This window comes from Promicromonospora sukumoe, from assembly GCF_014137995.1.
Taxonomy (GTDB): domain Bacteria; phylum Actinomycetota; class Actinomycetes; order Actinomycetales; family Cellulomonadaceae; genus Promicromonospora; species Promicromonospora sukumoe.
This window is the reverse complement of sequence record NZ_JACGWV010000003.1, coordinates 287736-345406: the sequence shown is the minus strand read 5'-3', so window position 1 is coordinate 345406 and position 57671 is coordinate 287736. Positions and strand designations below refer to the sequence as shown.

Below are 57671 nucleotides of genomic sequence, written 5' to 3'. Positions count from 1 at the left end.
CCGGCGAGGAAGCTCCCGTAGGTCAGCTCCGCCGTGGTCCCCCGGCCCAGGCCGGTGAACCACACGGCCGGGTACACGAACCCCCGGTCCTGGGGGTGGTCGTCGAGCACGTCGCCCGGGACGCGGGTCTCGACGATGCCGTTCCCGGCGGCGTCGCCCGTCACCGCCTTGCCGCTGACCAGCCCGAACGACTCCGCGGCCGCGAACGCCCCGGCCCCGCGCCCGACGATCGCGCCGCCGTCGCGCAACCAGGACGCGACGGCGGCGTGCCCGGCCGATCCCGCGGGCAGGTCCAGCGACGTGCCCACCCACAGGACGTCGGCGTCCTCGAGGCCCGTCGGCCGGCCCAGGGCCGCGCTGGTGCCGATCCCGCCCGCCGAGACGGCCACCAGGTCGTCGAAGCCGAGCGCCAGGAGCGACAGGCGGTCGTCCCGGTCGCCCACGTAGGCGATCGTGAGGTCCTCGGCCGGCTCGGCCGCCGTCCAGTCGGCGCGCGGCACGGCCTCGAAGTCGATGCCGTACCGGCCGGCCGCCTCTCGGGCCGCCTGGCGCCCCCGCGGCCCGACGACGGCGCGGCCGTCGCCCGTCAGCCGCACCGTGACGCCCTGGTCCAGGAGGTCGTTCAGGGCCCGGTGGTCGGTGAGGCCGGCCAGGTCGAAGCCCACCCAGCGCACCCCGCGCGGGACGTCGCCGGGCGCGCCGGCGGTGTCGGCGTCGACCGGGGTGGTGGGCCCGAGGGGGCCGTCCGTCGTGGCGCCCACGGGGTCCACCGTCGCGCCCCAGAGGGCGGCCAGCGACCACGCCGAGATGTCGTACATGCCGGGGACCTCGGCGGAGATGTCCGAGCCGGGGCCCAGGAGCGAGCTCGCCAGGCCCCGCAGCGGCTGGTGCAGGTCCACCACGTACGAGCCGGCGGGATAGGTGGTGCCGGCCACGTGGGCGGGCGCCGTCAGCCGCCCCACCTCGATGCCGTGGAAGAGCAGCGTGTCGACCAGGTCCTCGGCGTCGCTCGCCGACCGCTGACCCGCGCCCACGGGGACCACGTAGGCGCGCGGGAGGTGCACGGGAGCCTGGTCGTCCGCGGCGTCCCAGTGCCGCCTCCACTCCCCCGGGCCGGGTACCTCGTCGATGTTCTCCCTGGTCAGCACGGTCTTCGGCGCGCCTGCCACCCCGCGCCCGAACGTCTCGACCTGGTTGGCGAGCATGGCGTCCGAGTGCGCGCGGACGTAGCCGATCATCGACGTCATCGTCGTGGCGGCGACCTCGACGTCCACGGCCGAGTCGGCCCGGGTCGTCGTCGTGCCGGTGCGGCCCAGGGGCAGCTCGACCGTGCTCGCCACCGCGCCGTGCAGCGCCGCGTACTGCGCCGTGAAGACCGGCGGCCAGTCGTCCCAGCCCGACGGCGTGTCCCGGTACGGGATCTTGACGAAGCCGGTGTCCTCCTCGGTCGCCTCGCCCGTGCGGGGGTCGTAGGAGGTGTTGCCGTCGATGTCGGCCGCGACGACGTCGTCCTCCACCTGGCGCGCGATCGCGTAGGCGTGCGGCAGGAGCAGGTCGTACTCGTAGCCCTCGCCGTGCGGCGGGCCCGCCGGCTCGACCTGGAGCACGTCCGTGTAGCCGTGGAAGTCCGCCGTGAACAGCGGCTGGACCGCCTTCAGGGTGCGCACGTAGGAGCGCGCCTCCGGGGTGGCGAGCGTGATCATGTCGCGGTTCGCGTCGAGGCCCAGGGACGTCGTCCGGGTCGCGTGGGTCCGGCCGTCCGGGTTGAGCGTCAGGCTGAACACGAGCCGGTGGTGCGCGAGCGTCTCCCGGGTGGCGCGGTCGCGCCCCGTGGCCAGGTCCTCGATGACGCGCAGCGCCGCGTCCGTGCCCTCCCACTCGTCGCCGTGGATGTTCGCGGTCATCCAGACCGGCGTCTTGTAGCCCGCGCGCAGGGCCGTGTCCCGCGCGGCGCGGTCCGGACGCTCCCGGACGTCCGCCCGCCAGGCGGACTGCCGCGCGGTCTCGGCCCGGGCCTCCGGCGCCGTCACGGTGACCAGGTAGAGGTCGCGGCCCTCGGTCGAGCGTCCCACCACCTGCGCCGAGACCCGGTCGCTGCGCTCCATCAGCCGGTTCAGGCGCGGCGCGAGGTCAGCGTGGCTGACGGTCCCGTTCCGGTCCGTCGCGTCGCGCCCGGCCTGCGGGTAGACGCGCAGGTCCGGCTGGTACGGGTACGACGTCGGCATGCGCAGCGGGGGCTCGTCCCGCGGGACGGGGTCGGGCGGGAGGTACGAGGCGACGAAGGCCCCGGGGTCGGTCGGGCCGTCGACGGGACCGGTCCGGACGTCGACGACGGCCGGCAGCCCGGCCACGGTCGCGGGCGCCGCCGTCGCGGGCGTCGCGGGCGCGGCCGTCGCGGGCGCGAACGGGGCGACGACGAGCGTCGCGCCGGTCAGCGCGGCGACCAGACGAGTACGAGCGGACAACGGGTGCCTCCCCAGCGGCGATCCGGCCCAGTCTGGACCATCAGGAGGGCCGAACGGGACAGAAGTGCGGTGAGTCCGTGGCCGGCACCCGCGGCGCCGCCGTCCGACAATCCCGTTGACCGGGCCCGCACCGAGGGGTGCACTGAGCTCATGACGACCGAACGATGGACCTCAGCGACCGTCTACCCCGACATGTGGGCGGACCCGGACGACGACCCGCGCGAGGCGCTGTCGAACCCGGTCGGCGAGAAGGAGACGCTCTGGAACTACCTCAAGCACTACCGGCTCACGCTGGAGATGAAGTGCGAGGGGCTCGACGCCGAGCAGCTCGCGCGCCGGTCGGTGCCGCCGTCGACCATGTCGCTGCTTGGGCTGGTGCGGCACCTGGCCCACGTGGAGCAGACCTGGTTCCAGCGGGTGCTGAGGGAGCAGCCGGAGCTGCCCAAGCTGTTCGGCAAGTCGGAGAACCCCGACGCGGACTTCGACGGCGCCGTGGCCGATCCCGCCGTCGTCGAGGACGCGTGGGAGAACTGGCGGCGCGAGGTCCGGGACGCCGACACGTGGATGGAGGGGCTGCCCGAGGACGGGCTGGGCGCGACCGTCACCCGCGGCGACGAGCAGATCCCGGTCCGGGACGTGCTGGTGCACATGATCGAGGAGTACTCCCGGCACGTGGGCCACGCCGACCTGCTCCGCGAGTGCGTCGACGGCCGCGTGGGCCAGTAACCCCTGTGCCGAGGTAGAACCGCAGCGAGGTAGAACCCTGGCGAAGTAGAACTGCAGCGAAGTAGAACCCTGGCGGGATCGCCAGGGTTCTACTTCGCTGCAGTTCTATCTCGCTGCGGTTCTACTTCGGCGTCAGACTGCCGCCGCCGTGCGGTCCTGCTCGGCCTGCTGGGCCGCGTCGACGCGGGACGCCCGCACGCGGGACCAGATCACGGCGCCGAACGCCACGGCCGCCGCCACCAGCGCGATGCCGATGCGGAGCGCGTGGTTGGCGTCCGCCGGGACGCTGACCGCGACCACGGCGGGCGCGATGAGCAGCGCGACCAGGTTCATCACCTTGATCAGCGGGTTGATCGCCGGGCCGGCGGTGTCCTTGAACGGGTCGCCCACGGTGTCACCGATGACGGTGGCCGCGTGCGCCTCGGACCCCTTGCCGCCGTACTTGCCGTCCTCGACGATCTTCTTCGCGTTGTCCCAGGCGCCGCCCGAGTTGGCCAGGAAGATCGCCATGAGCACGCCCGTGCCGATGGCACCGGCCAGGAACCCGGCCAGCGGCCCGACGCCGAGGCCGAAGCCCACCGCGATGGGCGCGAACGCGGCCAGCAGACCCGGCGTGACGAGCTCGCGGAGCGAGTCCCGGGTGCAGATGTCCACGACCTTGCCGTACTCGGGGCGCTCCTCGTACGTCATGATGCCCGGGTGCTCGCGGAACTGGCGGCGCACCTCGAACACGATGGCGCCGGCCGCACGGGTCACGGCGTCGATCGCGAGGCCGGAGAACAGGAACACGGTGGCCCCGCCGAGGATCACGCCCACGAGGGTGACCGGCGAGATGATCTCGTAGCTGAGCATCGAGGTCACGAGGCCGGTGCCGACGTCGCCCACCTGGCCGAGCGCGTGCGACACGGCGTCGGCGTAGGAGCCGAACAGCGCGGTCGCGGCGAGCACGGCCGTGGCGATGGCGATGCCCTTGGTGATGGCCTTGGTGGTGTTGCCGACGGCGTCCAGGTCGGTGAGGATCTGCGCGCCCTCCTCGTCGACGTCGCCCGACATCTCGGCGATGCCCTGCGCGTTGTCGCTGACCGGCCCGAACGTGTCCATGGCGACGATGACGCCGACCGTGGTGAGCAGGCCGCAGCCCGCGAGGGCCACGAGGAACAGCGCGAGCGGGATGGAGCCGCCCGCCAGCAGGAAGACGCCGCAGATCGCGGCGGCGATGATGCCCGCGGTGTAGACGGCGGACTCGAAGCCCACGCCGATGCCGGACAGGACGACGGTCGCCGCGCCCGTCCGGGAGGTCTCGGCCACGTGCAGCGTCGGCTTCTTGTCCGTGCCGGTGAAGTAGCCCGTGACCCAGAGGATGACGCCGGCGAGCACCACGCCGATGAGCACGGCGAGCGCGGAGACGACGCGTGGGTCGGCGGTCACGCCGGAGAGGTCTGCCGTTCCGGGCACCTGGGCGAACGACGACGGCAGGTAGACGAAGGCCGCGATACCGGCCAGCACGGCGCCGACGACGGCGGAGATGTAGAAGCCGCGGTTGATCGCGGCAAGCCCGCTCTCGGACCCGCGCACCCGCGTGATGAACACGCCGAGCAGCGCGACGAACGCGCCGATCGCGGTGACGATGAGGGGGAACACGAGGCCCTCCTCGCCCATCGCGGCCTTGCCCAGGATGAGGGCGGCCACGAGGGTCACGGCGTAGGACTCGAAGAGGTCGGCCGCCATGCCGGCGCAGTCGCCGACGTTGTCGCCCACGTTGTCCGCGATGGTGGCGGCGTTGCGGGGGTCGTCCTCGGGGATGCCCTGCTCGACCTTGCCGACCAGGTCGGCGCCGACGTCGGCCGCCTTGGTGAAGATGCCGCCGCCGACCCGCATGAACATGGCGAGCAGCGCGGCGCCGAAGCCGAAGCCCTCGAGCACGGCCGGCGCGTCGACGTCGTACACGAGCACGACGAGCGCGGCGCCGAGCAGGCCCAGGCCCACCACGGACATGCCGACGACGCCGCCGGTACGGAACGCGATGCGGGCGCCCTCGGCGCGGCCGCCGGGACGCGTCGCGGCCGCGGCGACACGGACGTTGGCCCGCACCGCGAGCCACATGCCCAGGTAGCCGATCGCCGCGGAGAACCCGGCGCCGAAGACGAACGCGACGGAGCGCCCGACCCGCACGCCGCCGTCGCCCGGCAGCAGGAAGAGCAGCCCGAACACGACCGCGGCGAACAGCACCAGCGTGCGGAACTGCCGCTTCAGATAAGCGGACGCGCCCTCCTGCACGGCCTGGCCGATGTCCTGCATCTTGGCGGTCCCATCAGGCGCGGCGAGCACCTGGCGGCGCAGCACGAACGCGCACACCAGGGCAGCGACCGCGATGACGGCGATCACCGCCACCGTGGTGTAGCTGCCTGCGCCGAAAACAATGCCGTCTTCGAGCATTCGTCCTCCTCGACGAGCTCCGGGGCTGTTCCCCCAGATACGAATTGCCCGGCACAGGCTTGACCCGTGCAAGGCGGATGCGACCCGCCAGCAACGTCGATGGCGGGAAGAGACCAGAGTCTACCCACATGTGACGCCAGTCACTATGTCGGAACATCAAGGTCGCCGCACCCTGGATCGCACCCCGGATCGGGGCGCGTCGGCGGGGCACTCACGCCGTGTCGGTGAGCACCCGGATCTCCTGGATCAGCCGGCCCGAGTCCGTCAGGTCGGGCAGCACGACGTCGGCCCCCGCCTCGGCCAGCCGGTCCGCCGGCGTGGTCCCCGAGGCCACCGCGACCACGCGCGCGCCGCCCTCGAGCCCGGTGCGGACGTCCTCCAGCGAGTCCCCGACGATCACGGTGTTGCCCTTGTGGAAGGAGCCCGCGTGCCGGTCGCCCGCGCGGCGCTGGGCGACGGCCACGAGCGCGGGCCGGTGCGCGTCGTCGGACGAGTAGGCGCCGGCCGCGGCGTCGACGTACTTGTCGATGCCGAAGACGCCGAGCTTGATCCGGGCGTTCTCCTCGAGGTTGCCCGTCACGACCGTGGCCACGAGGTCGGGCTCGGCCGCGACCGCCTTGAGCGCGCCCATGGCCCCGGGGAGCACGTACCCGAGGCGGCGCACGTCGTCGGTGTGCGCCGCGAAGCGCAGCGGCACCACCTCCAGCATCCGCGGCAGCAGGGCCTCGGCCTCGTGCGCGGGGACGCCGTTGTCCGCGAGCAGCTCGCGGATCGCCAGGGGCATCGTCACGCCGGTGCCCTTGGCCGGGAGGCGTTCCGCCGGTCGTCCCACGACCTCGGCGAACGCCTCCCGGTATGCCGTCCGGTCCACCTCTCCCACGTAGACGAGCGTCCGGTCGATGTCCCAGAGCACCAGTGCCCTGGCCTCACCGGCGCGGACCTCGCCACCCGAGGTGACCGCGGTGGTCACGACGACAGTGCCGCGATCCGTTCCGTCAGGACTCGCGCTCCTACGCCGGAGCGCCGCGTCGAGCCGCCGCGCCGGAGGTCGGCGGACAGGTCCCGCAGGTGGTCGCGCAGCCGCGCCGACTGCACGGTCTCCGCGATGCTCACCGCCTCCTCGCCCGTGGCGCAGGCCGCGTCGAGGTCGCCCGCCCGGGCGTGCGCCTGGGCGGCCCGGCTGAGGAACAGCCCGTGCGTGCGGCGCTCGCCCGCGCGCTCGGCGCGGATCGCGTGCCCGAAGCTCTCGACCGCGCGCGCCGTGTTGCCGAGCGCCAGGTGCGCCGAACCGGACTGCCCGTGGATCTCGCCCTCGTTCATCCAGTACAGCCAGTGCGGGTCGTCCTCGCCGCGGCCGCGGGCACACAGCTCCGAGGCTTCCCCGAGGGCGCGGCGCGCGGCCTCGCCCTCGCCGGCGGCCGCGTGGCCGCGGGCCTGCCGGGTCAGGAGCGTCGCGGAGAGGTGCGGCGCGTCCAGGCGGGCGATCCGACGTCGGCCCGCCTCCGCGGCGCGGACCGCGTCGCGCGGGTCGCCGCTGGAGTAGCCGTGGATGGCGAGGTAGGACAGCGCGCCCGCGCCGAGCCGGTCGTCGGCCGCCGCGTGCGCGGCGCGCAGCCCGGCGAGCATGTAGGCGCGTGCCGAGTCCGTCCGACCCGCGTCGAATGCGAACCAGCCGGCCTGCGTGGCGGTGTCCGCGGCGACGGCGGCGAGCAGCCGGCCCGTGACCTCGTCGTAGGTGCTGCGCTCCAGGATGCGGACCACCAGGGCGAGGTGGGCGCGGGCCAGGTCGGCCACCGCCCCGCTGCCCGAGCCCTTGTCCATGACCCGCAGCTCGTCCAGCGTGCCCTGCAGGTGCCCGCAGAGCTCGAGCGACACCCTCGTGCCGACCGTGGCCCGGCGCAGCGGCTCGGCCTGCTCGGCGTCCCAGCGCTGGATCATCGAGTTCAGCGCGATGCCCGACGCCGGGCGCGGGGTGTCCGTCCCGGCGGCGTCGGCCATCGCCGTGGCCGACACGGGGCCGTTCGCGTCCGAGGGCAGCCAGTCCGCCGTGCTGTCGGCGACGTGCGCCAGGCGGAGCGCGGTGAGCATGCGGTCCGCGGTCCACGGCAGCGTGGGGTCGGGCGCCGTCGGCGTCACCTGCACCGGCGCGCTGCTGACCTGGCCGGACGTCGTGGTCCGGGCGGGCTCGGCGGCGTCGGGCAGCGGGCTGATGCCCGGCAGCGGGAGTCGCACCAGGTCCGGCGGCGTGCCCAGCCCCGTGAGGAACTGGACGACGCGCGAGACGTCGGTGAGGCGGCGGTCGCCGCACTCCAGCATCGACAGGTAGGACTGGCTGAGCCCGGTCAGGGCTGCCACGTCCTCCTGCCGGAGCGGGACGAGCTGCCGCACCATGCGGCTGACCTGACCGAAGTCCCAGTCGGCCAGCGCCGAGCGGACGGCATCGTCCTGCCAGACCCGCGACGGGACGCTGGGCAGCGACACCACGGGGACTGACTCGGTGCGCCGGCAGGCGGCGCAACGCGCTTCGGAGTTGTAGCGGCTGAGGACACAGCCGCATCGAGCACAGGTGCGTACGGTTGCACGAGGCACAGGGGGCTCCTGATGGTCCGGCATTTCTCTTTTGCCGAGTTCACGGCTCTGGATGACCACAGTGGTATCACCCCCACGAGGTCCATGCATCCGGACGGTACTAGGTATTTTTCTCCAGACCGACCGAGGGTGAGGATCAGACGTTTTCGCAGGTCAGGCTGATTCTTTCTTGGACAATCGTCCAAGTCATGTCCGCATTGCGTCAAATGTATACCCGGACAGAACCAACGGAAACATGCAAAAGCGCAGGTCGCTCCGATCAACCGCGCTTCTCGCCCTGTTCCGGGACGATTCGGCTTTTCACCCCCGCAGGACGGCGCTCATCGCGCGCGAGAGGTACCAGGGATCGACCACCGCGGTGAGCTCACGGGCCGAGTGCATCGACAAAATTGGCACTCCGACGTCGACAGTGCGAATGCCCAGACGCGTCGCCGAGATCGGTCCGATCGTCGATCCGCACGGGACCACGTTGCTGGAGACGAACTCCTGCGTGGGCACCCCCGCGTCCCGGCACGCCGCGTTCCAGGCGGCCGCCCCGTGGGCGTCCGTGGCGTAGCGCTGGTTCGCGTTGATCTTCAGGATCGGGCCGCCGCCCGCGACCGGGTGGTTGGCCGGGTCGTGCCGCTCCGGGTAGTTCGGGTGCACCGCGTGCCCGACGTCGGACGACACGTGCAGCGACGCCGCGAACGCGCGGGACCGCTCCTCCGCCGTCGCGCCCAGGGCCGTCGAGATGCGGACCAGCACCTCCTCCAGGAACGGGCCCGCGGCGCCGGAGCGGGAGGCGCTGCCGATCTCCTCGTGGTCGAAGGCGGCGAACATCTCGATGCCGGTCGAGCTCTCGCTGGTCGAGCTTGTCGAGACCCCGGTTTCGACAGGCTCAACCCCCGTGGCGGCGCGGCCGAGCAGCGCCGTCAGGCCCGCGTGCGTGGAGAGCAGGTTGTCGAGTCGCGCGGACGCGAAGAGGGCCTGGCCGGCGCCGAACGCCCGGGCCGGCTGCGTCTCCGCGAGCACCACGTCGTACCCGCCGATCTCGGCGGGGTCCACGCCGGCGTCCGCGGCGAGCGCCGCCAGCACGTCGGCGCTCTGCGCGTCGCCGAGGCCCCAGACGGGCTGGGTGTGCCGCTGCTTGTCCAGGGCGAGGCCGTTGTCGTTCACGCCGCGGTCCAGGTGGATGGCGAGCTGCGGGATGCGCAGCATCGGCCCGGTGCGGACCAGGTGCTCGGTGCCGTCGTGCGTGACGATGCGGCCGGCCAGCTCCAGCTCGCGGTCGAGCCAGGAGTTGAGCAGCGGCCCGCCGTACACCTCGACCCCGACCTGCCACCAGCCGCCCGCGCCGCGCGTGGTCGGCTTCGGCTTGAGCTTGAAGCCGGTGGAGTCGGTGTGGGCGCCCACGATGGTGAAGGGGGTGGTGGGGCCGGCGGCGTCGGGCACGGTGAAGGCGATGACCGAGCCGTCGCGGACGACGACGTAGCGCCCACCGCGGGTCACGCCCCAGGCGGCGTCCTCGGCGAGGAGCGTGAAGCCGGCCGCCTGCGCGCGCCGGGCCACCTCCGCGGCCGCGTGGTACGACGACGGCGACGCCGCGACGAACGCGCCCAGGTCCTCGGCGTGGGCGCGAGCCTCCTGCGGGACGACGGCGGGCTGGACGGGTGCGATCTCGGCTGATCCGGACTCGGCTGATCCGGACTGTGCTGCTCCGGACTGGGCGGTGGTGAGGTTCTGGTCCGTCATCCGGCCATTATCTCCGCCGCCGCCCGTCCCCCGACCTACGTGTCAGACGCTCAGGTCCCCCGAGGGACCTGAGCGTCTGACACGTCCGCTGGGCTACTCGCCCGCGGTGTAGGACTGCCAGGTCATGTCCGTGCCGATGGCGATCCGTGGCCCCTGGTAGCCGTGCGCCCGCTGGGCCTCGGCCTCCTCGGCCGTGAGCAGGCCCGCGGCCACCACCTCGTCCCAGGCCTCCTCCGAGTCGCGGAACTCCTCGGTCGCGACCCGGGGCCAGACGACCGTCTCGTCGCCCGTGACGTCGCCTGCCACGTCGCCGACGATCTCGCCGCGGGTGTCGGACAACAGGGCGGCGATCATCAGGTAGTGGTCGGTGCCGGGCTCGGGCAGGGCGAAGACCTGCTCCGGGGTCCCGCTGCCGGGCATGAGCTCCGTCCCCGAGTCCTCCGCCAACGCGATCAGCGCCTCGGAGTCGCAGTCCATGGCAGCCAGCACGATGTTCGCGGCGGCCGTCGCGACGTCCCCCGTCGGGAAGCCGTCCAGGTCGAACTTCGGCTCGAACCCGGTCGCCGAGCACTCGGGACCGCCGCTCCGGCTCAGCGGTGGCCCCGCCGAGTCGAGGGACACCCAGAGCCGGGAGACTCCGTCGGGCACGTCCTTCAGGCGGATGTCGACGACCTCTCCGCCCTCGGCGCCGGGCAGGACCCCGACCTCGGTCCCTGCCTCCTCCCCGTCGCAGGAGACGCCCATGCCCCCGACCACCTCCCCTGTGGAGGGCAGCACCAGCTCGATCTGCGGCCCGACCTCCGGGTCCCCGCCCACGCACTGGGCGAACACCGCCATCGGCACGTCCGACAGGGGCTCCAGCTGCGTCATCTCGGCGGTGACCAGGTCCGTGGTGCGGTCCAGCGTCAACAGCGAGACATGGCCCTGGACCGGTACCGGGAACCCGAAGAGCGGCTCGTCGTCCCGTGCTGCGCCCGGGCCGTGCGCGCCGTCGGCGTCGAGGCGGACCGGCACCGGCTCGCTCACCGCCGTCGCCCGCTCGCCCGGACCGGCCTCCGGGAAGGCCACCGCCCGCACCTCGTAGTCGCCGTCGGGCAGGGGTGTCCCGAAGGTGTCCCGCGACCCGGGCTCGGCCGGCACACAGGTCGATGCCGGTCCTCCGGCGGCGGCGACGTCCCCGTCGCTGCCGCCGAGCAGCGGCCCGGACTGCGCGCCCGGCGCGTCGAAAACGTCCGGCCCCAGGTCGACCACCACACCGTCCTGGCTCCACACGAGCACCGGGGCCACGTCCAGGGACCCGTCGCCCTCCTCGACCGTGGCCGCCATGCCCCAGGACGTCGACGGTCCGCCGCCGAGATCCGTCGTCCGGGCGTAGATGTCACCGGCCGGGGCCACGGACCAGCCCTGCGCCGTGGACGTCAGGTCGTCCACCGGCATGCCGCACGTCAGGTCGCTCCACTCCAGCCAGGGCGGCTGGTAGCCGTCCTGGACCTGGAACGCCGGCGCGGGTGCCGGGGAACCGGGCAACACCTCGGCCTGGTCCGGCGGCGCGAGCTGGCCGGCGCCGAGCGCCACCGCCGCCGCGAGCGCCAGCGCGCCCCCGCCGAGCCCGCCCAGCTTCGCGCCCCGGCGCCTCCGCACCCGCCGACCCATGGCCGACGTCGCCGCGGCCGGGCCGGTGGGCGACGCCGGGTCGACGCCGCCCGCCATCGCGCCGAGGGTCTGCGCCAGGAGGTCCGTGCCCTCGGGGTCCACCCAGCCGTGGTTCTGGTCCCTGCCGTCGTGCTGGTTCATCACCGCTTCCCTTCCGTCGTCGCGTCCACTGGTTCGAGCACGTCGCGCAGCGTGCGCAGGGCGTCGTGCAGATAGCGCTTGACCGTGCCCGGCGCGGTCCCCATCGAGTCGGCGACCTGCGCGATCGTCTGGTCCTCGAAGTACCGCAGCACCACGCACGCGCGCTGCCTCGGCGGGAGCCGGGTCAGCGCGTGCACGACGTCGGCCCGGGCCGTGACGCCCGAGTCGGGGAACCGGACGTCCTCCACGGCAACCCGCGGGGCGATGTCGGCCCACTTCTTGCTGCGCCGCCAGCCGTCCAGGTACAGGTTCAGCACCGTGCGGCGCACGTACGCCTCGGGGTGGCGGGCGCTCCGGCCGCTGTCCAGGTCCCCGGTCCCGTTCCCTGTGCCGGCCCCGTCGAGGGGCACCGTGCGCATGCCCGACGTCGCGCGGCCGCGCCGCCCGCCCGGCCCCGACCCGCCCGGCCGGACCAGGCGCGAGCAGTACCTGACCAGCGCCTCCTGCACCAGGTCCTCGGCCTGCCGCACGTCGCCGCACAGCGTGTACGCGTACCCGACGAGCGCGCCGCCACGTTCGGTGGCGAGCCTCTCCAGGTCTTCGTGCCAGCCCATTGCCGGCTCCTTCCTGCCGTCCTGACCGTGTCGACGAACCAGGCCGCCAGGAGGTTGTGCGGGTTCGGGAACCGATTCTCGTACGGGTCTCGACAAGCTCGACCAGCGGGGGCAGCTCCACCAGCGCGGGCAGGGCCCGGTGGTCGAGCTTGTCGAGACCCTGCCGAGCCCGGACACGGGTCGAGCCTGCCGGGACCAGGGGTCTCGACAGGCTCGACCTGCGGGGTGGGGTCGACCGGCGGGGGCCGGGTCGACCAGCGGTGTGGTCCGGTCGGGTCAGCTCGCCACGGAGGCGGGGACCAGACGCGCGTACGCCAGCGCGACGCCGTCCGGCACGTCGGTCAGCTTGATGCCTACCGGCTCGCCCGGGACGTCCGGGGCCTGGTAGCCCCAGGTGCCGTCGGTACGGTCGTGCCCGTCGCACGCGATCTCGCCGGTGACGTCGCCCCACGCGCCGGACAGCTCGTAGGTGATGCTGTCGTCCGGGTCGGCCGAGGTGCAGCGCGCCTGGACCACGTAGCCCTCACCCTCGGTGAGGTCCTGCTCCGGCCAGACGGCGCGGTAGGTGTCGTGGCGCTCCCACGTCCCGGTGCGGTCGACCACCACGCTGCCGAACCCGCGGTCCGGCAGCAGCGTCTGGTCGGGGTCGCCCGGCAGCTCGAACGGCACCGGTGCCTCCTGGCCGCCCTTGGCCCACTGCGGCTCGCCGTCCACGACGGTCGCCGGCCGCGGCTCGCCCGCCACCAGGGTGTCCGTCGAGTACTCGACGGTCATCGGGTAGACCGTGTACTCGCCGTCGGCGAGCCACTGCTCCGCGCCCTCGGCGCAGCTCGACGTGCGGTCCTCCTGCGCCGTCGGGACGCCGTCCTCGTGCGCCAGGTACATCGGGTACTCCTCCCAGCCGCCCAGGTCGACGACCGTCCCGTCCTGCGCCACCCAGACGAACGTGGGCGAGTTGAGGTCGTTCTCCGAGACGTCGTCCCCGGCGGCGTCGGCCGCCCGCAGCGCCAACGAGTCGTAGCTCGACCACTCCTCCTCGTAGTACACCGAGTCCGTGGTCAGGTCCCCGGTGGCCGCCAGCACGACGTCGTCGGAGAAGCTCAGGTCGGCGACGTTCGCGCCGCACCGCAGCGGGGTCCCCGCCAGCAGGTCCGGCTGCGGGACGTCGCGCAGCGCGACGTCCTGCTGCGTGACGTCCATCGCCACCGGCTCGTAGGTGGGCAGCGGCGAGGCCAGGCCCGGCGTCGCGAGCTGCGTGGCCCCCAGGACGAGCGCTCCGGCCGCGACGACCGCGCCGCCGCCGACGCCGGCCAGCCGCGCCGTCCGTCCGCGCCGCGCCCGCCGCGACCGGTCCGTCGCCCGGTTCGCGAGGTCGTGGTCCGTGCGGTTTCCTTCGTGGCTCATGGTCCGTCTCCCCGTGGTGGGTTGTTTTGCTTTTCACCCCTTGTGACGCCGGGGACCGCGAAAGGGTTGGGGTCGGATTCCTGGTCCGCGGAAGTTCGCCGGGTGAGGATGAGGTCATGGGCAAACCTGTGGACAACCCTGTGGACGACGTCGGCGTCCCCGCCGCGACCTACCCGCGGCGGTTCCGCAGCGCCGAGGCACGCGGGACGCGGATCGGCCGCCCGCTGCGCGTGCTCGGCCGGGTCCGCGGGGTGGACGAGGCGCTCCTGGACCGGATCGGCCGCGCCTTCTCCGAGCAGGACGACGCCGCCGCGGCGCTCGCCGCCGCCATGCGTCTCCCGTCCGGCGACCCGGACCGGGTCACGCACGCGATGCTGCGGACGGCGCTCGCGGCCCCGGACCCTGCACCGGCGCCTCGCCCTGGCGGCAGCGAGTTCGGCACCTTGCCCGACGGCGAAAATGAGCTCGGTCCCTTGCGTCGAGACCGGTCCATCGACCGACCGGTCTCGATGCAACCGACCGAGCTCATTTCCGGGCACCAGGAGGGTGCCGAGCTCGGGGGCGGCCAGGGGTGGCCGCCCGTGCTACGGGAGTTCCTCAAGGAGGTCACCGCCGTGCCCGGGTGGGTCGACTGGGACCTCGTCGAGCAGGGTGCCGCGGTGCAGCGGCGGCTCGGGCAGAACGCCGCCGACGTGCTGCTCCAGCTCTCGCTCGTCGGCGGGTACCGGTTCGGCGGGCCGACGGACCTGCTCGTGGCCACCGGCGCCCTGACCAGCGGCACCCTGCGCCGGCTCGCCGAGACGCAGGAGTGGACCGTGGGGCTGACGGAGCCCGGCGCGCTGCGCCCCTACGGCCCCGCGTGGCGGGCCACCGTCCACGTCCGGGTGATGCACGCGCTGGTCGCGGCGTCGTTCACCGAACCGCCGGGCAGCCAGAGCCGGGACACGACCCGCTGGGACACCGCACGCTGGGGCCTGCCGATCAACCAGGCGGACCAGGCGGCGACGCTCGGCCTGTTCGACGGCACGCTGATCCTGGGGTGCCGCGCGCTGGGGGTGCCTGTCCCGCCGTCGGACAGCCGGGCCCTGATGCACCTGTGGAAGTGGGTGGGGCACCTGATGGGTGTGCACCCCGACTTCCTGGTCGACGACGAGTGGGCGCGGCACCGTCTCAACCACCACGTGCTGCTCGCGCAGGCCGGGGTCTCGGAGGCCGGTCCGCGGCTGGCCCGGGCGGTGGTCGCCGCCCAGGCCGAGCGGACGTATCCCGGACCGGCGTGGGGGCAGCCGTGGCGGGCCCGGTTCGAGCGGGAACGGCTGCTGTCGATGCTCACGGCGTTCCTCGGGGTGCGCAGCATGCGCGACCTCGGTCTGCCGCTGCGCCCGCCGTGGGCCCACGCGTACCTGCTGCCGCTGAACACGTGGAGGTACCGCGTGCTCGGGCGCTCCCGGCGGGGCCGGGAGCGCCTCGAGCAGTGGGGCCGACGGCGGAGCGCCGCCATCCTCGCGAGCTACCACCCGCTCCACGACGTGTCAGACGCTCAGGTCACTCCCGTGACCTGAGCGTCTGACACCTCAGGGGTAGGTGACCGGGTAGGGGTCGCTGTAGGCGAACTGGAAGGAGTCCGGTTCGCCGCGCAGGCTGTACGGGGCGACGAACACGATCTCGTACTCGCCCGCCGGAAGGGGGGTGAGGTAGTCGGTCGTGAAGAACTGGTCGTCGTACACCTGCTCACCGCACGTCGAGAAGTCCTCCAGCCCGACGGCGTAGGCGTCCCCGAGCTCCCACGTCTGACCGGGGGTGACCGGCTCGTAGGTGTCGTCGGGTCCGTCGACCACGGTCTGCTCGTCCTGCGCCCAGAAACCGCCGTCCGACGGGCCGTCACTGGAGCTGACCATGCGCCCGTCCTGGAACAGGAGGTACTCGGGGGGCCGGCCGCTGGCGAGCTCGTGCGACTCCCCCGCCACCTCGGTGATGGTGAAGCCCGAGACCTGCCGGTCGGCGGGCGCGTCGTTCGCCTGGACCGTGAACCGGACCGGGTCGGCCGGCAGGTCCTCGATCGCCATGCCGCACGCGATCGGCCGGCCGAGGTCCCATGCCGCGTACCCCTCGTCGAAGGGCTCGAACGGCGGCCACGCGCCCGCCGCCGTGCCCGATCCCGTCGCCTCGCCCGTGGACGACGCGCTCGGGTCCGGCGTCGGCTCCCCGACGGGGACGTCCGACGGGCTGGGCGAGGGCGACGGGCTGGCCGTGGTGCCCTGTGACACCCGGGTCGTCGGGACCTCCGAGGGCATCGGGCCCGAGTCGGTGGCGTGCACGGTGGGCCGGCCGGGCAGCGGCTCGGACCGGGTCCAGGTCGAGGCCTGCGCCGCGCTGAAGGCGAGCGTGCCGATCACGACGGCAGTACCCACGCCGACCGCACCGGCCTTGGCGATGCGCCACGTGCGCACCCTGCGCCGCAGGCGGCCCAGGTTCTCCTCCGGCCCGCTCGGTACGCCCGGGGACGTAGCGCCGTCGACCAGGGCGCCGATGGTCTGCTTCAGGACGTCGCGGCCGGGACCGAGGCCGTCGCCGGGGCCGAGGTCGTCGAACCCGAGGTCGTCGTGCCCGCTCATCGGAGCTCTCCTTCCGGCACGAGCACGCCACGCAGGGCGTGGATGCCGTCGGCCAGGTGTCGCTTGATCGTGCCCTGCGCGATGCCGAGCGTGGCGGCGATCTGGGGCACGGTCATGTCGTCGTAGTAACGGAGCACCACGCAGGCGCGCTGGCGCGGGCTCAGGCCGCGCAGCGCGACCGTGACGTCGGCGCGGGCGGTGATGTCCGACGCCGGTGCCTTGACCCGGTCCTCGACCGCGACCTTGGGCTGGGCCTTGCGCCAGAGCGCGAAGCGGCGGGTCTCGTCAAGGTAGAGGTTGAGCATCGTCCGGCGCACGTACGCCTCGATGCCCGCGTGGTTCCCGGCGTCGTTCAGCGGGAACTCGGTACGCCCCTCGGTACCGGCGGCCTCCGGGCGGCGGAACCGCCGGAAGACGCGGACCAGGGCGTCCTGCACGAGGTCCTCCGCCTTGCGTACGTCGCCCGTCAGCGCGTACCCGTATCCCACGAGTGCGCGTCCCCGGGCGGTCACGAGCTCCGTGAGCTCGTCATCCCACCGTGTGGTCATCACGCACCCTCGTCCCCGCGACGGATCGCTTGCTGGTCATGTGCCTGCTCCTCACCCTGCGGGCCCCTGTGCCCCGCTCGGTCTGAAACACGAGCGGGGCACGGGATCCGATGGGGTGAAGAAACCACCCGGTGCCGTCACGGGGTGGCGGAGTAGTACCGCCAGTTGCCGGCGTCGTCGATCGCGATCCCCATCCCCGTGTAACCGAACGTCTCGTCGGCACGCTGGGCGTCGGCCTCACCCTGCGTGAGCAGGCCGGCCTCCACCGCCTCGTCCCAGGCCTCGTCCGAGTCGCGGAACTCCTCGGTCGCGACCCGCGGCCAGACGACCGTCCCGTCCCCGCGGTCGGCCCCCACCGTACCGGCGAGGAGCCCGGCCACCGTCAGGTAGTGCAGCGCGTCGTCCTCGGGCAGGGCGAAGACCTCCTCGGCAGGCTGGGCGGGGACCAGCAGCTCCGTGGGGTACTGAGTCGCCAGCTCGACGAGCCGGTCCTGGTCGCAGGCCAGCGCTGCGTCCAGGACGGCCTGCGCCGTGGCCCCGGCGGCCGCACTCGGCGAGCTCGGCGGGTCGTGGGGCAGGTCGAGGCCGTCCGCAGAGCAGGCGCCGGCGGCGTCGGCCCCGCCCCCGCCGCCGCTGCTGCCGTCGGCGTTCGGGGCGAGCGTCGCCCAGAACCGGGAGACGCCGTCGGGCACGCTCGCCAGCCGGAGGTCCACGACCTCCTCGCTGCCGCCGCCGACCACCTCGTCCGACACGAACCGCTCACCGTCGCAGGGCACGTCGAAGGTCGCGAACGACTCGTCGGTGGACGGCTGCACCACCTCGATCGACACCACGTCCGCCGGGTCGGTGCTCTCGCACTCCGCGGTGATCACGGGCGTTCCGGTCGTCACGTACCCGAACTGCGTCTCCTGCGCGGACACCCAGCTCGTGCTGCGGTCCAGCACCATCCGGGTGAGCTCGCCCTCGGCGCGCTCCGGCGGCTCGATGGTCGCGTCGCCACCGCGCGTGCCGGTGGGGCTGTGCGCGCCGTCGGCGTCGAGGCGGACGGCGACCGGCTCGCTCACCGCCGTCGCCCAGTCACCCGAGTCGAGCTGCGGGAAGGCGACCACCCGCACCTCGTAGTCGCCCTCGGGCAGCGAGGTCTGGAAGGTGTCCCTGGTCTCGGTCTCGGTGGGCGCGCACGACGTGAGCGCACTGTCCTGCGCCTCGGTCGCGTTGCCGGCGGAACCCACCAGCGGCTCGCGCAGCGTGGATCCGTCGAAGACGTTCGGCCCCAGGTCCACCACCACGCCGTCCTGGCTCCAGACCAGCACCGGCGGGACGTCGACCGACCCCTCGGTCCCCTCGACGGACGCTGCCATGCCCAGGCTCGTCGAGGGCTCTCCGCCCAGCTCCGAGGTCACGGAGTAGATGTCGCCGATCGACGTCGCGGACCAGGTGTCCGTCGTCGACCCCAGGTCGTCGACGGGCATGCCGCACGACAGACCGACGCCGAGGCCGTCGATCCACGACGGCACGTACCCGTCCTGGATCACGCTCGTCGCGGGCGGTCCCGACGGCGACGGGTCCGCGGACCGGTTCGGAGCGACGTTCTCGGTCGGCGACCCGGGCAGCACCGGTTCGCTGTTCCACACGGGCGACTGCGTGACGCCGAAGGCGAGCACGCCCGCCACCGCCAGGCTCGCGCCGGCGAGGCTGCCGACCTTCACGGCACGACGCCGCCGCACGCGGTCGCGCACCACTCCGAACGAGACGTGCAAGTCGTTCACCTCCCCACCGGGCATCGCGTCGGCAGCACCATGGAGCGCGCCGCTCAGGAAGTCGTTCTGGTCGGATCGGTCGTTCAGGTCGTCGTGGCTCATCGGGCGGCCCTCCCTTCGGCGGGTCGGAAGTCGTCGGGGCGCAGGATCTCCTGCAGGTTCTTGGTCGCGTCGGACAGGTACCGCTTGACCGTGCCCTGGGCGGTGCCCAGGGCGTCGGCGATCTGCGGCACCGTCATGTCCTCGAAGTAGCGCAGCACCACGCAGGCGCGCTCCCGGGCACCGAGCTTCGCGAGCGCCGTCATCACGTCGACCCGGGCCGACGCCGCCTGGTCGGCGCCGCGCGTGCTCGGGTCCTCGGCGAGCAGGTGCTTGATGCCGGACCAGCGCTGGCGCTTGCGGTAGCCGTCCAGGTAGATGGTCAGCACCGCGCGCCGCACGTAGCCCTCGATGTTGGTGAACGGGGAGTCGAGGTCGTGCGCCCTGCTCCCCGCCGACACACCCACCCCGCCCCGGCCGGGGCGGCGCAACCGCGAGTAGACCTTCACCAGTGCGTCCTGGACCAGGTCCTCCGCGAGGGCGCGGTCGCCGGAGAGCATGTAGGCGTAGCGGACCAGCGCGCTCCCGCGCGTCCTCATGAGCTCATCGAGCTCGGTCTCCCATCCCGCCATGGCCACCTCCCCGGTGCGTGTGTGCTGTCATCGTCTCCACACACCCCATGACGCGCACCGGGGAGGAATCGTTGGTCACTCCTGCACGAGGTAGTCGGGGAACGCCTCGACGCCCAGGTACTGCGGTTCGCCGTCCGACCCGGGGTCGAGCTCGGTGAGCGCGAACAGGTCGTAGTTGCCGTCGGGCAGGCCGGCCTCGGGATCGGTGAGGCAGGTCAGGTCCGGCTCGACGGGGACGACGACGGAGGTGTCGCCCTTGGGGTCCACCCGGAGGTCCTCCGTGGGCTCGGACCAGATGTCCTGACCGATCCCGACCACTCGTCCCGCGCTGAGCCAGACCAGCGTGATCGGCGTACGGGTGGTGTCGACGGCCTTGCCGGCGGTCTCGGTGAACGTGATCGTCAGCTCGCGGGGCGCGAGGTAGTGGTCGTCGGCGTCCGCCGACAGGGACAGGCCCGCCCGCTCCCACGGCACGTGCGGTCCGGCCGGGACGGCCGCCGCGCTGGCTCCGCACGCCAGGTCCGTGTCCTCGAGCCACGCCGGCTGGTAGCCGTCGCGGATGTCGACGCTCAGCGACTCACGGTCCGGCATGTCGACCGCCGGGACGTCCATCGTGACGGGCTCGCTGACGGCCATCCCGCCCGTCCCGTCGAGGTCGCTCCACGGCATGACCGCATAGACGTCGTACCGGCCGGCCGGCCGCTCGTCCAGGAAGGTCTCGGAGGTCATGCCGGTCGTCCAGTCGCCGCACGCCGTCACCGCGGTGGCCTGGGCGACGTCGTCCTTGGACCTTCCGGCGTCCGGCAGCACGTACCCGCCCTCGTGCCAGCCCGGCCCCAGGTCGACGACCTGGCCGTTCTGCGCGAACACCAGCATGGGATAGCCGCCGTCGAGCGCCGGTCCCTCGGCGTCGGTGCGGGTGATGCGGACCGGGGCGGTGAGGCCGCGGTCGTCGGGCTCCAGGCCGCCCGTCAGCTCCAGCTCCACCGTGTCCGACGTCGACGTCAGCTCCGTGACCTCCATGCCGCACTGGTACTTGGGGCCGTGCTCGCTCCACTGCATCGGCACCTGGCCGCCGGCCTGCGCGTCCGGGTTCTGCGTGGCCGGGACCACCGGCTCGGACAGGAGCCGCGACGGCCCCCACAGCGCCGCCATCGCCAGCAGGCCCGCCAGCACCAGCGAGGCGCCGCTCAGCGCGCCCACCTTCACCGCACGACGTCGGCGGACCATGCCGGACACGGCGTCGAGCCGCTCGTCCAGCGCCGTGTCCATCTCCGGGACGGAGATCTCCGCGAGCGAGCCGCGCAGCACCTCCATCGCGTTGGACAGGTGCCGCTTGATGGTGCCCGGGCTCGTGCCGAGGGTCTGGGCGATCTGCGGCACCGTCATGTCCTCGAAGAACCGCAGCACCACCGACTCGCGCTGCCGCGGGGAGAGCTTGGCGAGCGCCACGCCGACGTCGACCCGGGCCGTCGCGACGCGCTCCGCCGCGGGCGCACGGTCCTCGTCGGCCAGCAGGTGCTTGATGCCCGTCCAGCTCGTCTGGCGCCGGTAGCCGTCCAGGTAGATGGTCAGCATCGCCCGGCGCACGTACGCCTCCGCGTTGGTCAGCCGGGGCTGGTCCAGGTCCACGACCTGCCCGCCGTCGTCGGACATGCCGCGCGGACGCCGCAGGCGTGAGAACACCTTGACGAGCGCGTCCTGCACCAGGTCCTCGGCCTGCCCGCGGTCCCGGCACAGCGTGTACCCGTACCCCACCAGCGCGCGGCCCCGCCGCGCCATGAGCTCCTCGAGCTCGTTCTCCCACTGCGCCATCGGTGACGCCCCCTTTCCCTCTCATCCACTCCGACGGACGGGAGGGGCAGAACGATGATGCCGGGGGCGTAAGTTCTCGGCGAGCCCGGTCGCCGTCGAGCTGGTGCGCAGCACGCTAGTCGCACTCCGGATCGGACTCGGCGCCGGGCCTCGAGCACCACTCGTCGTCACCCTCGTAGAAGGCGGTCCAGGTCCTTTCCAGCGGGGCGTCGTTCCACTGGTCGATCTGCAACCGCCACCCGGTATAGACGCCCTCGGCGCGGTCGGCCGCGGCCTGCTCCTCGGTGACGGCACCGGCGTCGACGGCTTCCTGCCATGCCGCGTCGTCGTCGACCTGCTCCGATACCCGGGGCCACGTCCACGTCAGCCCCTCCGGGTCGCTCACGGGCAGGGTCTCGCTCAGCAGCCGCGCGACCATGGCGTACGGCATCCGGCCGTCCGTCTCGGGAAGCGCGAAGACGTCGTTGACGGAGGTCGTGTCGGGCCGTGACATCGGGTCCAGGTCCAGCATCGTCCCCAGCTCCGCGAGCCGTCCCTCGTCGCAGGTGGTGACCGCCGCGAGGATCTCGGCGGCGGCGGCCCGCGCGTCGTCCGGGAGGTCCTGAGCCGTGACGGCCCGGTCCTGATAGGCGGCCCCGCTGCAGTCGCCCGACGGCGCCGCGAAGGTCGGCGCCGGGGCGACGCCGCTGTCCAGGTCCACCGTGACCGGGTCGCTGAGCAGGAGACCTTCGTACGAGAGGACCACGAGCAGCTCGTACTCCGCCCCGGGCCGCTCGTTCCGGTACTCACCGAGGCTCTCGGGTACGAGCGTGTCCTCGAGGCACGACGTCGAGCCGCCCGCGACGGCCGCGCCGGACCAGGTGCCGTCGTCGGACAACGATCGTGAGACGTCCGGGTCGGCCTCGCGCCATCCGGCGCCGAGATCGACCACCCGGCCCTCGTGCGCCCACACGATCAGCGGCGAGGTGATGAAGTACGCACGGTTCTCCTCGGTCACGCTGTCCGGCACGGCGCCGGAGATCGTGACCGGAAGCTCCCAGTGCGCGCCCGTTCCCTCGGCGACCGGTGCCAGCTCGCCGGTGATCTCGACGTCGAACACGCCGGTGTCCAGCGCCCGCAGCTCGTCGAGCGGCATACCGCAGTAGACCCCGGCGTCGCGGGACCAGTTGGCCGGCACGTACCCCGGCGTGTACTCGACCTTGTCGTCCGCCGGCAGCGGCTCGGACCGGAGCAGCGGCCTGACGGCGAACGCGCCCCATGCGAGCGCGACGGCCAGCACCATCGACACACCGGCCACGGCACCCACCTTCGCCGTCCGACGCCGGCGCACCGCACCCGCCACTGCGTCCAGCCGCTCGTCGAGCGCCGTCTCCACGGCGGGCACGGAGACCTCGGCCAGGGCCTGGCGCAGCGCGGCGGTCGCGTCGAACAGGTGCCGCTTGACCGTGCCCTGGCTCGTGCCGAGCGCCGCCGCGATCTGCGGCACGGTCAGGTCGTCGAAGAACCGCATCAGCACCGCCTCGCGCTGCCGGGGCGTGAGGCGCTCGAGCGCCGTCCCGACGTCGACCCGCGCCGTCGCGGCCCGGTCCGCCCCAGGTGCGGAGGCGTCGTCCGCCAGGAGGTGCTTGAGGCCGGCCCAGTGGTTCCGCCGCCGGTAGCCGTCCAGGTAGATGGTCAGGATGGCGCGCCGCACGTACCCCTCGGCGTTGGACGCCTCCGGGCGGTCCAGGTCGAGCTGCGTCTGTCCTCCGGCCGACGGCGGACGGCGCAGCCGCGAGTAGATCTTCACCAGCGCGTCCTGCACCAGGTCCTCGGCCTGCGCCTTGTCCCGCGTCAGCGAGTACGCGTACCCCACGAGCGCGCCGCCTCGACGGACCACGAGCTCCGTCAGCTCGTCCTCCCACCGGACCATGTAGGTCTCCCCTCTTCTGCCGCTCGTAACGGACGGGGAGCGCGGACCGTTGAGACGTCGTCGTCGAGATGTCAGAGGCTACGACGGACCGATGAGTCGGAGCAGCCCCGGCGGTCCGACCCTCATGACCACCTACCGCGTCGAGACACGCCCCGAGATCCCCACCGCCGGCATCACCGACACGGTCACCATGACCGAGATCGCCAGGATCGCCGACCGCATCCCCGAGATCGCGGGCTGGATCGTCGAGCACGGCTCGCACCCCGCCGGCGCACCGTACTTCCGGTACCACGTGATCGACATGGCGGCCAAGCTCGTCGTCGAGGTCGGCTTCCCCGTGCCCGACGACGCCGCGCTCACCCCGTCCGGCGACGTCACGGTGGGCGCGATCCCGGCCGGGCGGTACGTGACGACCGTCCACCACGGGCACCCCGACGGCCTGGTCGACGCCACCGGTGCGCTGCTGCGCTGGGCCGCCGCGGAGGGGCTCACGTTCGACCGGCACGACACCGAAGCCGGTGACGCCTGGGCGAGCCGGCTCGAGCACTACCTGACGGACCCCGCCGAACAGCCCGACATGGCGCAGTGGGACACGGAGCTCGCGTTCAAGCTGGCCGACTGATCCGGGTTTCCCGGGGGCCGGGGGCCGTCCCGGCAGGTCCCCGGTGGGCCGTTCCCCTTTGAGACCTAAGTTTCTTCGCTTTGGAGCGGCCCAAAGCGAAGAAACTTAGGTCTCAAAGGGGAATGGGGTCAGCCCCGAAAAGGGACCCGGAAAGCCTCAGGCCAGCTCTATGCGGTAGCCGCGCTTGACCACCGTGCGGATCAGGTCGCGGCGGCCGGCCGCCTCGCGCAGCCGCGCGATCGCGACCTCCGCGGCGTGCGTGTCCTGCGAGTCGCCCGGCAGCGCGGCGAGCACCTCCTCGCGCGGCACGACGTCGCCCGCCGCCGCCGCGAGCAGCCGCAGCACCGCGACACCCGTCGGGGACAGCGGCAGCACCTGCCCGTCCAGCACCGCGACGCGCGCGCGGATCACCAGCGACCCGGCGACGGTGCTCAGCGCGACCGACTCGATGTGCTCGTAGTGCCCCACCAGCGCGCGCACGAGCGCGCCGAGCCGGCCGCGCTCGGGCTGCAGCGGCATGATGCCCCGGTGCTCCAGCGGCTTCGCCGTCACGGGCCCGACGGCGGCGGCGACCGTCGCGCCGTCGACGAACCGCGCGCGGACCCGCTCGACCAGCCCCTCCGCCTCGACGGCCTGCATCCACGCCTCGGCGCCGGGGGCGGACGTGAACACCACGGCGTCGATCTCGCCGTCGGCCACCGCGTGCGCGGAGTCGCGGACCGCCGCCGGGTCGGGCGCGGGACCCCAGCGGTAGACGACGAGGCTCGCGACCTGCGCGCCGGCCTTCTCGAACACCTCGTCGAGCCCGTCGGCGCCCGCGCCGTGGTGCTGGATCGCGATGCGCAGCCCCTGCACACCCTCGCTGAGCAGCACCTCCGCCACCTCGGCGGAGGTCTCGGACTCGGCCACCCAGTCGGCCTGCAGCCCGGCGGCCTGGATCGCGCCGCGTGCCTTGGGGCCGCGCGCGACCAGCCGGACGCCGTCGAGCATGCCGAGCAGCGGCTCGGCGAGCCCGTGCGCGTCGGCGGCCTCGATCCACGCGCGGAAGCCGATCCCCGTGGTCACGACCAGCACGTCCGGCGGCGCGGCGACGATGGCCCGGGTCGCGGCGATCAGCGTCTGGTCGTCGACGTGCGGGATCATGCTGAGCGCGGGCGCGTGCCGGATCGTGGCGCCACGGCGCTCCAGGGCGGCGGCGAGCTCGGAGGCCCGGCGCTCCGCCGTGACCAGCACGGTCGCGCCGGCCATGACCTGGCCCAGCGCCGGGTGGGCGGCCTGCGTGCTGGAGGGCGCTGCGACGTCAGACACCGGCACCTGCCAAGCGTCGCTCACTCGTAGCCTCCAGAAGCCCTGCCGCGGCCACGCGGCCGATGACGACGACCGCGGGCGACCGCACACCACGGGCCGCCGCCACCTCGGGCGCCTCGTCGAGACGGGACCGCGTGACACGCTGCTCCGGCGTGGAACCGTTCTCCACCATCGCCACGGGAGTTCCGGGATCGGCGCCCGCGGCCAGGGACTGCGCCACGATCGCGCCGAGGGACCGCACGCCCATCAGTACGACAAGCGTAGCCGTGCCGTCCCGCACGCAGGAGAGGGCGGCGTTGTCGAGCGGCCCTGCCGTGTCAGACCTGTGGGTCCCCCGAGGGACCTGTGCGTCTGACACCTCCGGGGTGGGGGCGCAGTGGCCCGAGACCACGTGGAAACCCGTCGTTACCCCGCGGTGGGTGAGCGGTATGCCGGCCAGCCCCGGCACGGCGACGGCGGACGTCACGCCCGGGACCACCTCGACCGGCACGCCGGCCGCCGCGCACGCGAGCACCTCCTCGCCGCCGCGGCCCAGCACGAAGGGGTCGCCGCCCTTGAGCCGCACCACGTGGGCGCCCGCCAGCGCGTGCTCCACGAGCAGCTCGTTGATGCGCTCCTGCGGGACGGGGTGCCGGCCGGGCTCCTTGCCGACGTCGACCACGCGGACGTGCGGCGGCAGCTCGGCGAGGATCTCGACGGGGCCGAGCCGGTCGGCGACCACGACGTCGGCCGACTGCAGCGCCCGCCACGCGCGCACCGTCAGCAGGTCGACGGCGCCGGGCCCGCCCCCGACGAGCGTCACCCGCCCCACCTTGTCAGACCCCCAGGTCCCTCGGGTGACCTGTGCGTCTGACACGTTCATCGGAGGCCCACGTGGACCACGTCCTCGCGGACCTCGACCGGGTAGGTCACGAGGTCGGCGGGGAGGTCGTCCTTCGGAGCCTTGTCCGCCAGGGCCAGGCACGCGCCCGTGGCCAGGGAGAACACCTGCTTGTAGACGGGTGCCGCCACCGTCGGCTCGCCGCCCCGCGTGCCGACGATCCCCCGCGACATCACGTTCGCCGCCGAGAACGGGTCCAGGTTCTGCACCGCGTACACCCGTCCGGCGTGGACGCCGTAGGCGGCGTCGTCGGGCAGGCGGAAGAGGGCGATCTGGACGTCCCCGAAGAGCGCGGCCGCGCCGCGCTCGGGGAACAGGTCGGCGAGCGGGCAGACCCGCTCCCAGCGCACCTCGCCCGGCTTGTCAGACCCCCAGGTCACCCCGGGGACCTGTGTGTCTGACACGTCGTGGACGGTCATGCTCGTACCTCCAGCTTCGGGCCCGCGATGACGACGCCGGACGCGCGCTCCGCGGACGTCGCCGGGCGGCGCTGGCCGCGCTCGGTGACGTAGGCGAGCGACGGGTCGGCGTCCTTCGGGGCGTTGACGAAGGAGGAGAACCGACGCAGCTTCTCCGCGTCCTCCAGCACGGCCTTCCACTCGTCCTCGTAGTTCTCGACGTGGCGGGCCATCGCGGCGTCCAGGTCGGCGCAGATGCCGAGCGAGTCCTCCATGATCACCTCGCGCACGCCCTCCAGGCCGCCGTCGACCTCCTCGATCCAGGGCGCGGTGCGCTGCAGGCGGTCGGCGGTGCGGACGTAGTACATGAGGAAGCGGTCGACGGTGCGCAGCAGCTCCTCCGACGTCAGGTCCTCGGCGAGCAGTCTGGCGTGCCGCGGCGTCTGGCCGCCGTTGCCACCGACGTACACGTTCCAACCCTTGTCCGTGGCGATGACGCCCACGTCCTTGCCGCGCGCCTCCGCGCACTCGCGGGCGCAGCCGGACACGCCCATCTTGAGCTTGTGCGGCGAGCGCAGGCCCCGGTAGCGCAGCTCCAGCTCGACGGCCATGCCCACGGAGTCCTGCACGCCGTAGCGGCACCACGTCGACCCGACGCACGACTTCACGGTGCGCAGCGACTTGCCGTACGCGTGCCCCGACTCGAAGCCCGCGTCGACCAGCCGGCGCCAGATGTCCGGGAGCTGCTCCACACGCGCGCCGAACATGTCGATGCGCTGGCCGCCCGTGATCTTCGTGTACAGCCCGAAGTCCTTGGCCACCTGCCCGACGACGATCAGCCCCTCCGGCGTGACCTCGCCGCCGGGCATCCGGGGCACCACGGAGTAGGTGCCGTCCTTCTGCAGGTTGGCGAGCATGTGGTCGTTGGTGTCCTGGAGCGTGGACTGCTCGCCCGCGAGGATGTGCCCGTTGCCGAGGCTCGCCAGGATCGAGGCGACGACGGGCTTGCAGATGTCACAGCCGCGCCCCTTCCCGGCGCCGCCCTCCGGCTGCTTGCCGAAGCGGGCCACGATGTCGCTGAACGAGTGCAGGTCGGCGACCCGGACGGCGTCGAAGAGCTGGGCGCGGGACAACTCGAAGTGCTCGCACAGGGCGGTGCTGACCTCGATGCCGGCGCGCTCCAGCTCGGTGTCCACGAGCTTCTTGACCAGCGGCAGGCAGGCGCCGCAGGTGGTGCCGGCCCGGGTGCAGGCCTTCACGCCCGGCACGTCGGTGCACTGATGCTCGGTCACGGCGCCCCGGATGGTGCCCGCCGAGACGCTGTTGCAGGAGCACACGTTGGCATCGTCGGGCAGCTCCAGGCCCGGCGCACCGCCGCCGCCCTCGGGGAGCAGGAACGCGCTCGGGTCGTCACCGGGAAGCTCCTCGCCGAGCATGGGGCGCAGGCTGGCGTAGGGTCCGGCGTCGCCCACGAAGACGCCGCCCAGGAGGGTGCGCGCGTCGTCGGACAGGACGAGCTTCTTGTAGACGCCGGCCACGGGGTCGGCCCAGACGACCTCGACGGCGTCCTCGGTCCGGGCGTGCGCGTCGCCGAAGGAGGCGACGTCGACGCCGGAGAGCTTGAGCTTGGTCGCCGTGTCCGCGCCCGGGAACTCGGCCTGGCCGCCGAGCAGCCGGTCCACGACCACCTCGGCCATGGTGTTGCCCGGCGCGACCAGGCCCAGGCAGCGGCCCTCGATGCAGGCGACCTCGCCGACGGCCCAGACGTGCGGGTCCTCGGTACGGCAGGTCAGGTCGACGACGACGCCGCCGCGCTCCCCGACCGCCAGCCCGGCCGCCCGGCCGAGCTCGTCCCGGGGGCGGACGCCGGTGGCGACCACGACGACGTCGACGTCGAGCCGGCCGCCGTCGGCGAAGTCGAGGCGGCCCACGTGGCCGGTGCGCCGGTGCGGCTTCATCTGGCTGGTCGCGGTCTCGGCGCGGACGCCGATGCCCTTGGCGTTGATGAGGCGCTTGAGCGCGTGGCCGCCGCCGAGGTCGACCTGCACGCCCATCAGGTGGGTGCCGAACTCGATCACGGTGGCCTGCGCGTCGAGCGCCGTGAGCGCGCCCGCGGCCTCCAGGCCCAGCAGGCCGCCGCCGATGACGGCGCCGCGCACCGGCTTGCCCTCCGGGTAGCTGCGGCGCTTCTCCTCGACCCAGCCGCGGAGTGCGGCCACGTCGTCGATGGTCCGGTACACGAATACGCCGGGCAGGTCGTTGCCGGGGATCGGCGGCATCGCGGCGCTGGAGCCCGTGGCGAGCACCAGCTCGTCATACGCGTGCACCTTGCCGAGGCGGTCGGTGACCGTCCTCGCCTCGCGGTCGATCGACTCGATTCTGCGGTCGGTGTGCAGGGTGACGTGCGGGTCCGCCCACAGGGCCGGGTCGCCCAGGGCGATGCCCTCGGGGCCCTCCTCGAACCAGCGGGTCAGGCCCACGCGGTCGTAGGGCGCGCGGGGCTCCTCCGCGAAGACGGTGACGTGGTAGCGACCGGCGTCGTCCCGGGCGCGCAGCGCCTCGACGAGCCGCTGCGCGACCATGCCACCGCCGATCACCACGAGGTGCTGGGGATTGCCGGAATTGACCATGTCTTGACCGTAGGTCGCGGGTTTTTCGCGCTGGTGCGCCCGTGGTTACCCGGGCCGAACATCTTCCTCACAGGGACTGGCGTGCCCTGGTGAGCGCGGGCCGGGTGGTGGGTCGGTGAGCGCGGGTCGGGTGGCGGAATCCGCGCCCGGAACGCCACCAGGTCCGCGTTCATCGCCGCTACCGTGAGGGCACATGGACATCCGGACCGTCGGCAACCCGATCGTGCAGGCCGGCGGCCGCTGGCTGCGCCGGGTCAACGACCGGCACCCGTGGAGCCACAACGACCACTTCCACGGCTGGGTGCTGCGGCGGCTGCCCGGCCGGACGGCCCCGGGCCTGACGCTCGCGGGCGGACGGCGGCCGGGCCGGACGCCCAGGGACCGGTCGCTCCCGGCTCGGCCGCTCCGTGTGCTCGACGTCGGCTGCGGCCGAGGGCTCCTGCTGAGCCGGCTGCGCGGGCGGTTCGACGAGGTGCTGGGCATCGATGCGGACGCAGCCATGGCTACGGTCGCCGCCGAGCGGTTCGCGGACGACCCCTCGGTGACCGTGCGCCGAGCCCGGTTCGAGGAGATCGACGGCACGTTCGACGCCGTCACGATGATCGCGGTGCTGCACCACCTGCCGCTCGAACCGGCCCTCCGGCACGCGGGCGAGCTGCTCGCTCCCGGTGGTCGGCTGCTCGTGGTGGGGCTGGCGCGGGCCGACTCCCTGACCGACCTCGCCTGGGACCTCCCGTCGTCCCTGCTCAACCCGCTGGTGGGGCTGATGAAACATCCACAGCCGGTCCGTGCCCCTGTAGACGACGGCGGACCCGTGGCGAGCGGCGGACCCGTGATGCCGGTGCGCGACCCCGCCGAGTCGTTCTCGGAGATCTCCCGGACCGCCGGCGCGGTGCTCCCGGGGGCACGGGTCCGCCGTCGACTGTTCTTCCGGTACACGCTGGAGTGGACCCGACCGCGATGAGGCGCCGCGGCACGAGGGCTGAGCTGCCGCAGCACTAGGAATGAAACGGCGCGAGCGGTGAGGTGTCGCGGCACGAGGAATGAAACGGCGCGACACCAGGTGAATCAGGTCCGGGCGGACACCAGGCCCACGCGAGAGGAACCCAGGCAGCCGTGTCCGGTTCGTGCGGGTTCACCGTCGCAGCGAGTGCAGTAAAACGGTGGGTGGCCGCGTGGGCTTGATTTCGGCCACCCTGACCCCGGCCGATTCGCCTCAGCCGGACAGTCAGCCTGAGCAAGATTCCGCGGGTCCCAGTCGAACGAAATTCGGCCCACCCGGCCACCCCCACCACAATGCTGTCCGCCCCACGGGCACCTCGCACAGCGGAAACGTCGCATACCGGGTACCTCAGCACCCCGGACACGTCGCACAGCAGGCACCTCGCACAGCAGGCATTCGCCGCCTGCTGAGCTGAGGGTGCGTTTCTGCCCCGTCATTGGGCCCGACATCAGGCTGGTTCCGGGCCCAATGACGGGGTAGAAGCGCACCTTCCCCGAGCTGGGGCACGCCGGCTCCACAACAGCCGACCACCCCCGGGACGCTTCGCGCAGCAGGCGCAGCAGGCGCAGCAGGCGCAGCATGCGCCGGGCACCGGGCACCGGGCACCGGGCACCGCTGAGGGTGCGCTTCTGCCCCGTCATTGGGCCCGAAATCACGCTGTTCTCGGGCGGAATGACGGGGTAGAAGCGCACCTTTGCCGACCTTGTCCCGAGCTCGATCACGCCGGCTCCGGGATCGCCTCCGCCGATGCGCGGAGCCAGTCGACCAGGCCGCACACGGCGTCCTTGCAGGAGCCGCAGCCTGTCGTCGCGCGGGTCTCGCGCACGACGTCCTCGACGGAGTGCGCTCCCGGCGGGCACGCGCCCGCGATGTCGCCCTTGGTCACGCCGTTGCAGCGGCACACCACGGCGTCCTCGGGCATGTGCTCGGGGGACGACGCCGGGGCCGCCGCCGCCATCACCGGGGTGAGAAGCAGGAACGCGGGGTCCAGCGGCGTGGGGGTGCGGCGGGTGTAGGCGGCGGTGAGGTCTGCGGCGACACGCGCGTCGCCCACGCAGGTCGCCCCCACAAGGACGCCGTCGGAGACCACGACCTCGATGAACCGGCCCGCCCGGGGGTCGGCGAGGCGGATCGAGCGGTGTGCGGGCTCGTCCGGGCGCGACGGGCCGCAGACCCCCATCGTGGTGACGCTGAGCGGTCCCGCCTTGACCTTCACGACGTCGGTCCCCCGGGTGTCGATCCCCCGGTCCGTCTGCGCGCGGCTCGACGTCGCGCCGCTGGTCAACAGGGCTCCGAGGCGCACCGCCATGCTGGGCTGGGCGCCGTCGTCCGGAAGGCGCAGGTGCGCGAGCGGCCGGGTCCCGGCGAGTCCGGCCCCAGCGAGTCCGGCCCCGCCGGCCGCGGCCCCGCCGGCCGCGACACCGCCAGCTACGGCACCGGCGGGCGCGGCGCCAGTGAAGCCGGCCTCCGCCGCTGCAGCGACCGGCGCGACCACCGCAACCGGGCTGACCACCGCAACCGGCGTGACCGGCTCGACCAGCGAGACCAGGTGCTCCGCCAACCGCCGCGCCTGGTCCCAGCCCTCGGCGACGAGCCCCCGCGAGCCGTTGGGCGGCTGCGCGCAGTCGCCGATCGCGTGCACGCGCGGGTCGTCGGGGCTGGCGAGGTCGTACCCGACGACGACGCCGCGGTCCGTCGTCAGCCCCGCCGCCGCGGCGAGGCCGGTCTCCGGAATGGTGCCCACGGAGAACACGATCAGGCGCGCCGCGACCACCTCGTCGCGCGGGGCCGCGCCAGCCCGAGCCACACCCGCCGGGGCCGCGCCAGCCGCCGCCGCAGCAGCAGCGGCACCGTTGTCCCGGACCCGGATGCCGACGGCGCGGCCGCCCGCGACAAGTACCTCGCTGGACAGGCTGTTCGGGCGCACGATCACGCCCTGCCCCTCCAGGCCGGCCCGGACGACGTCGGCGGCCTCCGTGACGAGCTGCCGCTCCATGAGGCCCTCGCCGTGGTGGACGAGCGTCACGTTCAGGCCGCGGCCCGCGAGCCCGACGGCGGCCTCCAGACCCAGCACGCCGCCGCCGACCACGACGGCGCGCGGCGAGTTCACGGTCGCGGCCACGATCTCGCGGGCGTCGTCGAGGGTACGCAGCGCGTGGACGCCGGCGGGCAGTCCGCCGTCGGGCGTACGCAGGCCGGGGATCGGCGGGATGCGGGCGGCGGCGCCGGTCGCCAGGACCACGTGGTCGTACGGGTGCACCGTGCCGTCGTCGGCGTGCACCACCCGCGCGCCGCGGTCGATCGACGCCGCGACGACGCCCCGGCGCACGGAGACGCGGGCGCCGTCGGGCAGGGGCATCGTGATGGCGGCGACATCGGTGCGTCCCGCCACGACGTCGCTCAGCAGCACCCGGTTGTACGGCTCGTACGGCTCGCTGCCGAGCACCGTGATGTCGAACGCCTCGGGCTCGCGGCGCAGGAGCTCGTCGACGAGCCGCGAGCCGACCATGCCGAAACCCACCACGACGACCTTCACAGGGACACGCAGGTTCATGTCGAGAGCTCCTTCGTCAGGGTGCCCCGCCGGCCGAGCGCGTCGGCCGCCGGGACGTCCACCGCGGGGACGTCCACCATCGAGACGTCCACCGCGCACACCTTGAACTCCGGCATGCCGGAGATCGGGTCGGTGGCGTCCGTCGTCACCTGGTTGACCGACCCGACGCCGCTCCAGTGGAACGGCATGAAGACGGTGTCGGGGCGCACGGCGTCGGTCCAGCGCGCCGTCGCCTCGACCCGGCCCCGGGCACTGGTGAGGCGCACGCGGGCGCCGTCGGGCACGCCGATGCGGAAGCCGAGCACGGGGTGCAGCTCGACGTACGGCTCGGCCACGAGGCGCTCCAGCTCCGCGACCCGGTGCGTCTGCGCGCCGGACTGGTAGTGCTGCAGCACCCGGCCCGTGACCAGGTAGAACGGGGCGTCCGGGCGCACGTCGTCGCTCGGGCCCACGTGGTCGACGGCGACCATGCGCGCGCGCCCGTCGGGCGTCCCGAACCGGTCGAGGAACAGCCGCGGGGTCCCGGGGTGCAGGGCCGTCGGCGACGTGTCAGACGCTGAGGTCACGGGAGGGACCTGTGCGTCTGACACGTGCTCCGCCTGTGCCGGGACCGGCCAGAACAGGCCCGGTCCGCCGTCCGCCTCGTCGGCGTCGAGCCGCGCGTGCGACAAGCCGGAGTAGTCGGCGGGGCCGCCCGCCGACGCCCGGGCGAGCTCGTCGAACACGACCGCGGGGTCGGTCGGGAAGGCCAGTGTCTCGGGCGCGCCGAGCCGGCGCGCCAGCTCGGCGATGATCCACAGCTCGGAGCGCGCCTCGCCCGGCGCCCGCACCGCGGCCCGACGGCGGATGACCCGCCCCTCGAGCGACGTCATCGTGCCCTCCTCCTCGGCCCACTGGGTCACGGGGAGCACGACGTCGGCCAGCAGGGCCGTCTCGCTCGGCACGAAGTCGCAGACCACGAGGAGGTCGAGGCTGCGCAGCCGGTCGATCACGCCGCCGGCGTTCGGCGCGCTGACCACGAGGTTGGAGCCGTGCACCAGGAGCGCGCGGGGCCGGCCGGGGGCCGGCACGCCTTCAGGGTCGACGGCGCCCAGGGACTTGAGGAGCTGCACCGCGGGCAGGCCCGGGCCGGGCAGGGAGTCGGGGTCCACACCCCAGACGGCGGCGACGTGCGCGCGCGCCGCCGGGTCGTCGATCTTGCGGTAGCCCGGGAGCTGGTCGGCCTTCTGACCGTGCTCGCGGCCGCCCTGACCGTTGCCCTGCCCGGTGATCGCGCCGTAGCCCGAGCCGACCCGCCCCGGCAGGCCGAGCGCCAGCGCCAGGTTGATCGCGGCGGTCACGGTCGCGGTGCCCTGCGTGGACTGCTCGACGCCGCGCCCCGTCAGCACGTACGCGCCGGTCCCGCCGTGCACCGGGGCGGCCGCGGCGAGCAGCCGGGCCACGCGGCGCAGGTCGGCGGTGGGCACGCCCGAGACCGTCTCGACCCGCTCGGGCCACCAGGCCGCGACCGAGCGGGCGACGTCGTCGAACCCGGTGGTGCGCTCGTCCAGGTACGCCCGGTCGGCGAGGCCCTCCGCGAGCACCACGTGCAGCAGGCCGAGCAGCACGGCGAGGTCGGTGCCGGGTACGGGGGCGAGGTGCACGCCCTGGGCGGCGGCGGCCCCGGCCCCGGCGCCTGCGCCGTCCGCCCGCCCGGAACCGCCCGCCTGCCCGACGGCGCTCGCATTCGCGCCCGCCTGCCCGCCCGACGCCGGGTCCCCGGCGAGCCGGGCCGTCGCGGACCGCCGCGGGTCCACGACGACGAGCCCGCCCGCCGCCCGCGCCCCGGCCAGGTGCTGGACGGCGGGCGGCATGGTCTCGGCGAGGTTCGAGCCGAGCAGCAGCACGGCCTGCGCGCCGCCGAGGTCGGCCAGCGGGAAGGGCAGGCCGCGGTCGACGCCGAACGACCGGTTCATCCCGGCCGCCGCGGACGCCATGCAGAACCGCCCGTTGTAGTCGATGTTCGGCGTCCGCAGCACGGTCCGCGCGAACTTGCCGAGCGCGTACGCCTTCTCGTTCGTCAGCCCGCCGCCGCCGAAGACGGCCACGGCCTCCGGGCCGTGCTCCGCGGCGATCCCGGCGAGCTGGCCGGCGACCAGATCGAGCGCCACGTCCCAGGAGACGGGCACCAGCGGGCTGACTCGCCGGGCCTCGTCGGCCGAGCCAGCCGGCCGGTCGGACCAACCCGCAGACCCGGCGAACCCGTCCGCCGAGTCAGTCGGGTGGTCCGCGCCCGTCAGCAGGGATCGCCGGACCAGCGGCACGGTGATCCGGTCGGACGCCCCGAGCACCGACGCCGACGTCCAACCCTTCTGGCACAGCCCGCCCCGGTTGGTCGGGAAGTCGCGGGGCTGCACCTCGGGCACGCCGGGCACCGCGGCACCGGCGGTGCCCGGCGCACCGGCGCGCGGCGTCAGCGACATCCCGCACTGCAGCGCGCAGTAGGGGCAGTGCGACTCGACCGGGGTCCCGGGGGTGGCGAGCATGCTCAGACCCGTGCCGCGGCCATGGCGCCGCGCCCGTAGACCAGCCAGCAGACCAGGGCCATCACCACGTAGACCCCGATGAACAGCCACAGCGCGGGCACGATCGACCCGGCCACGGTGGTCGACAGGGCGAACCCGCGCGGGATGAGGAACCCGCCGAACGCACCGATCGCGCCGGCGATGCCGATGCAGCCGGCGGCGGCCTTCGCCGTCCCGCCGCTGGCCCGGAAGACCGCCGGGATCATGCGGTAGACGGAGCCGTTGCCCACGCCGGTGGCGACGAACAGGCCGAGGAACGAGCCGAAGAAGAGCGGGAAGCTGCCGGACCCCAGCGCGGTGATGGCACCCACGGCGCCGAGCGCCATCACGGCGAAGGCGCCGACGGTCACGACCGCGCCGCCGACCCGGTCGGCGAGGATGCCGCCCAGCGGCCGGGCGACCGACCCCACGAGTGCGCCGAGGAAGGCGAGCGGGATCGCGACCTCCGGGAACTGCGCCGCAAGGAGCGTCGGGAAGGCGCCCGCGTAGCCGATGAACGACCCGAACGTGCCGATGTAGATGAAGCTGATGACCCACGTGTGCTTGTGGTGCACCGCCACGGCGAACGAGCGCGGGTCGGCCTTGGCCGAGGACAGGTTGTCCATCCAGCGCCAGGCGAGGAACGCGGCCAGCAGGATGAACGGGATGAAGATCAGCCCGGCCCGGTCGAGCGCCACGCCCGCCCCGGCGACGATGACGAGCGGCACCGCGAGCTGCACGGCCGCCGTGCCGATGTTGCCGCCGGCGGCGTTCCAGCCCAGGGCCGCGCCCTTCTCCCTCTCGGGGAAGAAGAAGGAGATGTTCGCCATCGACGACGCGAAGTTGCCGCCGCCGAGGCCCGCGAGCGCCGCGGCGCCGAGCAGCACGGGGAACGGCGTGGTCGGGTCGCCGACCGTGAGGATGAGCGCGCCCGTGGGCAGCAGCAGGAGCAGCGCGGACGCGATGGTCCAGTTGCGGCCGCCGAAGACGGGGACCGCAAAGGTGTAGGGGATGCGGAGCGTGGCGCCGACGAGGGCGGGCACCGAGATGAGCCAGAACATCTGGTCGACGGTGAGGTCGAAGCCCGCGGCGGGGAGCTGGGGCACGACGATGGACCAGACGGCCCAGACCCCGAACCCGAGGAACTCGGCGAAGATCGACAGGACGAGGTTGCGGCGGGCGGTGCGGCGTCCGCCGTCCTCCCAGAGGGTCTTGTCCTCGGGGTCCCAGTGGTCGATCCAGCGTCCGGTGTGGCGCTGGACGGCTGATCGTCCGGCGCTCTGGGTCGCCTCGGCTTCGCGTGCTGTCGGAGTGGACACGTCGTCCTCCCTGCATGGGCGTATGCCCGACGACGCCGGGCGCGCCCGGACCGACAGGTGCCGTGTCCGGGGCCGGCCCGACGTCGGACCGACAGCCAGAAACCTAGGGAGACGGTGTTTCATCGCCCGACAAAGAGCAGTTAATCGACCGTAAGGAAGAACGCACAGGGTGCGGCACCAGGTTGTGAGGCACAGGTAACCCCGCCCGAACGCCCTTCGCATAGCGTCGTCCTATGGAGTCCCGGTTGCGGAGCGTCACGGAACACGTCGAGCACGTGCTCGCGCTCGTCGAGCCACTGCCGGCCGTCGCGTCGGACCTGGTGGGAGCCGACGGCGCGGTCCTCGCCGAGGACCTGTACGCCAGGGTCTCGGTCCCGCCCTTCGAGAGCGCCGCGATGGACGGGTACGCCGTGCGGCTCGCCGACCTGCCGGCCGACGGCGCGCCGGTGACGCTCCGGGTGACGGGGGACGTCGCGGCCGGGGCCGGTCCCGCCGCCCGGGAGGGGATCGGGCCGGGCGAGGCCGTGCGGATCATGACCGGGGCCCCGCTCCCGCCCGGGGCCGACGCCGTGGTCCCCGTCGAGCACACCTCGACCGGCCGGTTCGTCGCCGGCGCGTCCCGGGCGGAGTCGGCGGTCACGCTCGCCCGGCGCCCCCGCGCGCACGTCCGGGCCGCGGGCGAGGACGTGACCGAGGGCGAGCTGCTCGCGAGGGCGGGCAGCGTGGTGACGGCGGCGACGGTGGGCGCGCTGGTCGCGTCCGGCACGGTGCGTGTTCCCGTCCGACGTCGCCCGCTGGTCGCGGTGATCTCCACGGGCGCCGAGCTGGTGCCGGCCGGGGGCGGCCTCGGGCCCGGCCAGATCACGGACTCCAACGGTCCGATGCTCGCGGCGGCGGCGCGGGCGGCAGGGGCCGACGTCGTCCGCCCGGGGCCGGTGCCCGACGACCCGGACGCGCTGCGCGCCGCGCTGGACGTTGCGGTGCGTGCCTCCGGCGTCGACCTGATCGTGACGGCGGGAGGTGTGTCGGCGGGTGCTGCCGACGTGGTGCGGGAGGTGCTGGCGGCGTCCGCCCTGGGTGCCGGCGGCGTGACGGACGCCGACGTCGCCACCGTCGCGATGTCCCCCGGCAAGCCGCAGGCGCTGGCCCGCTGGCGCGGCGCCCCCTGGCTGGCGCTGCCCGGCAACCCGGTGGGCGCCTACGCGTCGTTCGAGCTGTTCGTGCGGCCGGCGATCGACCGGCTGCGCGGCCTGGGGGGCTCGGGGGAAGTCCTGCTCAGCCAGGGAGGTAACGCTGAGCCAGCAGTGCGCGCACAGCGTTACCTCCCTGGCCGCGCATACCTCTCCCTCCGCACGGCCACGGCGTGGTCCAGCCCGGCGGGCAGGCTCCAGGCGCTGCCCGTCCGCGTGGTCGACGGCGCGATCGAGCCCGCGGGCTCGCACCACTCCCTGGCGGCGCTCGCCGGGGCTGACGGCCTGGCCCTCGTGCCGCCCGACGTCGAGAAGGTGCGCGCCGGGGACGTCGTCCAGGTGCTGATGCTGCGATGACCAGGACCGTCGCCAGGATCGAGTACGACGCCGTCGTGCTGGCGGGCGGCCGGGCCGCTCGCCTGGACGGCACCTCCAAGGCCGGGCTCGTCGTGGGCGGTGCGCGGCTGCTCGACCGTGCGCTGGCCGCGAGCGCCCGCGCGCGCCGCGTCGCCGTCGTGGGTCCGCCGGAGCTCGCGAGCGCGCTTCCGGTGCGCGATCCGGCGTCGGGCTATGCGGGCTCCGCACCTCTTCTGACCAGGGAGGACCCGCCGTTCGGTGGACCGGTGGCAGGACTCGCCGCCGGGCTGCGTGCCCTGCCGGACCCGGGCGCGCCCTGGGTGCTGCTCCTCGCCGTCGACGTGCCGGGCGCCGCCCGGGCGATCGTGCACCTGGAGGAGGCCGTTTCACGTGAACCCGTGGACGGCGCCTACCTGGTGCACGAGGGCAGGGCCCAGTGGCTGGTCGGGCTGTACCGGCGCGCGGCCCTCGACCGCGGGCTGGACGGGATCGAGACCGACGGGGCGCCGATGAAGCGCCTGGTCGGCGCGCTCCGGTGCGCGGAGGTCCCGGACCCGGCAGGCTGGAGCGACGACATCGACACCCCCGCCGACGTGGCCCGATACCGGAAAGACGAGAGATGACAGACCTCAAGCAGTGGATCTCCGACCTGGAGTCGGAGCTCGGCCTCCCCACGGGCACCATCGACATGAAGAAGGTCCTGGACCTCGCCCGGGACGCCGCCCACGCCGTCGAGCGCCCGGCGGCCCCGCTCACCACGTACGCCGTCGGATATGCCGACGGGCTGGCCGCGGCCGGCGCGCTCGTCGCCGACCCGGACCCCACGCAGAAGGCGACCGAGCTGGCGGCCCGCTGGACCACCGACTGACCTCCGCGCCCGGGTGCGGGCGGTGTCAGTGGTGCCGCCTATCGTTGGCGGCATGGACCACAGCAGGCTCGAGTTCGCGGTGGTCCCCACCGCGATCGGTGAGTGCGCGCTCGTCTGGAACGAGGACGCGGAGATCGTCGGCTCGACGCTGCCCCACGGCAGCGCCGACCAGTTACGGGGTGCCGTGCGCGGCTGGTACCCGGGCGCCGTCGAGGCCTCGCCCGCCCCGGTCGCGGCAGCGGCCGAGGCGCTGAAGCATCTGCTCGACGACGGCGTCGGCGACCTCGCGGAGGTCCCCCTGAACATGAGCGCCGTGCCCGACTTCGACCGCCGGGTGTACGAGATCGTGCGCGCCATCCCGCCGGGCGAGACCCGCACGTACGGCGAGGTCGCGACCGAGCTCGGCGCGCCCGGAGCAGCGCAGGCCGTGGGCCAGGCGATGGGCCGCAACCCGTTCCCGCCGATCGTGCCGTGCCACCGGGTGCTGGCCGTGGGCCGCCGTGTCGGCGGGTTCTCGGCCCGCGGTGGCACACGCACCAAGATCCGGATGCTGGAGACGGAGGGCGTCTACCTGGAGCAGCCCACGCTCTTCGACCTGTGAGCGTGGGCCGCACCGGGCGTCGTCAGCGGATGAGCGTGGTCATCGATTTGGACACGGCCTTGGTGGTGTAGCCGGCCCGCGAACCTGTCACCACCACGGAGACCCGCTTGCCCTTGGCCGAGCTCGGCACCTTGAACGTGGAGCCGGTCGCACCCTTGACCACCTTCCCGGCAACCTTCCACTGGTACTTCACCGTCGTCGGCTGCGGCGTCCAGGTGCCGCGGACCACCGCCAGCTTGGCGCCGACCTTGGACGTGCCCGTGATCTTCGGCGTGGGCGCCGAGAAGACGCCGGCCTTGACCGCAGCTGTCGAGGGGCTGACCAGGGTCTTGGTGCTGTAGCCGGTCTTCGAGCCGGTGATCGCGACGGTGACCTTCTTGCCCTTGGCCGACGACGTGACCTTCCACGTCGAGCCGGTCGCACCCGAGACCGCCTTACCGTCCACGCGCCACTGGTAGGTCGTCCTCGAGGGCGACGGTGTCCAGGGGCCGCGCAGGGCCGTGAGGGTTCTGCCGACCTGCGGGGTGCCGGAGATCGACGGGGAACGGAGGGCGGAGAACGCCAGCGGCGTGATCGTGATGGTGCGCTGGGTACTCCAGGCCGGAGCCTCGGGGTAGGCACGGTAGGTGAACGTGAGCGTCTTGGTCCCGGAGCCGAGTGCGGCGGCGTCGAGCTCGAGCTCCTCGGTGCGCTCGTCGAAGGTCGCGCTCCCGACGGTCGCCGAGCCCGACCTGACCGTCACCGTCCCGTAGGGCGTGACGGCGTCCTCGCTCAGGGTCACGGAGGCCGTAGGGACGTCACCGAACGTGTACGACGTCGGACCGCTCACCGTGATGGCCGGGGGCGTCGGATCGGCAACGCCCGAAGCGACGTCGAGCCGATAGGTAGTCTGCCCGCTGCGGTTACCGGCCTTGTCGAGCGCCTCGACCGTCAGCGAGACCGGTCCGGGACTCGTGGGAGTCACGTTGATCACCGTGTTCTTGGTAGCCACCACCTCGGTCCTCGGGGACGTCATGAGGCCGTACCGGTACGTCACGACGTCACTCGACGGGCTGGTGAGCAGGAACGATCCCATGACGCCCACTCCACCGCGCTCGGCGTTCTCGAGGTACACGGCCGTTCCGCCCAGCAGGGGCTGGACCACGGGCGCCTCGGGCGCCTCGATGTCGATCGAGAACTCGCAGGAGGCGCTGGGACCGACGAGACCGCTGCCGTCCGTCGCGAAGACAGACCAGACGTAGTCGCCGCTGGTCAGGACATCCGACGGCACGGTGACGCGATGGCGTAGCCGGCTGGCGAACCCTTCCGTGCCCTCCCAGACCGTCACCTCGGGGGCATCGGCCCTGGCTACCCGGAACGTCGCCGTCACGGGCGCAGTCTGCGGTTCGTCCGGCAGCCCGCCCTGGTACGGGTCGGGATCGACGATGTTCGCCGTCAGGTAGGGAGTCGTCGTTCGGAGCACCTGGTCGCCGGTGCACGGGTAGCTGAATCCCTGGGTGCCGACACCAAGATCGGTCGGCGCCAGGGGCGGGCGGTTGAACCGGACGATGAGCGTCGCGGTCGGCTTGAACGAGTTCCATCCGCAGGTCATGCAGGTCTCGTCCGTGGCCCGCACACCGACCGTCACCGACGAGCGGTCGCCCTTCACCGCGTTGACCGCGAGCTGTGTGGCGTCAAAGTCGAAATAGCCCGTGTAGGCAGGCTTCTCCGTGCAGGCAGGCCAGTAGAACGCGATCTGTCCGGCGTGCCGGTCCTGCGTCCACCCCGCGGTGCTCGACCAGCCGGTGCCCGCCGAGATCCGGGGAATGTCGTAGAGATCGAGCCGGTTCGGCGTGCAGTCGACGTCATCCATCCATGCGTTGCTGCCCTGAAGGACAAGCTCGGCGGACGTGATGTCCCCGGGAGCCAGGTCACGGAGGACACTCAAGCCGTCGAACTGCCAGGCAAGACGCTGCACACCCGCCTCGTCGCAGCCGTCTGCGTACTCGGCCGGGTCGCAGTAGCCCACCCACTGCGTCCCGGACCAGCCGAAGTCCGCCGGAGCGGTGGAAGAGAGCGCCGTGTGAGCTGCCGCCCTGGTCGAGAGGTAGGGATCCTGGGCAGACGCCTCGAACCGCATCGTCCCACCAGGTTCCGCGACGAGCCCGGTGTCTTCGCCGCCGGCATCGAGCACGTCGACGTCCTCCGCGCACACCCCGGCAAGGGCCACCGCCTCGGCCTCGCTCGCGGCGGTGCCGTCGCACTCGACGGCGGGTGTGGGGCGCGCGGTGCCGGCGGCCGCGGCCGGCGACACGAGGACAGTGAGCACCAACCCGACCGCTGTGGCTCCGGCAATCAGGGAGCGCCTCATTCGTCCTCCTACGGCACTGGAACAGCGATGACGGCGTGAACCTACCGGCGGAGCACGTCAGGTCCGAGCCAATTCGCGGGTGAAGTCGTCCGTCCTGGCCAGGTTGCTACCGCGCCTCGGCGACGTCCTGACCCCACCTTGGGAAAGCCCCGGGGTGCGACACTGTCCTGCGTGCCAGACGCCCCCGCCCACCCCCTCCTCGACGTGCTCCTCGCCGGTGACGCGCGCGCCGAGCGGCTGACGGCGTCGCGCACCTTCCCGGAGCGCGTCGCGGAGCACACCGACTGGCCCGAGTGGGCCGACGCGACCGTCGTGCAGGGGTACCGGAAGCTCGGCGTCGACCGGCCGTGGACGCACCAGGCCGTCGCGGCCGACCTCGTCCACCAGGGCCGGCACACCGCCGTCGCCACGTCCACGGGTTCGGGCAAGTCGCTGGCGTTCTGGTTGCCCGCGCTCTCGGCTGTCCGGACGGCGGCCGCAGCCGCGACGCTCGACCCCGGGAACATCGCGTCGGCGCACGTGCGCCCCACGACCATCTACCTCAGTCCCACCAAGGCCCTGGCCGCCGACCAGCTCAGCGCGCTGGAGCGTGTGCTCGACGCCGCCGGCACGCGCGACGTCCGCGTCGCGACGTGCGACGGCGACACCTCGCGCGAGGAGCGGTCCTGGGTGCAGGACCACGCCGACGTCGTGCTCACCAACCCCGACTTCCTGCACTACTCACTACTGCCCAACCATCGCCGCTGGTCACGGCTGCTCAAGGGGCTGCGCTACGTCGTCGTCGACGAGGGGCACGCCTACCGCGGGGTCTTCGGCGCGCACGTCTCGCTGGTGCTCCGGCGGCTCGCGCGCCTCGCGGCGCGGTACGGCGAGGGCTCGCCCACGTTCGTCGTCGCCTCGGCGACGACGGCGGAGCCCGCCGTCAGCGCGGCCCGCCTCATCGGCGTGCGGCCCGACGACGTCACCGCCGTCACCGAGGACGCCTCCCCCTCCGGCCGCCGGACGGTCCTCCTGTGGCAGCCCCCGGAGATCGCCTCGTGGCGGCCTCCGGTGGACGACGCCGAGGTCGGCAGCCCGCACCGAGATCGGTCCGGCGACGAGCCGAGCTCGATGCGACGGGCCGATCTCACGGAGCCCGATCCCTGGGCCCTGCCGGGTCCGGACCCGGAGACGGCGCCCATCGCGACGACGGCCCCGCCGGAGCACCCCCGGCGGTCCGCGACGGCCGAGGTGGCCGACCTGCTCGCCGACCTCGCCGCGGCCGGTGCCCGCACCCTCGCGTTCACCAGGTCGCGGCGCGGCGCGGAGTCGGTGGCCCAGCAGGCCCGTGACCACCTGCGGCACTCCGCGCCCGAGGCGGGCCGCCGGATCGCGGCCTACCGCGGCGGATACCTCCCCGAGGAGCGCCGCGAGCTGGAGCAGGCCCTGAGGACCGGCGACCTGCTCGGCCTGGCGACGACCAATGCGCTGGAGCTCGGCGTGGACATCTCCGGCCTCGACGCGGTGCTCATCGCGGGCTGGCCCGGCACCCGCATGTCGCTGTGGCAGCAGGCGGGCCGCGCGGGACGGGCGGGCGCGGACGGCCTGGTCGCGTTCGTCGCGCGCGAGGACCCGCTCGACACCTACCTCGTGACCCACCCGGAGGCCGTGTTCGACGCCCCGCTGGAGGCCACGGTGTTCGACCCGGCGAACCCGCACGTCCTGGCGCCGCACCTGTGCGCGGCCGCCCAGGAGGCGCCGCTGCGGTCCGAGGACCTCGCGGACTTCGGCGAACCCGCCCACGTGCGCGGCATCCTGGACGTGCTGGTCGCCCGGGGCGCGCTCCGGCGTCGGACCTCCGGGTGGTACTGGACCCACCACCAGGCCGCAGCGGGCCTGACCGACCTGCGCGGAGCGGGCGGCACGCCCGTCCGCGTGGTGGAGCAGGGCACCGGCCGGATGCTCGGCACGGTCGACGCCGCCTCCGCGGACGGCCAGGTGCACGACGGCGCCGTCTACGTGCACCAGGGCACCACCTACGTGGTGTCGCACCTCGACCTGACCGACCACACCGCCGTCGTGCAGCGCCGTCGGCTCGACTACGGGACGTGGTCGCGGTCGGTCATGTCGGTCGCGATCGAGGGCTGGGACGACGGCGCGGGGGCGCCCGACGGCGCTGCCGGAGCCTCGGATGCTGACGGCACCGCGGACGACGGGCCCGGCCGCGACCTGGTCACCCGGGAGTGGGGGCCGGTCACGTGGGGCCTCGGCGCGGTGGAGGTGACGTCGCAGGTGGTCAGCTTCCAGCGGCGTCGCGTCCCGGACATGCAGGTGCTGGGGACGGAGCAGCTCGAGCTGCCCGAGCACACCCTCGGCACGGTGGCGGTCTGGTGGTCGGTCCCGGAGTTCGTGCTGCGGGCGGCGGACATCTCCCCCGAGCAGACGCCCGGCGCCCTGCACGCCGCGGAGCACGCCTCGATCGGCCTGCTGCCGCTGCTGGCGACGTGCGACCGCTGGGACCTCGGCGGGGTGTCGACCGAGCTGCACGCCGACACCGGCGAGGCGACCGTGTTCGTCTACGACGCCTACCCCGGCGGCGCCGGCTTCGCGGAGCGCGCCTACGACCTGGGCGCCGCCTGGCTGCGGGCGACCCGCGACGCCATCGCCGCCTGCCCCTGCGCCGACGGCTGCCCGGCGTGCGTGCAGTCGCCGAAGTGCGGCAACTACAACTCGCCGCTCGACAAGGACGCCGCGGTACGGCTGCTGGACGCGGTGCTGTCGCACGATCCGCGGGCCGCGCTCACCGAGCCGTGAGCGAGGCCGTAGGCGGAGCAACTGGCGGGGTAGCCGGCGGGTCGCAGCCGCTTACCGCGTCGTAACGGAGCGGTCTTCCGTCAGCGACATTCACCCGTTATGTTCCCTTTCGACCAGGCCGTTCGTCGCAAGGGAGCACGCCGATGCGAGTCCACCACGTCCGGGCCAAGCGGGTCGCCGCGGCCGCCGTCGCCGCGCTCACCGGGCTCACCCTGGCCGCCGGCGTCGTCCCCGCCGGGGCGGCGCCGCTCGATCTGCCCGGCGCCGCGGGCTCGCTCGCGACAACGACAACGACGACGACGGCTGGGCCGGCCGCGACCGCCCAAGCCGCTGAGGTTCCGGCCGAGGAACCGTTCGTCCTCGACGACGGCGTCACGGCGGCCGTCTACGACTACGCGGGCGCGATCCGCGAGTCGGTGAACGTCGTCGCGCCGGACCTGGACGGCGACGGCGACCCCGAGCAGATCCGCGCCGACATCATCCGCCCGGCCGAGCTCGACGGCGTGGCCGAGGTGCCCGTCGTCATGGACGCCAGCCCGTACTACGCGTGCTGCGGTCGCGGCAACGAGAGCGAGCTCAAGGAGTACGACGCCGACGGCGACCCCTCGCTGTTCCCGCTCTACTACGACAACTGGTTCGTGCCGCGCGGGTACGCGTACGTGGCGGTCGACATGGCCGGGACCGGCTGGTCGACGGGCTGCACGGACCACGGCGGCCCGTCCGACGTCCTCTCGGTGAAGGCCGTCGTGGACTGGCTGAACGGCAGGGCGACGGCGGTGGACCCGGACACCGGTGAGCCCGTGGTCGCCGACTGGTCGACGGGGAAGACCGGCATGATCGGCAAGTCCTACGACGGGACGCTCGCCAACGGCGTGGCCGCGACCGGCGTCGAGGGGCTGGAGACCATCGTGCCGATCGGCGCGATCAGCTCCTGGTACGACTACGACCGGGCGCAGGGCCTGCCGTTCTCGGCCAACTACCCACGCTTCCTCATGGGCTACGTGGCCGGCGGCCGCCACATCGCGACCGACTGCACGGCGATCACCGAGGCGATGAACACGGCGGGCGACGACGCGTCGGGCGCCCACAACGCCTTCTGGGACGAGCGCGACTACCGATCGGGCTCCCTCTTCGACGCCTCGCAGGTCACCGCCAGCGTGTTCGTGGTGCACGGCGCGCAGGACACCAACGTGGACACGCCGAACTTCTCCCGCTGGTGGACGGCGCTCGGCGAACAGGGTGTGCAGCGCAAGCTCTGGCTCACGCGGCTGGGCCACGTGGACCCGTTCGACTCCGACCGCGCCGAGTGGGTGGACACGCTGCACCGCTGGTTCGACCACGAGCTGCTCGACATCGACAACGGCATCGACGACGAGCCGGCGGTGCGGGTCGAGGTGGCCCCGAACGAGGTGGTCACCTCACGGAGCTGGCCGGTCACGGACCGCACGGCAAAGCTGCGGCCCCGCGCGGACGGCAGCCTCGCCCTCGGCGCGCGCGGCCGGGCGGCCGACGCCGGCTGGGTGAACGCCCCGAACCAGACCTTCAACACCGCGCTGGCCGCGGGCACCAACCCGAACCGCCTGCTGTTCCGCACCGGGACGCTGACCGACGACCTGCGGCTGTCGGGGGCGGCGTCCGTCACGACGACCGTGACCCACGGGGCGCCGACCGGCCAGATCACGGTGGGCCTCGTGGACTACGGCGTGATGGACCGCGTGCTCACCTCGGGCGACGGCGCGACGACGCTCGGCACCGAGTCCTGCTACGGCGAGTCCGCCGGGGTCGACGACGGCTGCTACCGCGACGTGGTCCGCAACATCGGGTCGACGGAGCTGCAGGTGCTGGGCCGCGGCTGGGCCCGGCTCGACGGCGCCGGCACGCACACCGTGACGGTCGAGATGCAGACCAACGACCTGGTCGTCCCGGCGGGGCACCAGCTCGGGCTCGTGGTCATGGGCACCGACCGGGGCGCCACCGTGACCGTGGACCGCGCCGCGACGCAGTACTCGATCGACCTCGGCGCGACGACGCTCAACCTGCCCGTGTCCGGCCCGATGAAGAGCTTCGCACCGGGCCGCAGCCTCGTGCCGGAGGCCGACGACGTCAGCCGGTCGGCGCTCCTGCCCGAGCCGCGGGTGGTCGTGCCGCGATGACGGCGCGCGCCGCGGTGCTGCTCTCGCCGTCGCGAGGGCGTCGCCGCGGCGCGCCGGGCGCTACTCCCCCAGCCGCTTGAACGGGCTCGTCGAGAACACGACCTCGACCGCGACGCCGAAGTACTCCGCGATCCGCAGCGCGAGGAACAGCGACGGGCTGTACTCACCCCGTTCGAGGTAGCCCACGGTCTGGTAGTGCACGCCGAGCGCGTCGGCGAGCTCGCGCCGCGAGACGCCACGTTCGGCGCGCAGCATCGCGATGCGGTTGTGGACGACGTCGGACTGCTCCGCCACCAGCTCAGTACCCCTTGGACATGTAACGCTCCCGCGCCGCCGCCACTGTGGAACCCGACTCCCTGCGGGCCATCCTGCGAAGCACGATCGGCGCGAGCACCATACCCACAACCGCCCAGAGGCCGAGCACCGCGAACATCTCGAACGTGCGCCACGACTCGCCGATCTCGGCCACGACCATGCTCTCCGGGAGCATCGCCGACCGGGCACCCAGCCCGAGCCAGTAGTAGGGGAACGCCTGCCCCACCCACTGCAGCCACTCGGGCAGCGCGGTGATCGGGTAGAAGATCCCCGACGGCACGATCAGGAGCATCGAGCCCAGGAACAGCAGCCCCGTCTGCGAGGCGCTCTTGAACAGCGACCCGAGCGCGACGCTGATCGGCACGGTGGCGATCATCCCGACCAGGAAGATCAGGGTCAGCAGGACGAAGGTGCGGCCGTCGAGCCGCAGATCCCCCGCGACCGTGACGGCGGGGATGATCAGGACGAGCAGGCTCACCAGCGTGGTGAGCGCGAACATCAGGATCTTGCCGACGAGGTAGCCGAGCATCCCGTTGGGGGTCGCCTTGGCCCGGAGCAGCGTCCCGTCCTCCCGGTCGACGGCGATCGTGCTGGCCGGACCGGTGAGCCCGCCGAACGCGATGCTCATGCCGACGAGGCTCGGCAGCACCATGGCGCCGAGCGCGAAGTCCGTGCCGGGGATGGTGCTGCCCCGCATGAACAGCAGGACCACCGCGTAGATCACGGGGAACGCGAGGATCCAGACGAGATCGCTCGGCTCCTGGATCGAGTACTTGGTCTCGAGCCAGCCACGGGTCAGCCCCGCGCGGACGGCCGCCCAGCGCGCGTCGTTCCGCGTGCCCCTGGCCGCGGTCTCGGTCATCGTCATGACTGCACCCCCTCGTTCTGCTCGGCCCGGTCCTGGTCGGTCCGGCCGCCTTCGTCCGGACCCGGACCGGCCTGGTCCTGGTCGGTCTCGCCGTGGTCGGCCCCGGCCTGGTCGGCGCGGGCCGCCCCGGCGTCGTCCGACCCCGGCTGGTAGGTCTCGGCCCGGTGGACGAGAGACATGTAGGTGTCCTCCAGGCTGGCCCGCCTGACCTCGAGCTCCGTGACGCCCAGGTCGCTCGCCAGCAGCCGGCGGACGAACTCCGTGGGGTCCCCCTCGGCCACCGCGTGGACGTTCCGGTGCCCGCCGGACGTCCAGCGCACCTCCGCCTGGGTGGTCAGCTCCCTGGCGAGCTGGTCCGCCGACCCGTTGGCGACGATCTCGCCGCCGTCGAGCACCAGGATGCGGTCCGCGAGCTTCTCGGCCTCGTCGAGGTCGTGCGTGGTGAGCAGGACCGTCGTGTTCTCGAAGTCGGCCAGGCGGTGCACCAGGTCGTGGAACTCGCGCCGGGCGTGCGGGTCGAAGCCCGCCGTCGGCTCGTCCAGGAACACCAGTTCCGGCCGCCCGACGATCCCGATCGCCACGTCCAGCCGCCGCCGCTGCCCGCCCGAGAGTGTCTGGACCTTGGCCCTGGACTGTTCCGCGAGCCCGACCACCTTGATCAGCTCGTCCACGTCCCACGGCCGGGAAACCTCGGCGGTCGAGTAGGGAGTGTAGAAGCGGGCGAGATAGCCGAGCAGGTCCCGGACCCGCCACCGGCCGTGGTCCCGCCACGACTGCAGCACGACGCCGAGCCGCGCGCGCCACGCCTCGTCGCCGTGCGCCGGGTCCTGCCCGAGCACCGAGACCTCGCCGGCCGACCGCATGCGGAAGCCCTCGAGGATCTCGATCGTGGTGGTCTTGCCCGCCCCGTTGGGCCCGAGCAGCGCGACGACCTCGCCGCGCTGCGCCGTGAAGGACACGCCCTTGAGCACGTCCTTCGTCCCGTATCGCATCCGGAGGTCACGCACGTCGAGCGCGACGTCGCCCGACGGCGGAGACTCGCTCCGTGCGGTCATCGCACTCTCCGTATCATCCATAGCAGTGATACTACGATCCGTAGGGGTATCACGTCATCACCTTTTCCGTTCGAGATTCGGCTGGCTGACGCTCAGGGCCGCGCCGTCGCGGACTCACGCGGTCCCGCCCGCGCGGTCGCTCGTGCCGAACCGAGCTCACCGGCGGGCCCGACGGCCGCCCGTGTCGCGACGACCCGCACCACTCCCCCGCCGAGCACCTCGCACGCCGCGAGCTCCGCGCCGTTCCGGGTCACGGCCGCACCCGCCGTCCCGCACGGGTCGAACCCGTCGCGCAGTGCGGTGGCGCCTGCGAGCGCGCCGAGGTCGGCCGCCGCCTGCGCGGCCCCTCGGGCGTTCTGGGCCGCGCCGAGCGCGGCGATGCCGACCGCGAGGAGCAGCGCCGCAGCGACGACCCCCAGCACCAGGACGGTCCCGGCCCCACGCTCGGGGTCGCGCCGCGGGTGGCAGTCGAGGTCACGCCTCAGACCACGCCCGGCTTCCCGCCCCGCGTCGCGCCCGGGCCTCACGGCTCGACCCATGCCGCGGCCGTACCCGTGGCCCGCAGGGGTCCGGACACCCAGCTGCCCGCGACCGGCCGGCTGACGGTGACCCGCACCCACTCGCCCTCCCTCGCGAGCGACATCTCGGCCTCGGGACCGCCCACCCGTGCGACAGTCGCCGCCACGACCGACTCCTGCTCTCCGATCGCGACCGCCCGCGCCCCCGCGCGGGCCGCGTCCAGGGCGCGCATCTGCGCCGTGGACGCGGCCGCGAGGGTGAGCACGGCGACCAGCACGAGGACGACGACCGGCAGCCCGAGGGCCAGCTCGGCCGTGACCGTGCCGCGTTCCGACTCACGCTGTGCCATGGGTCAGCCGGCCGTCAGCGCCGACTGGATGAGCGACGTGAGCATCCCCTTCACGTCGCCGCCCTTCAGCACCGCCATCAGCGCGCCCGCGAAGGCGGCCGCCGCGAGCGTCGCGATCGCGTACTCGGCCGTGGCCAGCCCGCTCTCCGGGTCGGGCGTGCCGGCCTCCGTCGGCGACCGGTCCTCCGGCTCAGGACAGGCCACCGCTGTCGAGATCGTCATGTCTTCTCCTTCCTCCTCGCCCGCACCCGGCCTCTCGGCCGGCACGCGGGCACCCTGTACGGCCCACCGGAGCGGGCCCCGTCCGCCGCACGGCGGACGGCACCGGCGTGCGCGAGCACGCCGAAGTCCTCGTCTTCTGCCGGGCGCCAGCCGCCTGGCGCCCGGCCCATGGCTCAGCCCCTGAGCAGGTCGATCCCCAGCGCCAGCAGCACCGGGACCAGCCCCACCAGCACGAAGGCCGGCAGGTAGCAGACGCCGAGCGGCAGCACGAGGCGTACCCCGAGCCGGGCGGCGGCGGTCCGGCTCGCGGCGCTCCGCTCGTGCCGCACCTCGGCTCCCGCGGCACGCAGCGCCTCACCCGGTGCCGCGCCGTCGAGCCACGCACCGCGGAGCGCACGGACCATCGGACCCAGCGCTGCGGGCGCACGGGCCCACGCCCGCTCCCAGGCCGAACCGAGCACGAGCGAGTGCGCGGCACGCGTCAGCACCTGCCCGTCGGGTTCGCCGACTGCCGTGCCGACCGCCCGCAGCGCGCGCGGCACCCCCGCCCCCGACCTCAGCGCGGCCGCGACGAGCTCCAGCACCACCTGGACGTCCACGCCGGACCGGTCCGCGCCGCGCGCGGCGGCGACCAGCCGGTCGGACCAGACCCGTCCCGCCACGAGCAGCACCGCCCCGGTCCCCACCGCCGCCGTCCCGATGCCGCCGTCCGTGGCCGTGCCCACCGGGTCGGCGCCGAGGACCCACCCGAGGAACCCGCCGGCGATCGGCAGCCACATGAGCAGCCGCCCCGTCGTCCGGGGACCGGCGAGCGCCGCGTCCCGCTCGGCCTGTGCCTCGGCCTCCGCGGCGAGCGTGGCGGCGACCTGCTCCAGGACCCGGCCGAGCGGGGCCCCGACGTCGAGCGCGAGCCGGGTCGCCGCGACCACCGCCTGCGCGTGGCGGTCACCGAGCACCCGGGCCAGCTCGTCGACGTCGGGCACGCCCGCGAGGTCCACGCCTACGCCTGCCGCACGCGACCACGCGGCACCGGGCGGTGAGCCCGCCTTGAGCAGCGCGACCACCTGGAGCACGATCACCCGGACGTCACCGCGCGCTCCTCGGCCGGCCCCGTCCCCGAGGCCTGGTCGGGCACGGACCCGTTCGCCCGCGCCAACGCCAGGCGTGTCGGCAGAACCGCGGCCCGCCCGCGAACCGGGACCAGAAGCCGAGTCGGGACCAAGAGCCGAACCAGCACCAGCCCCCAGCACCTCCCGCACTCTCCGGCCACCGCGCGCCAGCACCAGCCACACGCCGACCGCGACGAGCAGGCCCACACCCGACGACTCCACGACGCTCACCACGGCCCGTACCTCCCCACGAGCTCGTCCCACGCGCCCGGGTCCGCGGTGCAGCCCACGCCGGGTTCCCAGCGCGCGGCGGCGCGCACCTCGAGCTCCCCGCCCGGGCCGCGGCCGACCAGACCGATCTCCGCCAGGTACCGCGTCCCGTGTCCGCGCCGCAGGTGCAGCACCACGTCGAGCGCCCCGACGGCCTGTGCGGCCACCGCCTCCCGGGTCATGCCGGCCAGGCCCGCGAGCGCCTCCAGCCGGGCCGGCACCACGGCGACGGCGTTGGCGTGCAGGGTCGCGAAGCCGCCGTCGTGCCCCGTGTTCATCGCCATGAGCACCTCGCGCACCTCGGCGCCGCGGCACTCGCCGAGCACGATCCGGTCCGGTCGCATACGCAGGGCGTTGCGCACCAGGTCGGCGAGGTCCACGGCGCCGGCGCCCTCGACGTTGGGACGCCGCGCGGCCAGGTGCACCACGTGCGGGTGCGTGGGCCGCAGCTCGCGTGCCTCCTCGACGGTCACGACGCGTTCGCCGTGCGGCACCAGGGAGAGCAGGGCCGACAACAGGGTGGTCTTGCCGGTGCCCGTGCCCCCGCTGATCAGCACGTTCGCCCGGCCCTGCACGAGGGATCGCAGCAGGCCGACCCACTGACGCGGCAGGGCGTCGCCGGCCACGAGCTCGTCGAGCGTGAACGCATGGGTCCGCAGGACGCGCAGGGAGATGAGGGCGCCCGTCTCGGCGAGGGGTTCGAGCACGGCGTGCAGCCGGGTGCCGTCGGGCAGGCGGGCGTCCACGGTGGGGCAGGCGTCGTCGAGGCGTTGCCCGCCGAGGGCGGCGAGGCGGACGGCGAGCGCCCGCACCTCGGCCGCCGACCCCAGGTCGATCGCGACCCGCTCCAGGCCGGTGCCCCGCTCGACCCACACGTCGCGGGGGCCGTTGACCAGAACGTCGGTCACGTCGGCGGCGTCGAGCAGCGGCTGCAGCGGACCCGCGCCGGTGAGCTCGGCCCGGGCCGCGCGATCCAGGTCCCGCAGCGCGTCGGAGCCGAGCACCCGCCCGGAGTCCCGGACGGCGTCCCGCACGGCCGCGCCGGCGTCGGCGCGGCCGGTCGCGATCCGGGCACGGACGTCGTCGAGCAGGGAGGCCTCGACCAGGGGCGCGCTCACAGGGCGGCCGCCACGTCGGTCGCGAAGCGGCCGAGCGTCGTCCTGCGCGACACGGCCGGGCCCTCGCCGCGCTCGATCGCCCGGGCCAGCCCGCCGTCCCGGTCCACCGCCGCGGCGACGGGGAGTCCCAGCGCCGCGGAGACGTCGTCCTGGTCGACCGCTCCGGGCGCCGGGCCGCGCACCACCAGCCGCACGTCGGGCACGCCGGCTTCCCGGAGCGCGTCGCGAACCGGCTGCGCCCCGACGGTCGCGGGCAGCGTCAGCGGCACCACGAGCAGCACCGTGTCGCACGCGGCGAGCAGCGTCCGGACCGCGGTCCCGGCACCCGCCGGAGAGGACGCATCGTCCCGCCGGGTGGCGGTCCCCCAGGCGCCAGGCCGCGGCAGGTCGAGCACCAGCGTCTCGCCCGCCCGGACCAGCCCCCGGCAGACACCGAGCACCACGTCGTCGTGCGGCGGCGCTCCCGTCGCCGTGCCGCTCAGCACGGGTACCGCGCCCCAGCGGGGCAGCGCCGCGACCACGCCGATGCCGTCGACCTCCCCACGCGCCTCGACGAGGTCCGGCCAGCGGGCGCCGCGTCCGCCGTCGGACCCGAGGAGCAGGTCCGCTCCCGGTGCGTGCGTGTCGAGGTCCACGAGCGTGGCCCGCTCCCCGCCGCGCCGCAGGCCGTGGGCCACGCACGCGGCCACCACCGAGGCGCCCGCGCCGCCGCACGCCCCGACCACCCCGATCACCCGACCTGGATCGGGCCGGACACCACCCACCGTGCTGACCATCACGCCTCCCCTGTCCGACCCGCACCGGGTACGTCACCCGGGCTCCGTGACCAGGTTGGAGGCCGGCACCCACGCCGTGCCGGCCGCATCGGCGGCGCTGTGCACGAACGACCAAAAGTGGTGCCTGTGGTCGGGCTCGGACGCCCTGGCTGCCGTGCGGAGGGTCTGTCCCGGGGGCGGACGAGTTTCATCCGGATGGAAGAACACACGTCGAAGTGGCCCGCTCCGGCGGACCGCCCCCGCTAGGCTCGTCGGGTGACCGAGCAGGTGCCCCAGACCGCTTCTCGACCGGCGTCGCGCGCTCAGCGCACGGCCGCGTTCTTCGACCTCGACAAGACGATCATCGCCACGAGCTCGTCGGCGGCGTTCTCCAGGCCGTTCCTCGCGGGCGGGCTGCTGTCGCACGCCGACGTGCTGCGCAGCGCCTACGCCCACTTCGTCTTCATGATCGGCAACGCCGACGCCGACCAGACCGAGCGCATGCGCGCGCACCTGTCGTCGCTCGTCACGGGCTGGGACGTGGAGAAGGTCCGGCAGATCGTCACCCAGACGGTGCACGAGCTGATCGACCCGTACGTCTACGCGGAGGCTGTCGAGCTCATCGCGGAGCACCACGCGGCCGGGCGGGACGTGGTGGTGGTGTCGGCATCGGCCGCAGTGCTGGTCGAGCCGATCGCGGCGGTGCTCGGCGCGGACCACGTGCTCTCCACGCAGATGACGGTCGAGGACGGCCGGTTCACCGGCGAGATCGACTTCTACAACTACGGCGACAACAAGGCCGTGGGAGTGCGCCGCCTCGCGGTGAGCGAGGACTACGACCTCGCGGGGAGCTTCGCCTACTCCGACTCCATCACGGACGCGCCCATGCTGGCCGCCGTCGGCCACGCCTTCGTGGTCAACCCGGACCGGGTGCTCCGGCGCCGCGCCGCGCAGTCCGGCTGGGGCATCCTCGCGTTCACCCGCCCCATCGCGCTGCGCCCGCGCATCGAGCCGCTCCCGCTCCTCGCGGTGGTGGGCACCGTGGCGGTGGGCGTCACCGTCTGGCTGGTCTGGCGCGCGGCCCGACGCCGCTCCCGACGCCGCGCCTGACCCCTGAGGCAGGTTCCTGCGTCAGTTCGGCCCTCTGTCTTGAGATCGGCACAGCGATGTGCCGATCTCAAGACAGAGGGCCGAACTCGATGCCAACTGCCGACCTCACGCCCCAACCCGGCGACCGGTTCAGGTCAAGGATCGGCAAGGCCGAAGATTTTCCCCGGCAATTGGGCGCATGACAGGAATTGGCAATTGTGAAGATCCCTCCGCTCAGGTTGCTTTTGTAAGCGATAGGCACTGTGATTGTGTTCACAGCAAGAATTCAGGACGGCAGGGACAGTGCGCAGGGGGTCGAAAGGGCGTCAGCCTGATCGACGGCGAGCGAAGCACACGGTCAACCCCGTCCAGCTGGTGAGAGCGGAACCCGGCTTGAGGATGCTCCCGGATTCCGTACTCGTAGGCCGAGATCTCGCCACCGCAGTGGCCGGGCCCTCGCACATCCGGATCGCGAACGGAGATTGCGAGGAGCCCGGCCGCACGGCGAATCGTTTCGCGGAATGCACGCCGGCCGGAAAAGAATCACCACACCCGGCATTCTCCCGACGTTCAAACGTCGTCAGCCGTGATTCCCGCTCACCGCACCGCCGGGAGCCCCGCACCACGAGTCACCGCCACCAGTCACCGCCACCGGGCCCGCGAGTACTGCGGCTGCACCCCGACGCCGGCGTCCACGGGAACCGTCCCGATCTTCTCGCCCAGCGCGTGCGCCGCCCGCAGCGGCCAGTGCGGGTCACGCAGCGCCTCGCGCCCCAGCATGACGGCGTCCGCCGACCCCTCCACGAGGATCTGCTCGGCCTGGACCGGCTCGCTGATGAGCCCGACCGCGCTCACGGGCAGGCCCGACACCTCGCGCACGCGGCGCGCGTGCGGCACCTGGTAGCCGGGCCCGACGGCGATCGACGCCGGCGCCACGCCACCGGTCGACACGTCGACCAGGTCGGCACCGAGGGGGCCGAGGCGGCCTGCCACGGCCGCGACGTCGTCCACGCCGAGCCCGCCCTCCAGCCAGTCGGTCGCGGACAGCCGGACCAGCACGGGCAGGTCCTCGGGCCACGCGGACCGCACGGCAGCCACCGTCTCCTCGACGAGCCGCGAGCGCGCCTCCGCCGACCCGCCGTACCCGTCGGTCCGGGAGTTGGCGACCGGCGAGAGGAACTGGTGCAGCAGGTACCCGTGGGCCGCGTGCATCTCGACCGTGTCGAACCCGGCCTCGCGGGCCCGGCGCGCGGCCGCCGCGAACTGCTCGGGTACGTCCGCCACCTGCTCGGGGGTCATCTCCGCGGGGGTCGCGAAGCCCGGGTACGGGACCGCGGACGGCCCGACGGTCGCCCAGCCGCCGTCGGCGAAGGGCACGCTGCCCTGCTCCTCGGCCCACGGCCGGAAGGTCGACGCCTTGCGCCCCGCGTGCGCGAGCTGGATGCCGATCTTCGCCCCGCGCGCGTGCACGAAGTCGACGATCCGCTTCCACGCCGCGGTCTGCTCGTCGTTCCAGATGCCGGTGTCCTGCGGCGAGATCCGGCCCTCCGGGACGACGGCGGTGGCCTCGGTCAGCACGAGCCCGAACCCGCCGGCGGCCCGGGCGCCGAGGTGGACCAGGTGCCAGTCGTTCGGCATCCCGTCCTCGGCCGAGTACTCGCACATCGGCGCCAGCCAGGCACGGTTGGGCAGCGTCAGGCCGCGCAGGGTGATCGGTTCGAAGAGGAGGCTCACGCCAGGCCCTAACGTGGCCGCTCGCCGGGCAATTCCGGGGCTGCCGCACGACGTCTCAGGAAGTGACACCGGTTTGTGAGGGGTGTCACCGTCCGGGACTACACTCACCGACCAGAGACAACGTCAAGGCAGCACCAAGCACCTGCCCGTACGAACGCGAAGACGCGCACCGGAGGTCACCGTGACAGACACCAACCCGACGTCGGGTTCGGCATCCAGCCCCAGCCTCGAGAACCTTCTGAACGAGACCCGGAGCTTTCCGCCCAGCGCGGAGTTCGCGGCTCAGGCGAACGCACAGGCCGACCTGTACGAGAAGGCGTCGGCCGACCGCCTGGAGTTCTGGGCCGGCCAGGCGCGGGAGCTCGTGACGTGGACGAAGCCGTTCACCGAGACCCTGGACTGGAGCGGAGCCCCCGTCGCGCGCTGGTTCGCCGACGGCACGCTGAACGCCGCCTACAACGCCGTGGACCGCCACGTCGAGGCCGGCAACGGCGACCGGGTCGCCATCCACTTCGAGGGCGAGCCGGGCGACACCCGCACGGTCACGTACGCCGACCTGCAGCAGGAGGTCTCCCGCGCGGCCAACGCGCTCACCACCCTGGGCGTGCAGACCGGCGACCGCGTCGTCATCTACCTGCCGATGCTCGTCGAGTCCGTCGTCGCGATGCTGGCCTGCGCCCGCATCGGCGCCGCACACTCCGTCGTCTTCGGCGGCTTCTCCGCCGACGCCCTGCGCAGCCGGATCGCCGACGCCGAGGCCACGCTGGTCATCACGGCCGACGGCGGCTACCGCCGCGGCGCCCCCTCGGCCCTCAAGCCGGCCGTCGACGAGGCGCTCGCCCCCAAGGAGGGCGCCGACCCGACCACCGTCCGCAACGTGCTCGTCGTCCGGCGCACCGAGCAGGACGTCGAGTGGGTCGAGGGCCGGGACGTGTGGTGGCACGAGGCCCTCGCCGCCGCCTCCGACCAGCACGAGCCCGTCGCGGTCGAGGCCGAGCACCCGCTGTTCATCCTGTACACGAGCGGCACCACCGGGAAGCCGAAGGGCATCCTGCACACCACCGGCGGCTACCTCACGCAGGCCGCGTACACGCACAAGAACGTGTTCGACCTCAAGCCGGAGACCGACGTCTACTGGTGCACCGCCGACGTCGGCTGGGTGACCGGCCACTCCTACGTGGTCTACGGGCCGCTCGTGAACGGCGCCACGCAGGTGCTGTACGAGGGCACGCCCGACACCCCGCACCGCGGCCGCTGGTGGGAGCTCATCGAGAAGTACAAGGTCTCGATCCTCTACACGGCGCCCACGGCGATCCGCACCTGCATGAAGTGGGGCGACGACATCCCGGGCGGGTTCGACCTCTCCTCCCTGCGCGTCCTCGGCTCGGTGGGCGAGCCCATCAACCCCGAGGCGTGGATGTGGTACCGCCGCGTCATCGGCGGCGACAAGGCCCCGATCGTCGACACCTGGTGGCAGACCGAGACCGGCGCCATCATGATCAGCCCGCTCCCGGGCGTGACCGCGACCAAGCCTGGGTCGGCCCAGGTCGCGCTGCCCGGCATCGCCGCGACCGTGGTCGACGACGAGGCCAAGCCCGTGCCCGACGGCGGTGGCGGCT

44 protein-coding genes (2 of these 44 cut by a window edge) are annotated in these 57671 nt (G+C 73.7%); 12 read left to right on the top strand and 32 right to left on the bottom strand.

The window, feature by feature from the left end:
* Positions 1-2465 carry the 5' portion of a M14 family zinc carboxypeptidase gene (locus tag FHX71_RS25615; RefSeq protein WP_246403551.1) on the bottom strand. 181 nt of this gene lie to the left of the window's left edge, so 2465 of the gene's 2646 nt are visible here — the first part of the coding sequence; it begins with the start codon at positions 2463-2465; its stop codon lies beyond the left edge, outside the window.
* Between the two features lie 150 nt (positions 2466-2615).
* On the opposite strand from FHX71_RS25615, the gene FHX71_RS25610 reads away from it, so the two are divergent.
* On the top strand, positions 2616-3191 hold the full coding sequence (locus FHX71_RS25610) for a DinB family protein (RefSeq protein ID WP_182620328.1): 576 nt from the start codon (positions 2616-2618) through the stop codon (positions 3189-3191).
* 132 nt (positions 3192-3323) lie between these two features.
* Here FHX71_RS25610 and FHX71_RS25605 read toward each other — a convergent pair whose 3' ends face one another.
* The 7 genes from FHX71_RS25605 to FHX71_RS25575 all read right to left on the bottom strand — a co-directional run bounded on the left by FHX71_RS25605 (position 3324) and on the right by FHX71_RS25575 (position 13759).
* Positions 3324-5627 carry a sodium-translocating pyrophosphatase gene (locus FHX71_RS25605; RefSeq protein ID WP_182620327.1) on the bottom strand — a complete coding sequence of 768 codons (2304 nt, stop codon included), beginning with the start codon at positions 5625-5627 and terminating at the stop codon, positions 3324-3326.
* A gap of 211 nt (positions 5628-5838) precedes the next feature.
* Complete coding sequence (locus FHX71_RS25600) at positions 5839-6597, bottom strand: HAD family hydrolase (RefSeq protein WP_312877218.1); 759 nt, start codon at positions 6595-6597, stop codon at positions 5839-5841.
* Positions 6594-8108 carry an NsdA family TPR-like regulatory protein gene (locus FHX71_RS25595; protein WP_312877217.1) on the bottom strand — a complete coding sequence of 505 codons (1515 nt, stop codon included), beginning with the start codon at positions 8106-8108 and terminating at the stop codon, positions 6594-6596. Before FHX71_RS25595 ends, FHX71_RS25600 begins: the two co-directional genes overlap by 4 nt.
* A 408-nt stretch (positions 8109-8516) precedes the next feature.
* Positions 8517-9947, bottom strand: coding sequence for a M18 family aminopeptidase (locus tag FHX71_RS25590; protein ID WP_220490486.1), 1431 nt, complete (start codon positions 9945-9947; stop codon positions 8517-8519).
* Positions 9948-10040: 93 nt separating this feature from the next.
* Positions 10041-11741: a hypothetical protein gene (locus FHX71_RS25585; RefSeq protein WP_182620325.1), complete on the bottom strand. Its 1701-nt coding sequence runs from the start codon at positions 11739-11741 to the stop codon at positions 10041-10043.
* Entirely contained in the window at positions 11741-12355 is a 615-nt protein-coding gene (locus tag FHX71_RS25580) for a sigma factor-like helix-turn-helix DNA-binding protein (protein ID WP_182620324.1), read from the bottom strand. Before FHX71_RS25580 ends, FHX71_RS25585 begins: the two co-directional genes overlap by 1 nt.
* 276 nt (positions 12356-12631) lie before the next feature.
* Positions 12632-13759: a hypothetical protein gene (locus FHX71_RS25575; protein ID WP_182620323.1), complete on the bottom strand. Its 1128-nt coding sequence runs from the start codon at positions 13757-13759 to the stop codon at positions 12632-12634.
* A 116-nt stretch (positions 13760-13875) separates the two neighbouring features.
* On the opposite strand from FHX71_RS25575, the gene FHX71_RS25570 reads away from it, so the two are divergent.
* Positions 13876-15321 carry an oxygenase MpaB family protein gene (locus FHX71_RS25570; RefSeq protein WP_246403550.1) on the top strand — a complete coding sequence of 482 codons (1446 nt, stop codon included), beginning with the start codon at positions 13876-13878 and terminating at the stop codon, positions 15319-15321.
* A gap of 12 nt (positions 15322-15333) precedes the next feature.
* On the opposite strand, the gene FHX71_RS25565 is transcribed toward FHX71_RS25570, so the two are convergent.
* The 6 genes from FHX71_RS25565 to FHX71_RS25540 form a co-directional block, all read right to left on the bottom strand.
* On the bottom strand, positions 15334-16374 hold the full coding sequence (locus tag FHX71_RS25565) for a hypothetical protein (RefSeq protein ID WP_182620322.1): 1041 nt from the start codon (positions 16372-16374) through the stop codon (positions 15334-15336).
* The gene (locus FHX71_RS25560) at positions 16371-16922 is read right to left on the bottom strand and encodes a sigma-70 family RNA polymerase sigma factor (RefSeq protein WP_182620321.1); all 552 of its coding nucleotides are present in this window, start codon (positions 16920-16922) and stop codon (positions 16371-16373) included. The genes FHX71_RS25565 and FHX71_RS25560 overlap by 4 nt, the downstream gene beginning before the upstream one ends.
* Before the next feature lie 137 nt (positions 16923-17059).
* Positions 17060-18784 carry a hypothetical protein gene (locus FHX71_RS25555; protein WP_182620320.1) on the bottom strand — a complete coding sequence of 575 codons (1725 nt, stop codon included), beginning with the start codon at positions 18782-18784 and terminating at the stop codon, positions 17060-17062.
* Complete coding sequence (locus tag FHX71_RS25550; RefSeq protein ID WP_182620319.1) at positions 18781-19353, bottom strand: sigma-70 family RNA polymerase sigma factor; 573 nt, start codon at positions 19351-19353, stop codon at positions 18781-18783. The genes FHX71_RS25555 and FHX71_RS25550 overlap by 4 nt, the downstream gene beginning before the upstream one ends.
* Positions 19354-19428: 75 nt before the next feature.
* The gene (locus FHX71_RS25545) at positions 19429-21168 is read right to left on the bottom strand and encodes an RNA polymerase sigma factor (protein WP_182620318.1); all 1740 of its coding nucleotides are present in this window, start codon (positions 21166-21168) and stop codon (positions 19429-19431) included.
* A gap of 115 nt (positions 21169-21283) precedes the next feature.
* Positions 21284-23080 carry an RNA polymerase sigma factor gene (locus FHX71_RS25540; protein ID WP_182620317.1) on the bottom strand — a complete coding sequence of 599 codons (1797 nt, stop codon included), beginning with the start codon at positions 23078-23080 and terminating at the stop codon, positions 21284-21286.
* Positions 23081-23171: 91 nt separating this feature from the next.
* Here FHX71_RS25540 and FHX71_RS25535 point away from each other — a divergent pair, with 91 nt between their 5' ends.
* On the top strand, positions 23172-23702 hold the full coding sequence (locus FHX71_RS25535; protein WP_246403549.1) for a GyrI-like domain-containing protein: 531 nt from the start codon (positions 23172-23174) through the stop codon (positions 23700-23702).
* Positions 23703-23858: 156 nt separating this feature from the next.
* Here the strand turns inward: FHX71_RS25535 and FHX71_RS25530 are convergent, their stop codons facing one another.
* Genes FHX71_RS25530 through nirB form a run of 4 tightly spaced genes read right to left on the bottom strand, consistent with a single transcriptional unit; the run spans position 23859 to position 28918 of the window.
* Positions 23859-24950, bottom strand: coding sequence for a uroporphyrinogen-III synthase (locus FHX71_RS25530; protein WP_182620816.1), 1092 nt, complete (start codon positions 24948-24950; stop codon positions 23859-23861).
* Between the two features lie 52 nt (positions 24951-25002).
* Entirely contained in the window at positions 25003-25812 is an 810-nt protein-coding gene (cobA, locus tag FHX71_RS25525; protein ID WP_312877216.1) for a uroporphyrinogen-III C-methyltransferase, read from the bottom strand.
* Positions 25813-25868: 56 nt separating this feature from the next.
* Positions 25869-26309 carry a nitrite reductase small subunit NirD gene (gene nirD / locus FHX71_RS25520; RefSeq protein ID WP_182620315.1) on the bottom strand — a complete coding sequence of 147 codons (441 nt, stop codon included), beginning with the start codon at positions 26307-26309 and terminating at the stop codon, positions 25869-25871.
* Positions 26306-28918: a nitrite reductase large subunit NirB gene (nirB, locus tag FHX71_RS25515; protein WP_182620314.1), complete on the bottom strand. Its 2613-nt coding sequence runs from the start codon at positions 28916-28918 to the stop codon at positions 26306-26308. Before nirB ends, nirD begins: the two co-directional genes overlap by 4 nt.
* Before the next feature lie 193 nt (positions 28919-29111).
* Here nirB and FHX71_RS25510 point away from each other — a divergent pair, with 193 nt between their 5' ends.
* Entirely contained in the window at positions 29112-29882 is a 771-nt protein-coding gene (locus tag FHX71_RS25510) for a class I SAM-dependent methyltransferase (RefSeq protein WP_182620313.1), read from the top strand.
* Positions 29883-30639: 757 nt separating this feature from the next.
* Here FHX71_RS25510 and FHX71_RS25505 read toward each other — a convergent pair.
* From FHX71_RS25505 to FHX71_RS25495, 3 genes are read right to left on the bottom strand one after another with little or no spacing between them, the layout of a single operon-like run.
* A complete protein-coding gene (locus FHX71_RS25505) occupies positions 30640-32475 on the bottom strand; it encodes an FAD-dependent oxidoreductase (RefSeq protein ID WP_220490485.1) in 1836 nt (611 codons plus the stop codon).
* Positions 32472-35000, bottom strand: coding sequence for a molybdopterin oxidoreductase family protein (locus FHX71_RS25500; RefSeq protein WP_182620312.1), 2529 nt, complete (start codon positions 34998-35000; stop codon positions 32472-32474). The genes FHX71_RS25505 and FHX71_RS25500 overlap by 4 nt, the downstream gene beginning before the upstream one ends.
* A 2-nt stretch (positions 35001-35002) precedes the next feature.
* Positions 35003-36337 (bottom strand): MFS transporter, encoded by a 1335-nt coding sequence (locus FHX71_RS25495; RefSeq protein WP_182620311.1) that lies wholly within the window; start codon positions 36335-36337, stop codon positions 35003-35005.
* Between the two features lie 233 nt (positions 36338-36570).
* Between FHX71_RS25495 and FHX71_RS25490 the strand changes: the two genes are divergently transcribed.
* The 4 genes from FHX71_RS25490 to FHX71_RS25475 are packed head-to-tail and all read left to right on the top strand — an operon-like array spanning position 36571 to position 39353.
* A complete protein-coding gene (locus tag FHX71_RS25490; protein ID WP_182620310.1) occupies positions 36571-37884 on the top strand; it encodes a molybdopterin molybdotransferase MoeA in 1314 nt (437 codons plus the stop codon).
* On the top strand, positions 37881-38507 hold the full coding sequence (gene mobA / locus FHX71_RS25485; protein WP_182620309.1) for a molybdenum cofactor guanylyltransferase: 627 nt from the start codon (positions 37881-37883) through the stop codon (positions 38505-38507). The genes FHX71_RS25490 and mobA overlap by 4 nt, the downstream gene beginning before the upstream one ends.
* Positions 38504-38752, top strand: coding sequence for a DUF6457 domain-containing protein (locus FHX71_RS25480; protein WP_182620308.1), 249 nt, complete (start codon positions 38504-38506; stop codon positions 38750-38752). Before mobA ends, FHX71_RS25480 begins: the two co-directional genes overlap by 4 nt.
* 52 nt (positions 38753-38804) lie before the next feature.
* Positions 38805-39353: a methylated-DNA--[protein]-cysteine S-methyltransferase gene (locus FHX71_RS25475; protein ID WP_182620307.1), complete on the top strand. Its 549-nt coding sequence runs from the start codon at positions 38805-38807 to the stop codon at positions 39351-39353.
* 22 nt (positions 39354-39375) lie between these two features.
* On the opposite strand, the gene FHX71_RS25470 is transcribed toward FHX71_RS25475, so the two are convergent.
* A complete protein-coding gene (locus FHX71_RS25470) occupies positions 39376-41703 on the bottom strand; it encodes a hypothetical protein (protein ID WP_182620306.1) in 2328 nt (775 codons plus the stop codon).
* Positions 41704-41874: 171 nt separating this feature from the next.
* Here FHX71_RS25470 and FHX71_RS25465 point away from each other — a divergent pair, with 171 nt between their 5' ends.
* Together FHX71_RS25465 and FHX71_RS25460 are read left to right on the top strand one after the other, a co-directional pair.
* The gene (locus FHX71_RS25465) at positions 41875-44496 is read left to right on the top strand and encodes a DEAD/DEAH box helicase (RefSeq protein WP_312877215.1); all 2622 of its coding nucleotides are present in this window, start codon (positions 41875-41877) and stop codon (positions 44494-44496) included.
* A 143-nt stretch (positions 44497-44639) separates the two neighbouring features.
* A complete protein-coding gene (locus FHX71_RS25460) occupies positions 44640-46649 on the top strand; it encodes a CocE/NonD family hydrolase (protein WP_182620305.1) in 2010 nt (669 codons plus the stop codon).
* Between the two features lie 60 nt (positions 46650-46709).
* Here the strand turns inward: FHX71_RS25460 and FHX71_RS25455 are convergent, their stop codons facing one another.
* The 9 genes from FHX71_RS25455 to ssd form a co-directional block, all read right to left on the bottom strand.
* Entirely contained in the window at positions 46710-46943 is a 234-nt protein-coding gene (locus FHX71_RS25455) for a helix-turn-helix transcriptional regulator (protein WP_344400780.1), read from the bottom strand.
* A gap of 4 nt (positions 46944-46947) precedes the next feature.
* Positions 46948-47832 (bottom strand): ABC transporter permease, encoded by an 885-nt coding sequence (locus tag FHX71_RS25450; RefSeq protein WP_182620304.1) that lies wholly within the window; start codon positions 47830-47832, stop codon positions 46948-46950.
* The gene (locus tag FHX71_RS25445; RefSeq protein WP_220490484.1) at positions 47829-48887 is read right to left on the bottom strand and encodes an ABC transporter ATP-binding protein; all 1059 of its coding nucleotides are present in this window, start codon (positions 48885-48887) and stop codon (positions 47829-47831) included. Before FHX71_RS25445 ends, FHX71_RS25450 begins: the two co-directional genes overlap by 4 nt.
* A gap of 92 nt (positions 48888-48979) precedes the next feature.
* A complete protein-coding gene (locus FHX71_RS25440; RefSeq protein ID WP_246403548.1) occupies positions 48980-49426 on the bottom strand; it encodes an Rv3654c family TadE-like protein in 447 nt (148 codons plus the stop codon).
* Positions 49411-49755, bottom strand: coding sequence for a TadE family type IV pilus minor pilin (locus FHX71_RS25435; RefSeq protein WP_182620302.1), 345 nt, complete (start codon positions 49753-49755; stop codon positions 49411-49413). The genes FHX71_RS25440 and FHX71_RS25435 overlap by 16 nt, the downstream gene beginning before the upstream one ends.
* 3 nt (positions 49756-49758) lie before the next feature.
* Positions 49759-49977, bottom strand: a complete 219-nt coding sequence (locus FHX71_RS25430; RefSeq protein ID WP_182620301.1) for a DUF4244 domain-containing protein — start codon at positions 49975-49977, stop codon at positions 49759-49761.
* Positions 49978-50150: 173 nt separating this feature from the next.
* The gene (locus FHX71_RS30235) at positions 50151-51320 is read right to left on the bottom strand and encodes a type II secretion system F family protein (RefSeq protein WP_312877214.1); all 1170 of its coding nucleotides are present in this window, start codon (positions 51318-51320) and stop codon (positions 50151-50153) included.
* Positions 51314-52474 carry a TadA family conjugal transfer-associated ATPase gene (locus tag FHX71_RS25420; protein ID WP_182620300.1) on the bottom strand — a complete coding sequence of 387 codons (1161 nt, stop codon included), beginning with the start codon at positions 52472-52474 and terminating at the stop codon, positions 51314-51316. Before FHX71_RS25420 ends, FHX71_RS30235 begins: the two co-directional genes overlap by 7 nt.
* Positions 52471-53250: a septum site-determining protein Ssd gene (gene ssd / locus FHX71_RS25415; protein WP_182620299.1), complete on the bottom strand. Its 780-nt coding sequence runs from the start codon at positions 53248-53250 to the stop codon at positions 52471-52473. Before ssd ends, FHX71_RS25420 begins: the two co-directional genes overlap by 4 nt.
* 255 nt (positions 53251-53505) lie before the next feature.
* On the opposite strand from ssd, the gene FHX71_RS25410 reads away from it, so the two are divergent.
* Positions 53506-54339: an HAD family hydrolase gene (locus FHX71_RS25410; RefSeq protein WP_182620298.1), complete on the top strand. Its 834-nt coding sequence runs from the start codon at positions 53506-53508 to the stop codon at positions 54337-54339.
* A gap of 621 nt (positions 54340-54960) precedes the next feature.
* On the opposite strand, the gene FHX71_RS25405 is transcribed toward FHX71_RS25410, so the two are convergent.
* Positions 54961-56052 carry an NADH:flavin oxidoreductase/NADH oxidase gene (locus FHX71_RS25405; RefSeq protein WP_182620297.1) on the bottom strand — a complete coding sequence of 364 codons (1092 nt, stop codon included), beginning with the start codon at positions 56050-56052 and terminating at the stop codon, positions 54961-54963.
* Between the two features lie 181 nt (positions 56053-56233).
* Between FHX71_RS25405 and acs the strand changes: the two genes are divergently transcribed.
* A protein-coding gene (gene acs, locus FHX71_RS25400) for an acetate--CoA ligase (RefSeq protein WP_182620296.1) crosses the window boundary here: on the top strand, positions 56234-57671 show its 5' portion. The gene runs 593 nt beyond the window's last position; only the first 1438 of its 2031 coding nucleotides appear in the window; the start codon lies at positions 56234-56236; the stop codon falls past the right edge of the window.

Bases quoted from the DNA above. Each gene is read 5' to 3' on its own strand.
- FHX71_RS25575 (WP_182620323.1), bottom strand. From the start codon at position 13,759: ATGAGCCACGAAGGAAACCGCACGGACCACGACCTCGCGAACCGGGCG.
- FHX71_RS25430 (WP_182620301.1), bottom strand. From the start codon at position 49,977: ATGACGATCTCGACAGCGGTGGCCTGTCCTGAGCCGGAGGACCGGTCG.
- FHX71_RS25530 (WP_182620816.1), bottom strand. From the start codon at position 24,950: ATGGCCGGCGCGACCGTGCTGGTCACGGCGGAGCGCCGGGCCTCCGAG.
- FHX71_RS25585 (WP_182620325.1), bottom strand. From the start codon at position 11,741: ATGAACCAGCACGACGGCAGGGACCAGAACCACGGCTGGGTGGACCCC.
- FHX71_RS25490 (WP_182620310.1), top strand. From the start codon at position 36,571: ATGGAGTCCCGGTTGCGGAGCGTCACGGAACACGTCGAGCACGTGCTC.
- FHX71_RS25540 (WP_182620317.1), bottom strand. From the start codon at position 23,080: ATGGTCCGGTGGGAGGACGAGCTGACGGAGCTCGTGGTCCGTCGAGGC.
- FHX71_RS25610 (WP_182620328.1), top strand. From the start codon at position 2,616: ATGACGACCGAACGATGGACCTCAGCGACCGTCTACCCCGACATGTGG.
- nirD (WP_182620315.1), bottom strand. From the start codon at position 26,309: ATGACCGTCCACGACGTGTCAGACACACAGGTCCCCGGGGTGACCTGG.
- FHX71_RS25590 (WP_220490486.1), bottom strand. From the start codon at position 9,947: ATGACGGACCAGAACCTCACCACCGCCCAGTCCGGAGCAGCACAGTCC.
- FHX71_RS25445 (WP_220490484.1), bottom strand. From the start codon at position 48,887: ATGACCGCACGGAGCGAGTCTCCGCCGTCGGGCGACGTCGCGCTCGAC.
- mobA (WP_182620309.1), top strand. From the start codon at position 37,881: ATGACCAGGACCGTCGCCAGGATCGAGTACGACGCCGTCGTGCTGGCG.
- FHX71_RS25470 (WP_182620306.1), bottom strand. From the start codon at position 41,703: ATGAGGCGCTCCCTGATTGCCGGAGCCACAGCGGTCGGGTTGGTGCTC.
- FHX71_RS25500 (WP_182620312.1), bottom strand. From the start codon at position 35,000: ATGCTCGCCACCCCCGGGACCCCGGTCGAGTCGCACTGCCCCTACTGC.
- FHX71_RS25440 (WP_246403548.1), bottom strand. From the start codon at position 49,426: ATGGGTCGAGCCGTGAGGCCCGGGCGCGACGCGGGGCGGGAAGCCGGG.
- FHX71_RS25550 (WP_182620319.1), bottom strand. From the start codon at position 19,353: ATGGCGGGATGGGAGACCGAGCTCGATGAGCTCATGAGGACGCGCGGG.
- FHX71_RS25565 (WP_182620322.1), bottom strand. From the start codon at position 16,374: ATGAGCGGGCACGACGACCTCGGGTTCGACGACCTCGGCCCCGGCGAC.
- FHX71_RS25435 (WP_182620302.1), bottom strand. From the start codon at position 49,755: ATGGCACAGCGTGAGTCGGAACGCGGCACGGTCACGGCCGAGCTGGCC.
- FHX71_RS25580 (WP_182620324.1), bottom strand. From the start codon at position 12,355: ATGGGCTGGCACGAAGACCTGGAGAGGCTCGCCACCGAACGTGGCGGC.
- FHX71_RS25505 (WP_220490485.1), bottom strand. From the start codon at position 32,475: ATGAACCTGCGTGTCCCTGTGAAGGTCGTCGTGGTGGGTTTCGGCATG.
- FHX71_RS25545 (WP_182620318.1), bottom strand. From the start codon at position 21,168: ATGGCGCAGTGGGAGAACGAGCTCGAGGAGCTCATGGCGCGGCGGGGC.
- FHX71_RS25480 (WP_182620308.1), top strand. From the start codon at position 38,504: ATGACAGACCTCAAGCAGTGGATCTCCGACCTGGAGTCGGAGCTCGGC.
- FHX71_RS25555 (WP_182620320.1), bottom strand. From the start codon at position 18,784: ATGAGCCACGACGACCTGAACGACCGATCCGACCAGAACGACTTCCTG.
- FHX71_RS25560 (WP_182620321.1), bottom strand. From the start codon at position 16,922: ATGACCACACGGTGGGATGACGAGCTCACGGAGCTCGTGACCGCCCGG.
- FHX71_RS25570 (WP_246403550.1), top strand. From the start codon at position 13,876: ATGGGCAAACCTGTGGACAACCCTGTGGACGACGTCGGCGTCCCCGCC.
- FHX71_RS25475 (WP_182620307.1), top strand. From the start codon at position 38,805: ATGGACCACAGCAGGCTCGAGTTCGCGGTGGTCCCCACCGCGATCGGT.
- FHX71_RS25535 (WP_246403549.1), top strand. From the start codon at position 23,172: ATGAGTCGGAGCAGCCCCGGCGGTCCGACCCTCATGACCACCTACCGC.
- FHX71_RS25510 (WP_182620313.1), top strand. From the start codon at position 29,112: ATGGACATCCGGACCGTCGGCAACCCGATCGTGCAGGCCGGCGGCCGC.
- ssd (WP_182620299.1), bottom strand. From the start codon at position 53,250: ATGGTCAGCACGGTGGGTGGTGTCCGGCCCGATCCAGGTCGGGTGATC.
- FHX71_RS25450 (WP_182620304.1), bottom strand. From the start codon at position 47,832: ATGACGATGACCGAGACCGCGGCCAGGGGCACGCGGAACGACGCGCGC.
- nirB (WP_182620314.1), bottom strand. From the start codon at position 28,918: ATGGTCAATTCCGGCAATCCCCAGCACCTCGTGGTGATCGGCGGTGGC.
- FHX71_RS25460 (WP_182620305.1), top strand. From the start codon at position 44,640: ATGCGAGTCCACCACGTCCGGGCCAAGCGGGTCGCCGCGGCCGCCGTC.
- FHX71_RS25605 (WP_182620327.1), bottom strand. From the start codon at position 5,627: ATGCTCGAAGACGGCATTGTTTTCGGCGCAGGCAGCTACACCACGGTG.